We start from the raw sequence: 54,461 nt of genomic DNA on the forward strand, positions 1-54,461 counted from the left end.
CACCAGATGCGCAGAGCGCGCCACCGTCATGATCCGCGGCTCAAGGCCCTCCCGGCGGAACTCGGCGTCGAAATCGGTGTCGAGCCCCTCGCTGCGATACATCAGCTCGGCATAAACGAGGAGCTTCGCACGCGGCCAGACTTCCTTGAGGAACAGCGTCTCACCCCAGCCGGAATGGCCGAAAATCACATCCGGGTGGTAGTCGTGCTGATCGCGCAACTGCCGCGCGGCGAAAGCCGCCTTCAGGCCGCGTTCGGCGCAATCGGCATACATGCGGGTCAGGTTCGAGGACAGCGTGACCTCCGAGGGCTTGCGGTATTTCACCACCTTCACTGGCGAGGGGCGCGTGTTCGTCTCGGATGTCAGGGCAAGAACGTGATGGCCGCGATTGACGAGAGCGGGGGCAAGATGCGGGAACTGACCAGGGAAATTCTGATGAACGAACAGGATCTTCATGCGGCTCCGCCAAAACTGTCTTCACCGAGCGCCGCCGTCAGCAACGCGCGGGTATAATCGGTCTGCGGCGCGGCAAAGATCTGCTCGGCAGGGCCCGCCTCGACCACATCTCCACGCTTCATCACCATGATCTTGTGCGAGAGCGCGCGTACCACGCGCAGGTCGTGGCTGATGAACAGATAGGCCAGCCCGTAGCGTCGTTGCAGGGCGCGCAGAAGCTCTACGATCTGCACCTGCACCGTCATGTCGAGTGCCGAGGTCGGCTCATCGAGCACCACCACTTTCGGCCGCAGGATCATCGCCCGCGCAATCGCGATCCGCTGACGCTGACCGCCCGAGAATTCATGCGGGTAGCGGTGCATGGAGGCCGGGTCGAGCCCGACTTCTTCCATGATTTCCTCGACCATCTCGCGCCGATTGCGCCCCGGCTCGACACCGTGGACGGTCAGACCCTCGGCGATGATCTGCTCGATTGTCATGCGCGGGCTGAGTGAGCCGAACGGGTCCTGAAACACGATCTGCATGTCCCGGCGCAGCTTGCGCAACTGGCCCGAGGACCAGCGCGAGATATCCGCGCCATCATAGAGGATCGGCCCCTCGGACTGGATCAGCCGCATGATCGCAAGCGCGAGCGTGGTCTTGCCCGAACCGCTTTCGCCGACGATCCCCAGCGTCTCGCCAGCGCGCAGGCTGAGCGACGCGTCGTTGACCGCCTTCACATGGCCGACGACACGGCGCAAAAGTCCGCGCTGAACCGGGAACCAGATCTTCAGATGCTCGGTGCGCACCAGTTCGGGCGCGTCCGCGACGACCGGATCGGCGCGCCCGGTGGGCTCTGCCGCAAGCAACTTACGCGTATAGGGATGCTGCGGGTTGGCGAAAATCTCTTCGGCCGGCCCCTGCTCTACGATCTCACCATTTTGCATCACGCAGACCCGATCCGCGATCCGCCGCACGATGCCCAGATCATGGCTGATGAACAGAAGGCTCATGCCCAGATCGCGCTTCAGATCGGCCAGCAGGTCGAGGATCTGCGCCTGAATGGTCACGTCGAGCGCGGTGGTCGGCTCATCCGCAATCAGCAGTTCCGGCCCGTTCGCAAGCGCCATCGCGATCATCACCCGCTGACGTTGGCCGCCCGAAAGCTGGTGCGGGTAATCCGCCAGACGGCTTTCGGGGTTCTGGATGCCGACTTGGGTCAGAAGTTCGATGATGCGCGCGCGGGCCTCGTCGCCTTGCAGGCCCTGGTGGATGCCAAGGCTTTCGCCGATCTGCCGCTCGATCGTGTGGAGCGGGTTCAGCGAGGTCATCGGCTCTTGGAAGATAAAGCTGATATCGTTGCCGCGCACGTCGCGCAGCGCGGCCTCGGGGGCGCCGACCATCTCGCGGCCTTCGTAGCGGATAGAGCCTTCGATCTGCGCGTTCGAGCCGAGAAGTGCGACCGTGGACAGCGCCGTCACCGACTTGCCCGAGCCGGACTCACCCACCAGCGCCACGGTCTCGCCTTTGCCGACCGAGAAGGACACGCCCTTCACCGCCGGGATCAGCTTGCCGTCCTGCGAAAAGGTCACGCGCAGGTTCTCGACCTCAAGCACCGCGCTCATTTGAAAACCTTTCTGGGATCGAAGGCATCGCGCACGCCCTCGAAGATGAAGACTAGCAGCGAGAGCATGATCGAGAAGGAGAAGAAGGCCGCGAAGGCGAGCCACGGGGCCTGAAGGTGGCGTTTGCCTTGCAGCGCCAGTTCCCCCAGCGAGGGCGCGGAGCTTGGCAACCCGTAGCCCAGATAATCGAGCGAGGCGAGCATCGAGATCGTGCCGGTGATGACGAAAGGCAGCATGGTCAGCGTCGCCACCATCGCATTGGGCAGGATGTGGCGGAACATGATGACCCGGTCCGAAACGCCGAGCGCGCGTGCCGCGCGGACATATTCGAAATTGCGCGCCCGCAGGAACTCTGCCCGGACGACGCCGGTCAGCGCGGGCCAGCCGAAGAGGATCGCGACAAAGACCAAAAGCCAGAAGCTGCGCCCGAGGATCGCGAAGAGGATGATGATGACGTAGAGCGAGGGGGTGGAGGCCCATATCTCCAGAACGCGCTGGAAGATCAGATCCGTTCGCCCGCCGAAATAGCCCTGAATGGCCCCGGCGGCGATGCCGATGACGCTTGCAACCGAGGTCACGATGAGGGTGAACAGGATCGAGGTGCGGAAGCCGTAGATAACACGGGCCAGCACGTCGCGCGCCGTATCGTCCGTGCCGAGCCAGTGGTCGCCATCCGGAGCCGAGGGCGCGGTGCCCACGTTGTTGATCGTGCGGTAGTGGTAGGGGATCGGAGGCCAGAGGAGCCAACCGCGCTCGATCGGTTCGCCCTCGACCGTGCCCGAGGTCTTGGCCTCGGTCATGTAGGTCTCGGGATCGTCCCAGCATTCCTCGCGCCCGCCGGTCACGATCAGGCATTGCACGGCCTCGTCACGATAGATCGCCTCGGTTCGGAAATCGCCCCCGAAGGCGGTCTCGGGGTAGAAACGGTAAGCGGGGACGAAGAACTCGCCCCGGTAGCGCACGAGGATCGGCTTGTCATTGGCCAGCACCTCGGCCAAGAGCGACATCACGAAGAGCGCAAGGAACAGCCAGAGCGACCAGAAGGCGCGGCGGTTGGCCTTGAAGTTGCGCCAGCGGCGCTGATTGAGCGGAGACAGCGCCATCAGCCGGCCCTCCGCTCAAAGTCGATGCGCGGATCGACGAAGACATACATCAGGTCCGAGAGAATCCCAACGACGAGCGAAATCAGGCCAAACACGTAGAGCGTTCCGAAGACCACCGGATAGTTCCGCTCTGCCGCCGCCTGGAAGCCCAAGAGCCCCAGCCCGTCGAGCGAGAAGATCGTCTCGACGATGATCGAGGCGCCGAAGAACACGCCGAGGAAGGTCGCCGGGAAGCCCGCGATCACGATCAGCATCGCGTTGCGGAACACATGGCCATAAAGCACGCGGTTCTCGGCCAGACCCTTGGCGCGAGCGGTCACCACATACTGCTTGTTGATCTCGTCGAGGAAGGAATTCTTCGTCAAAAGCGTCATGGTCGCGAAGCTGGCGATGGTGGTCGCGGCCACCGGCAGCGTGATGTGCCACAGGTAGTCGAGCACCTTGCCGATCAGCGACAAATCCTCCCAACCGTCGGAGGTCAGCCCACGCAACGGGAAGATTTTCCAATAGGTGCCGCCCGCGAACAGCACCATCAGCATCACCGCGAACAGGAAGCCCGGGATCGCATAGCCCACGATGATGGCGCCGGAGGTCCATGTGTCGAAGGGCGTGCCGTCCTTCACCGCCTTGCGGATACCCAGCGGGATCGAGACGATATAGGCGATGAGCGTGGACCACAGGCCCAGCGTGATCGAGACCGGCATCTTGTCGAGGACCAGCTCCATTACCGTCTGCGCATGGAAGAAGCTTTTGCCGAAATCGAAGCGCAGGTAGTTGCCCATCATGACGAAGAAGCGCTCGACCGCGCCGATCTTCTCGGTGGTGCATTCGGGTGCGCGCACAGAGGGGGGGCCGGTGAAGCCGTCCTCGCAGACGATCCGCGAAAACCCCATATCGACTTCGAGCTGGGCAAGCTGGTCGGGGGATATTCCGCGCGCGCCCTGATAGCCGCCCGCCTCGACCCCGCCCTGCCCCGCGCCAGCATCGCCGCCGCCCGCAAAGTTGCGCACCGAGTCCGCCTCACCTTCGACGCGGGCGAGGATCTGTTCGATCGGTCCGCCCGGCACGAATTGGGTCAGCGTGAAGTTCACGATCATGATCCCGATCAGCGTCGGGATCACCAAAAGCAACCGCCGAAGGATATAGGCGCCCATTGACCTTTTCTGCCCTTTTTATTCGCCCCTGCGGCTCAGAACGCGCCCGCAGCTTTCAGTTTTTCGGCTTTTTCGGCGTTATACCACCAGAAATCCAGTTCGCCCAGAGAATAGGGCGGCAGGTTTTCGGGGTGCTCGTACATGTCGTAATAGGCCACCGTATGGGTGTCTTTATACCATTGCGGCACCCAGAACCGGAGCGCCCGCAGCGCCCGATCGAGCGCATGGACACGCGGCACAAGCTCGTCGCGGGTCTGCGCCTCTTCGACCAGCCGGATCAGCTTGTCGATGGCCGGATTGGCCAGACCCATAGCGTTGAACACATCGCCAACCGAGGCCGAGCCGAAATACTGCTGAAGATCGGCACCGGGGATGAAATCCTGCCCGACATGGCTGGTGATCAGGTCGAAATCATGCGCGCGGCGCTGGTTTTCATATTGGCTGTCATCGACACGTTCGTGGACCGCATCGACACCGATCCGGCGCAGGTTCTCGACATAGGGGTTGATGACCCGATCGAAGGTCTGGCTGTCATTGAGAATTTCGACGCGCAACGTTTTACCGGCGGCATTGCGGCGCAACCCGTCAGAGCCGACCTCCCAGCCAGCAGCGTCGAGCAACTCGCCCGCGCGGCGCAGATTGCCCCGGTCGATCTGTTTCTCACCCGAGACCGGCGCGTCCACCGCCGGGTCGGTCAGCACGCCCTCGGGCAGATCGCCCGCCAGCGGTTCGAGCAGCGCGAGTTCTTCGGGCGTGGGCGTGCCCGTCGCCTCAAGCTCGGAGTTTTCCCAGATCGAATTCACCCGCTCATAAAGCCCGTAGAACAGCGTCGTGTTGGACCATTCGAAGTTGAAGGCGAGCTGCAGCGCCTCGCGCACCCGGATGTCTTGCAGATCGGGACGGCGCAGGTTGATCAGATAGGCCTGCCCCGAGGCGATATTGCCGTTGTGAAGTTCGGCCTTCTTGACGTGACCGCGCGTCATCGCCGGGAAATCATAGCCCGTCGCCCAGAAGATCGAGGAGGCCTCGTTGCGGAAGGTGTATTGGCCTGCCTTGAATGCCTCGAAGGCCGAGTTGTAATCCCCGAAATACTCGATGCGGATGCGGTCGAAATTGTTGCGGCCCTTGTTGATCGGCAGGTCTTCGCCCCAGTAGTCGGGGTTGCGCTTCCACGTGACTGAACGATTGTCGCGCGCGGCGTCGAACATATAGGGGCCCGAGCCGATCAGCGGCACGTCCGAGGCCCGGTCGAGGCTGATTCCATCGCGTGCGAACTGCGCCTTGGAGAAGACCGGAAGACCACCTGCCGCCTGAATGATGTCGCGGCGCGGATAGTCTGCGGTGAAGGTGTATTTCACACGACGCTCGTCCAGCGCCTCGACCGAGGCGATCTGCTGCGCGACCACGTTGCGGAAAGAACTCAGCCCTTTGTCGCGGAGTTGCTCGTAGCTGAAGACCACATCCTCCGGCGTCATCGGCGTGCCGTCCGAGAAGGTGATCCCCTGACGCAGAGTGAAAATCACCCAGTCGCGGCTTTCGGGATACTCGAAGCTTTCGCAGAGCAAACAATAGGCCTCGCCGACCGTATCCGCCGTGCCGGTGAGCATCGATTCATGCGGCGCGGAGGCAAGCGCCGCCGCGCGACCCTCCAGCGTATAGGGGTTGAAATTGTCAAACCCGCCCGCCGTCCATTCGGAAATCTCGCCCCCCTTCGGCGCGTCCGGGTTGACGTAGTCGAGATGGGTGAAATCCGCGGCGTATTTCAGATCGCCGAGTGTCGAGATCGCGCTCGCGGTGAGCGTGTCCTCGGCCCGACCGATCCCGGTCAACCCGACCCAAAGCGCTGCCGCAAGGAGCAGCCCTGCGCCGGTCCGCGCCGCCAGAGCGGTTCTGTCTTGCGTCTGGGCCAGCGCCAAAGTGCGAAATGCAGCCATACCGTTCTTCCCCTGTGTCCTCTTGCGCGCATGTCCAAGGCTTGCGCGGGATTTTGCCCAAGCTAGCGGCGCGACGGGGCGGGGGGCAAGTTGCTTTCCCGTGAGCGGAAAACAAAAGGCCGCATCCGAAGATGCGGCCTTTCGATCTGGTCCGGGTGAACGGCTTATTGCAGCGATTGCAGATAGGCGATCACGTCGTTGCGGTCCTCGGGCTTTTTCAGGCCCGCGAAGGACATCTTGTTGCCCGGAATGTTCTCTTTGGGGTTGGTCAGATAGGCATCAAGCGCTTCGAGCGTCCAGGTGCCGCCATGCGCGGCCATCGCGTCCGAATAGGCGAACCCGTCCACGCCCGCGACGGCACGGTCGATCACGCCATCGAGATGCGGGCCGGTCGCGTTCGAGCCATCGACCTTGTGGCAGGCCTTGCACTTGCCAAAGACTTTCTCGCCCTTGGCCGCGTCGCCGGTGCCGAGCACGATCTGCGGCTCGTCCGCAGCCTCGGCCTCTTCGCCAGCGTCGCCCTCATCAAGCAGGCCGCCGGGTTTGTCGCTCATGCCGGCATGTTCTTCGGCATCGCCGTGACCGCCGCCGCCGATGGTGAAAAGTGCATTTGCCGCCCAGCTGCCGAGGAGGAGGAACAGGAAGGCGACCAGCACACCGCCAACTGCCTTGGTGAGTTTCATCGTGTCGAACATGGCTCTTCCCTGAATATCAGTTCAGTTGCGGCATCTACCCGAGATAGCCCCCCGGTTTCAAGCGATGTTTGCGACTGTTTGCGCCGCAACAAGCGAAAAACCCCGGTTCTGCGGCCCTTGTGACGGGCTCAGGGCTTCAGACCGGAGAGAAAGGCGATCAGATCGTGCCGATCCGAGTCCTTCTTCAGACCGCCGAAGGACATCGCGGTTCCCGGCAGCATCCGGCGCGGCTTGACGAGATAGGCATCAAGCAGTGCGGGCGTCCACGCCCCGTCCAGCCCGCGCATCGCGTCTGAATAGGGGAACCCCTCGATTGCGGCAGTGTCGCGCCCAACAACCCCGTTCAGCGGCGGACCGGAGACCACCTGACCGTCGATCGCATGGCAAATGGCGCATTTGCGCTCGAAGATCACGGCGCCGTTTTCCGCATCCGCCCCCGAAAGATCGAGCGCAGCCGCAGGCAAGGCCCCCAGCATAAGGCCTGCCACCGCCATCGCGGCGGGCCGTGCGAGCGTGTCGAACATGTCGCGTGTCATCATACGGGACAATATGGGTGCTTCCCCTGCCCCGGTTCAAGGTATAGGCAGACGCCGGGCCTGCGTCGGTTTGGCGCGGGATATCTGAATCGGCTCAGGCGGGAGGATCACATATGGCAGCGGCACTCAAACCGACCGGGCGGATCGCGTTTCAGGGCGAGCCGGGCGCTTACTCGCATCAGGCCTGCCACGAGGCGCGCCCCGACCTTGAGGCGCTGCCCTGCCGCACGTTCGAAGATGTGATCGAGGCCGTCCGCAAAGGCGAGGCCGATCTGGCAATGCTGCCGGTCGAGAACTCGACCTACGGTCGTGTGGCCGACATCCATCACCTGCTGCCGGAAAGCGGGCTACACATCATCAACGAGGCCTTCGTGCGGGTGCATATCAACCTGCTCGCAGTCAAGGGCACGCGCCTTGACGAGGTCAAATCAGCGATGAGCCACACCGTGCTGCTCGGTCAGTGCCGGGGCTTCCTACAACAGCATGGGCTGCACCGGATCGTGGGCGCGGATACTGCCGGTTCTGCCAAGATCGTCGCCGAGAAGGGCGACAAGGCCACGGCGGCGCTGGCGTCCGAACTGGCGGGCGAAATCTATGGGTTGGACTGCCTTGCCCGGCATATCGAGGACAAGCAGGACAACACCACACGCTTCCTCGTGATGGCACGCCAGCCTGACCTGACCCGGCGCGCCGAGAAGATGATGACCACCTTCGTGTTCCGCGTCCGCAACATTCCGGCCGCGCTTTACAAAGCGATGGGCGGGTTCGCGACCAATGGCGTGAACATGACCAAGCTGGAAAGCTACATGGTCGAGGGCAACTTCACCGCCACCCAGTTCTATGCCGATATCGAAGGGCATCCCGACGATGCGAATGTGAAACTGGCGCTCGACGAGCTGGCCTATTTCACCTCGCATCTGGAGATTCTGGGCGTTTACCCGGCCGATCCGCTGCGCGAACAGGTCTGAGGCTCAGGCCACGCCCGCGCGGCGCGCGCGATCTTCGATGTCGAGAGCATAGGCCCGGACGCGATCTGCAAAACGCTTGTTCAGATTGGAGCGGCCCAACTTGGCGGACTGGATCATCAGCCGCCCGCCAAGGCTGCGCGGTTTCACCTCGAAGCCGATCTGAAGTCGCGTGCGGCAGGGCGAAATCGGGGTCAGGTCGAGCCCGAGAAGCATTTCGAAACTGCCCGAGGTGCCCGCGTATTCAAAGCTCTCGGGGCGCGTGAAGCGGCGCAGGTCGATGATCACCTGCCGGGGCTTCGAACGCATCATGAAGGCCACATCCCAAGACATGCCTGCACCCGGCTCGGCCAAGGTATCAAGGCGGCGCAGGCGCGCGCCCCGGCGGGTCGCGGCACGCTCGAAACTGGTGAAATCCGAAAGCTGGTCAAAGACGAACTCGGCGGGGGCGGCGATATCCTCGCGGCTCGAAAACTTCATGATACGCTACTCTGTAGAATGGCAGGACCGGCGCCGGGGCCAGGGCCGCGCCGGTCGGGACTGTGCCGTCATTTCAGGCGGTCTGCAAGCCATTGCTGCAACAGCCACCCTGCAATCGCGCCGCGCCGTGGCGCGCGGATCGCAGGGTCGGTGCCCGCGAATATCGCAGTCAGACGCTCCCGCGTGACCCAAAGCGCGTCTTCGATCTCGGTCGGGTCGATGGTGATGTCATCCGAAACCGCACGCGCCGCACAGCCCAGCATCAACGAGGCCGGGAACGGCCAGGGCTGCGAGGCGACAAAGCGGACCGCCCCGGTCTGGATGCCGGTCTCCTCAAGCACTTCGCGGCGCACTGCATCCTCAAGCGTTTCGCCCGGCTCCATGAAACCGGCAAGACAGGAATACATACCCTCCGGCCAGCCCGGACTGCGGCCGAGGAGCGCGCGATTGCCCCGCGTGACCAGCATGATGACAACCGGATCGGTGCGCGGGAAATGCTGCCCGCCACAAGCCGGACAGGCACGCATCCAGCCCGCATCTCGCAGCGCGCTTTCCACCCCGCAGCGCGCGCAGAACCGATGCGAGCGATGCCACATGAACAGCGCCCGCGCGGTCGCCGCCAGTTCGGCATCGCGCGCACCCAGCCCTCCGACCCGGCCACGCAGCTCGGCAAAGACCGCACCGGGCGGCAGGTCAGGATGGGTCTGCTCGGTCGCGTCGAAAAAGGCGGTTGCGTCAGGCTGCGGGCCTTCGGGTACCCAGTCGCTCAGATCGGCGGCGAAGAGATGGCTCTCACCCTCGCGGCCCAGAAAAATCGGGGTTTCGGGGGCGTAGCGCAGCACCTTATGGCCGGGAACCACGCGGATCAGCGCTGCGTCCGACGTGAAGGCGGGGCGTCCTTGCCAGAACAGGACCACACGACTTGACGGATCGGCTGCAAGCCGGGCCAGCGCCTCGGTATCTCGGCGCAGCCCGGCGGCCCGGTCGAGACCCGAGCCCGGAAACGCCATCGGCGCATTGGCAGAATGCCCGGAGAACATGCGCTCTCTCCCTTTGATTGGCAAAGTCTTGCCTGCGGGTGATGCCATGGCAAAGGAGCCTTGACCAGCGCAGCAATATTGACGTTAGGTAAGTATACCTTCTGGGGCAGACCCTCGAAAAAGGGTCTGGATGGACAGCCTCTTTCTACCTATGGTTGAATTCAGGCAGAGGGCGGGTCTTCGGGCCCGCCCTCACCAAACAGCCCATTTTGGCTGGGACCTGAATGACGAAGCGCGCGCAGAAGCGCCGGAACGAGGGCCGAAGGGGAATGGATTACAGCGACGGGCGGGGGCAGCCCCGCTCGGAACCGAACGGATTGACGACGATTGCGCTGCGTGTGCTCGAGACGACCGATCTGCACGGGCATATTCATGGCTATGACTATTTCGCGGATCACCCCTGCCCGGCCACGGGTTTCGCACGGATCGCAACCCTGATCGAACGCGCCCGAAGCGAGGCGCAGAACGTGCTTTTGTTCGACAATGGCGACTTTTTGCAAGGCACGCCGCTCACGCAATACTGGGGCACGGAGCGCGGGCTGCGCCCTGCGGAAACGCATCCGATGATCGCGGCGATGAACCTTGCGCATTACGATGCGGGGACGCTGGGCAATCATGAATTCGACTACGGGCTGGACTATCTGGAGCAGGTGATCGCGGGGGCGACCTTCCCGATGGTTTGCGTGAATATGTGGCGCAGCGCGGGCGTGGGCAGCGAGGCGCAGGGCGCCCACCTGATCGCGCCATGGACGGTGCTAAACCGTGATTTTATTGACCAAAACGGCTCTGCTCACCGGCTGCGGATCGGGGTGATCGGGGTGCTGCCACCGCAGACGGCGCTGTGGGCGCGCGAACCGATTGGCGGGCGCGCGAGAACCGCCTGCATGGTCGAGACGCTGCGCACGGAACTCCCGCGTTTACGGGCCCAAAACGTCGATCTGGTGATCGCACTTGCCCATACCGGGATCGCCACGCCCGACAAAGCCGGCCCGCCCGGCGAGCCCCCGGAACAAGCCGCGCTCGAGATCGCGGCGCTCGACGGGATCGACGTGATCCTGTGCGGCCATACCCATGAATGCTTCCCCTCTCCCGAGCTTCCGGCCAGCGCCGGAATCGACCCGATCCGGGGCGCCCTGCATGGCAAGCCGGCAATCAGCGCGGGCCGCTGGGGCTCGCATCTGGGGGTGATCGACCTGCGACTGGAGAAGGCCACCGGAGAAAGCTGGAAAATAGCTGGTTTTCAGACAGATTTGCGCCCGATACGCGAAGGTGGACCGAGCCATGCCCCAAGCGCCCCTCTGCCCGAGGCGCCGGGCATCCTGACCGCCGTGGCGCCCGCCCATATCGAGACCCTGACCCATATCCGGCGACAGGTCGGCACGCTGGCCAGCCCGCTGCAAAGCTATTTCTCGATGGTCGCCCCGGACGCCGGGCTGACGCTGGTCGCCGATGCCCAGCGCAACCACGCCCGCGAGCGGCTGCGCGGCACCGAATGGGCAGGGTTGCCGATCCTCTCGGCGGTGGCCCCGTTCAAATCCGGCGGGCGCGGCGGGCCGGGCTTTTATATCGACATCCCCGCCGGGCCGCTGACCATCAGCCATATCGACGATCTCTATGTCTATCCGAACCTGACCACCGCGCTTGAAGTGACCGGCGCGCAGGTGATGGACTGGCTGGAGCATTCCGCGGGCGCCTTCACGACCCTTCAGCCCGGCCACGCGGATCAACCGCTGCTCGACCCGGATTTCCCGAGCTACAATTTCGACGTGATCGACGGGCTGACCTACGAGATCGACCCGAGCCACCCCCCGCGCTACAGCCCGACGGGGCGGCAGCTCTCGCGGAGCGCGCGCCGGGTGCGCAACCTGCGCCATTGCGGCGCGCCAGTCACGCCAGAGGATCGCTTCGTGATCGTGACGAACAGCTATCGCAGCGCCGGGGCGGGCTGTTTTCTGCCCGTCGGCATGCCGACGATCCCGCTTGGCGCGCCACGGCTGAGCCGCGATGTGCTGATCGACGAGGTGATCCGCCGCGTGCAGGTCTCGCCCGTCCCGCGGGAGACATGGCGCCTGCGCGGTTTCCCTGAGACCAGCGCGGTGTTCACCACCTCGCCCCGCGCGCTCGATCACCTGGACGGGCTTGCGGGCATCACGCTCGAGCCGCTGGAGCTGTTGCCAAGCGGGTTTCAGCGGATTCGTCTGCATCTTGACCCGCTGCCGGGGTGAGGCCGATCGCCCGAAGCCGAAAAAACAGGCAAAGACGCGCGCACTGACCAGATTTTCAGCGCGGCAATGCCTGTGCGCGCCCCCGCGGACCACGGAACATTCTCGCCCCTGCCCCGCCCGCCCATCATCGCCCGGATAGCAAGAACCGGGAGTTGCAAATGCTGCACACGAAACTGGCGAGCCTGACCGCCGCCGCCTTCATCGCTCTGGGCGCGCCGCTGGCGGCGGAAACCGCGATGCCTTTCGCGCTGGACTGGAAATTCGAAGGGCCCGCCGCGCCCTATTTCCTCGCGCTCGACAAAGGCTACTATGCTGCCGAGGGCATGGCCGTGGAGATCTCCGAGGGCGCGGGCTCGCTCGATGCGATTCCGAAGGTCGCCACCGGCGCCTTCCCGATCGGCTTTGCCGATATCAATTCGCTGATGAAATTTCTCGACCAGAACCCCGGTGCGCCGGTGACGGCGGTCATGATGGTCTATGACAAGCCGCCCTTCGCCGTGGTCGGCCGCAAGGATCTGGGTATCGAGGCCCCGAAGGATCTTGAGGGTAAGGTGCTGGGCGCACCGCCGCCCGATGGCGCATGGGCGCAATTCCCGATCTTCGCCGCCGAGAACGGTCTCGACATGGCCGCGATCACGGTCGAGCCGGTCGGCTTCCCGGTGCGCGAGCCAATGCTGGCCGAAGGCAAGGTCGCGGCGGTGACCGGCTTTTCCTTCTCCTCGACGCTGAACCTCAAGCGCCTTGGCGTGCCGCTCGAACAGCAGTCGATCCTGCTGATGGCGGATTACGGCGTGGCGCTTTACGGCAACGCGGTCATCGTCAACACCGACTTCGCCAAGGAAAACCCGGCGATGGTGACTGGCTTCCTCAAGGCGACCGCGATGGGCTGGAAGGACGCGATCGCAGAGCCGGGCGTCGCGGTTGAGGCGTTGATCAAGCGCAACCCCGCCGCCGATGCCGCGCTTGAGACCGAGCGTCTTCAGATGGCGATCGACGCCAACGTCCTGACCGACTATGTCAAAGCCAACGGCATCGGCGGGATCGACGCCGAGCGCATGGCGAAGGCCATCGAGCAGACGAAATCGGTCTACGAGTTCCAGAACGCCCCCGATGCGGCGCTTTATTTCGATGCCAGCTACCTGCCCGAAGCGGCTGAGATGATGCTCGAATAAGACCTTTGAGCCAGATATCCGGGCGCGCGAGAGATCGCGCGCCCTCTCTCTGCTGCAACCGCCGGACCCCATGGAAAATCTGATAGAAATCAAAGGCGTCACCCACGCCTACAAGACCAAGCACGGGCCGCTGCCGGTGCTCGACAATCTTGAGATCAACGTGCCGGAAGGCGAATTTTGCGCCGTTGTCGGTCCCTCGGGCTGCGGGAAGTCGACGCTGACGCGCCTCGTGGCGGGGCTGATGAAGCCCGATCAGGGCGAGGTCTGGCTGCATGGCGAGCGCGTCACCAGCCCGCGCAAGACCGTGGGGATGGCGTTCCAGAACCCGGTGATGCTCGAGTGGCGCACGATCCTGGAGAACGTGATGCTGCCGCTGGAGATCGTCGATACCGGGATGACCCGGCCCGAGCGCGAGGGGCGCGCCCGGCATCTGCTGGAGATGGTGGGCCTCAAGGGCTTCGAGGGCAAACGCCCCTCGGAACTGTCGGGCGGGATGCGTCAGCGTGCCAGCCTGTGCCGCGCCATCGTGCACAGCCCCGACGTGCTGATTATGGACGAGCCTTTCGGCGCGCTCGACAACTTCACCCGCGAAGACCTCTGGCAGACGATGCGCGACCTGCGCGGCAAGGAGAACTTTACCTGCGTGCTGATCACCCACGACCTGCGCGAGAGCGTGTTCCTCGGGGATCAGGTCATCGTGCTGTCGGGGCGGCCCGCGCGGACGCAGTTCGTGCTGGATGTGGACCTGCCCGCCGACCGCACCATCGACGTTCTCTATGAACCCAAGGCGGTCGACATGCTGCATCTGCTGCGCGACCAGATCCGGATCGCCCAAGGCCGCGACGGGGAGGTGCACTGATGGACAAGCTGCAAAAAATCGGTGTGCCGCTGGCGGCGATTGTCGCCTTTCTGGCCCTTTGGGAATTCATCGTCTGGGCCAATGGCTGGCCGAACTATGTGATGGCATCACCCTCGGACCTGCCCGCCGCCTATGCACGGTTCTGGGAGATGTTCCTCGTGATGGGCTGGCAGACGCTGTGGCGGACGATCGCGGGGCTGCTGATCGCGGTGGTCGTGGGGCTGCTGCTCGGCATGGTCATGGGCTTTTCGAAGATCGCACGGGACGCGCTTTATCCGCTGCTCGTGGGCTTCAACGCGATCCCCAAGGCCACGCTCGTGCCGGTGCTGGCGCTCTTGTTCATCGGGCAGCACGACTTCAACACGGTGCTGATGGCGTTCCTGATCAGCTTCTTCCCGATCGCGGTTTCGGTGGGCATCGGCCTGTCGACGCTGGAGCCGGAATACCGCGACATCCTGCGCGCGCTTGGCGCCTCGAAGGTGACGATCTTCCGCAAGATTGCCCTGCCCAAGACCCTGCCCGAGTTCTTCGGCGCGCTGAAGGTCTCGGTGACGCTCGCCTTCATCGGCACCAACCTCGTCGAGATCGTCTCGCCGCATGGTCGCGGCCTTGGCGCGCTGTTCAAATCGGGCGAGACCAATGGCGACTACCCGCTGATGTTCGCGGTCCTGATCGCCCTCGCCTTCCTTGGGATCGTTCTCTACTATGCGGTCGTCGCGTTGGAGCGGATCTTTGCCGGCTGGGCCGAACGTCCCGCAAGCTGACAAGAGCGCAAGGAGAGCGCTGCGCCGAGGCTTGCGAATCCGGTTCCGCTCTCCTATATAGACCGGCGAGAGGTTGGCGCGGGCGAGCGCCTCGCCAACCCGGTCAGGTCCGGAAGGAAGCAGCCGCAACGAGCCCCGCTTGGGTCGCTGTCCAGCCTCTCACCCTTTTCCCCCACCTTGCAGAATGCCCGGTTTCGTCGTCTTGACCCTGTGCGCGCGCCAAGCGAGGTTTACGCGCCCGCGCCGAGCCCCTAGATTGGCGCGAGACCCGAAACGCCCGCCCGCAAGGACCGCCCGATGAGCGACATGACCGAGACCCCTGCCGATCAGGCCGAAAAGCCCGGCTATCAGGTTCTCGCCCGCAAATACCGCCCCGCGACCTTTGCCGACCTGATCGGCCAGGAGGCCATGGTGCGCACGCTCAAGAACGCCTTTGCCGCGGATCGGATCGCCCATGCCTTCGTGATGACGGGCGTCCGGGGTGTGGGCAAAACGACCACCGCGCGGATCATCGCCAAGGGGCTGAACTGCGTGGGGCCGGATGGCAAGGGCGGCGCGACGACCGAACCGTGCCTGCAATGCGAGCATTGCAAGGCCATCGCCGAGGGCCGCCATGTTGATGTGATGGAGATGGACGCGGCCTCGCGCACAGGTGTGGGCGATATCCGCGAGATCATCGAGAGCGTGCATTACCGGGCGGCCTCGGCGCGCTACAAAGTCTATATCATCGACGAAGTTCACATGCTGTCCACGAGCGCGTTCAACGCGCTTTTGAAGACACTCGAAGAGCCGCCCGCCCATGTGAAATTCATCTTCGCCACCACCGAGATCCGCAAGGTTCCCGTCACGGTTCTGTCGCGCTGTCAGCGGTTCGACCTGAAGCGGATCGAGCCCGAGGTGATGATGGCGCATCTGGAGCGCATCGCCGGCAAGGAGGGCGCGCAGCTCGCCCCCGACGCGATGGCGCTGATTACCCGGGCCGCCGAAGGCTCGGTGCGGGATGCGATGAGCCTCATGGATCAGGCGATTGCGCATGGCGCGGGTGAGACCACCGCCGATCAGGTGCGCGCGATGCTGGGGCTGGCGGATCGGGGGCGGGTGCTCGATCTGTTCGACATGATCCTCAAGGGCCATGCCGCCGAGGCGCTGACGGAGCTGTCCGGGCAATATGCCGATGGGGCGGATCCGATGGCGGTGCTGCGCGATCTGGCCGAGATCACACATTGGATTTCGGTCATCAAGATCACCCCCGAAGCCGCCGAAGACCCGACCGTGCCGCCAGACGAGCGTGCGCGCGGTCAGGCGATGGCCGAGGCGATCCCGATGCGGGTGCTGACGCGGCTTTGGCAGATGCTGTTGAAGGCGATCGAAGAGGTCGGCGCCGCGCCCAACGCGATGATGGCCGCCGAGATGGCGATCATCCGGCTGACCCATGTCGCGGACCTGCCGACGCCCGAGCAGTTGATGCGCAAGCTTCAGGCGGGGCCGACGGCGCCGGGGCCCTCGGGCGGCGGTGCGGGGGGCGGTGCGCCTGCGGGCGGCGCGCCCTCGGGGATGGGCGGCGCGGGGCCTGCGGGTCCGGGCAGCGGTCCGGTGCATGGGCTGGTGACGATGCGGGTCGCAGCACCCGTGCGGGCGCAGGGTGGCGCGGCGGTTCACGCGCTTGCCCCGCACTCCGAGACGGCGCTGGCGCGGTTCGGCCGCTTTGAAGACGTGGTCGCGCTGATCCGGCGGATGCGCGATGTGAAACTTTTGGTCGAGGTCGAGAACCATCTGCGGCTGGTCAGCTATGCGCCCGGCCGGATCGAGTTCCAGCCGACCGAAGATGCGCCGCGCGATCTGGCGGCGACGCTCTCGCAACGGCTGCAAGGCTGGACCGGTGCGCGCTGGGGCGTCTCGGTCGTCTCCGAAGGCGGCGGCGAGACGCTGGCGGAGATCCGTGACGCGGATCAGCGCGCCGCCGAGGAAGAGGCCCGCTCGAACCCCGTCATTCAGGCGATCTTCGCGGCCTTTCCCGGCGCGCGTTTCGAGGAAATCACCAATCCCGACGATCTGGCCGCGGAGCTGAGCGCAGAGGCGCTGCCCGAGGTTGAGGACGAGTGGGACCCCTTCGAGGACAACTGAGGAGAACGCGATGTTCAAAGGTTTGGGTCAGCTTGGCGATATGGCCAAGATGATGAAAGCGGCCAAGGAAATGCAGGATCGCATGGCGAAGCTGCAAGCCGATCTGGCCGAGATGGAAGTGACCGGCGAAGCGGGTGCCGGGCTCGTGAAAGCGACCGCGACCGCCAAGGGCGTGCTGACCGGGCTGTCGATCGACCCGTCGATCCTGCAAGCGTCCGAGAAGGAGGTGGTCGAGGACCTGATCCTTGCCGCGATCAAGGACACGCAGGCCAAGGCCAAGGCCCGCGAGCAGCAGGAACAGCAGGCGCTTCTGCGCGAGCTTGGCCTGCCCGAGAACATGGACCTGCCGGTCTGATCGGCGATGGCACGCGCGAGTGACGAGATCGAGGGGCTGATCGCGCTGATGGCGCGGCTGCCCGGCCTCGGGCCGCGCTCGGCGCGCCGGGCAGTGCTGCATCTGATCCGCAAGCGCGGGCAGTTGATGGCGCCGCTGGCACAGGCAATGGCCCATGTCGCCGAGACCGTACGCGAATGCCCGCGCTGCGGGAATATCGCCACACGCACGCTGTGCGACATCTGCGAGGACCCCAAGCGCGCCACGGGCGAGTTGTGCGTGGTCGAGGATGTCGCCGATCTCTGGGCGATGGAGCGGGGGCAGGCCTTCAAGGGGCGCTATCATGTGCTGGGCGGCACGCTCTCGGCACTCGATGCGGTCGGTCCTGAAGAGTTGCGTATCCCCACCTTGCTGCAACGGCTCGCCGATGAGAGCGTTCGTGAGGTCATCCTTGCCCTCAATGCGACTGTCGAGGGCCAGACCACCGCCCATTACATCGCCGAAGAGGTCGAGCGCGCGGGCGTGGCGGTCACGAGCCTAGCGCAGGGCGTGCCGATCGGGGGGGAGCTGGATTATCTCGATGACGGCACGATCTCGGCGGCGCTGCGCGCGCGCAAGGCATTCTGAACGGCGCCCCGGCGCGCACTATCCCATCGACGCATTGAACCCGTGCGGCGCAGTCGCTATCACGGGGAAAATCCGTTTCATCTCAGGTGACCCATGAACCGTCTCTACCACGTTGCGTTGTCTCCCTTCTGCCGGAAGGTGCGGCTCACGCTCGCGGAGAAGAAGATCGAGGTCGAACTGGTCGAGGAGCGCTACTGGGAGCAGAACCCGGACTTCCTGCGCCGCAACCCGGCCGGTAAGGTGCCGATCCTGAAGATGGATGGCAAGACGCTCTGCGAGAGCCAGGCGATCTGCGAATATATTGAAGAGACCAATCCCGAGCCCGCGCTCATGCCCAAGGCTGCCGAGGCCCGCTACGAGGTCCGCCGCCTTTGCGCGTGGTTCGATGACAAGTTCAACGAGGAAGTCACCCGCAAGGTGATGGGTGAACGGGTCTGGAAAAAAGTGATGAAACAGGGCTACCCGGACAGCAAGAACGTGAAATCCGGCCTCGCCGCGATCAAATATCATCTGGATTACATGGGCTGGCTGCTCGATCAGCGCCGCTGGCTCGCGGGCGATACGATGACGCTTGCGGATTTCTCGGCCGCCGCGCATCTGAGCTGCCTCGACTATATCTCTGACGTGGACTGGAACCGGAATACCAACGTCAAGGACTGGTACGCCAAGATCAAATCGCGCCCGGCCTTCCGGTCGCTTCTCGCCGATCAGCTTCCCGGCATGCCGCCCGCACCGCAATATGCCGAACTGGACTTCTGAGGCGCGCGCGCCGGGGGTTTTGCACCCCCGGACCCCCGCAGGATATTTGACTGCGATTGGAAGAGGGGCTTTTCTCACGGTCCAATCGCGCGAAATATCCCGGGGTGAATTGGCCGACAGGCCAAGAGGGGCAGAGCCCCTGCGCCCGCGGACCGAAGGAGCCTTGCGGTGGAGGATCTGAAATCCCGGCTGGTTGCGAAGGCCCTTGAGGAGGGGTTTTCCAAGGCGCGTATCTGCCGACCCGATGCGGTGCCCGAGATCGCCGCGCGGCTGGAGGCGTTCGTGGCGGCGGGGCGCCATGGGCAGATGGGATGGATGGCCGAACGGATGGGATGGCGCAGCGCGCCGGACCAGCTTTGGCCCGAGGCGCGCTCGGTCATCATGCTGGCCGAGAGTTACACGCCCGAAACCGATCCGATGGAAGCGGTCGCCATGCGCGATCACGCGGCGGTCTCGGTCTATGCGCGGGGGCGCGATTACCATGACCTCGTCAAGAAACGGCTGAAGCGGGTCGGGCGGTGGTTGCTCGATCAGACCGAGGGCGAAGAGATCAAGGTTTTCGTAGATACCGCGCCGGTGATGGAGAAGCCGCTCGGGCAGGCTTCGGGGCTCGGCTGGCAGGGCAAGCATACCAATCTGCTCGCGCGCGATCTGGGGTCGTGGTTTTTTCTGGGCGCGATTTTCACGACGCTCGAGCTGCCGCCCGATGCGCCGGAGGTGAGCCATTGCGGGTCCTGCACCGCCTGTCTGGACGCCTGCCCGACAAACGCCTTCCCGGCCCCCTATCAGCTCGACGCACGGCGCTGCATTTCCTATCTGACCATCGAGCATAAAGGTCCGATCGACGAGGCTTTGCGCCGCGCGATGGGCAATCGGATCTATGGCTGTGACGATTGCCTCGCGGCCTGCCCGTGGAACAAGTTCGCCGCCGAGGCGCGCGAGATGCGCTATGCGGATGTGGTGGGTGTGCCGCCTTTGGCGGAGCTTGCGGCACTGGACGATGCGGCGTTTCGGGCGCGGTTTTCCGGCTCACCGATCAAGCGGATCGGGCGCGACAGGTTCTTGCGCAACGTGCTGTATGCGATTGGCAATTCGGGGGCGCCCGATCTGGCCGAAGCCGCGCGGCCGCATCTGGCCGACCCCGATCCGACCGTGGCCGAGGCCGCACGCTGGGCGCTGGCGCGGCTCGGCGCATAGCGCCCTTGCGCGTGTTCTGCTGGCGCGGCGCCGCGAAGCGCGTTAGCGGTATCGCATGACACGTTTCCCAACCACCGGCCCGCTTGCGGGCATCCTGTTCAAGCTTGGCTCGGTCGCCTTGTTCATCGCCATGGCGGCGATCCTGAAGGCCACCGCCGACGCGGTCCCGCCGGGCGAGCAGGTGTTCTTCCGGTCCTTCTTTGCGATTCCGATCACGCTGATCTGGCTGGCCGCACGCGGCGAGTTGCGCACCGGCTTCAAGGTCCAGAGCCCGATGGGCCATGTCTGGCGCGGGGTGATCGGGACGGGCGCGATGGCCTGCATGTTCACCGCGCTCGGCATCCTGCCGCTGCCCGAGGCCACGGCCATCGGCTATGCCGCGCCGCTGTTCATCGTGGTTTTCGCGGCGATGTTTCTGGGCGAGGAGGTGCGACTGTTTCGGCTCAGCGCGGTGGCGCTGGGTCTGATCGGGGTTCTGATCATCCTCAGCCCGCGGCTTACGGGCCTTGAGGACGCGCAGGCGGCCTTTGGGGCGATGGTCGCGCTGATGGGGGCATTGCTGGCGGCGCTGGCGCAGATTTTCATCCGCAAGCTGACCAGAACCGAGACGACTTCGGCCATCGTGTTCTGGTTCTCTTGCACGGCGAGTGTGCTGTCGCTGGCGACGATCCCGTTTGGCTGGGTCTGGCCCGCACCCGAGGTGGCGGCGCTCTTGGTTCTGGCCGGGTTCATCGGGGGGCTCGCGCAAATCCTTCTGACATCGGCGTTTCGGGCGGCGGATGCCTCGATCGTTGCGCCGTTCGAATATGCCTCGATGCTGTTCGCGCTCGTCGTCGGCTATGTCGTCTTTGACGAGGTGCCCAGCGCGGTGGTTCTGGTCGGCGCGGCCATCGTGATCGCGGCCGGGGGGCTGATCATCTGGCGCGAGCGGGCGCTCGGAATCGCGCGGGCCAAGACACGCCGGGCCTCGAGTCCGAACGGATGAGTGCCGATCCGTCCTGCAAGGGGGGTGAAAAATCGGCCCGGAATGCTTATATTGAGGGGAGATGGACAGGAGAGGAGCCTCGCCATGACACGCAAGATCATCGACCACGCCGAACCTCAGGCCGAGGGCAAACGCGTTGCTGAATTCGTGAAGATGGACCGGGAGTCGGGCGTTCATCCGGCCGTGCAGGAGTTGTCCAAGCGCGCACCGGAGCGGTCCGATGAGAACCGCAAGGCTGTGGAATACGCCCGCATCGAGCGCGGCAAGGAAGCCTGAGCCGATCCCGAGACCGAAAACGCGCCCGGATTTCTCCGGGCGCGTTTTTCTTTGTCTCGATGCGTGGCGCAATCAGCTGCGAACGAGCTTCTCGTAGCTCTCCGCGATGTCGCGGGTCAGCGCGCCCACCTCGAAGGTGAAGTCGCCGATCTGGCCGACCGGGGTCACCTCGGCGGCGGTGCCGGTGAGCCAGCACTGCTCGAAGCCTGCGAGTTCGACCGGCTCGATATGACGCTCATGGACGGTGATGCCCTTTTCCTTGAGCATGCCGATCACGGTCTGACGGGTGATGCCGTTGAGGAAGCAGTCGGGCTTGGGCGTGTGCACTTCGCCGTTCTTCACGAAGAACACGTTGGCGCCGGTCGCCTCGGCCACGTAGCCGCGGTAATCCATCATCAGCGCATCCGAGCAGCCTTTGTCTTCGGCGGCGTGTTTGGACATGGTGCAGATCATGTAGAGACCGGCGGCCTTGGCTTCGGAGGGAATCGTCTTCGGGTCGGGGCGGCGCCACTTGGAGATGTCGAGCTTGGCGCCCTTCATCTTGGCGTCGCCGTAATAGTTGCCCCATTCCCATGCAGCCACGGCCACGCGGACCGGGTTGTTGCGCGAGGCGACACCCATGTCCTGCCCCGCACCGCGCCATGCCAGCGCGCGCACATAGGCGTTGTCCCAGCCATTCGCTTCGAGCACCGCGTATTTCGCCGCTTCGAGGTCTTCGACCGAATAGGGGATCTGGAAATCGAGCAGGTTCGCGGATTTGTGCAGGCGCTCGGAATGTTCCACCGATTTGAAGATCTTGCCGTTATAGCAACGCTCGCCCTCAAAGACCGAAGAGGCGTAGTGCAGCGCATGGGTCAGGATGTGAACCTTGGCATCGCGCCATTCCACCAGCTTCCCATCCATCCAGATCTTGCCGTCGCGATCATCATAGCCACCGGCCATTTCATCCTCCTTCGGTCACACCGATTTTCAAATGTTGCGCGAATTAGGTCCGCATCGGACATAATGTTGCGCGAATTCTGCGGATCGGTAACAATTGATTCTTGGAAAGTCAACAAGGCTGACATAAAATCGCGCAAAAGCGAGGGGAAGGCATGGCCGATACAGGGACCCAGGGGGGCGAGACCCTCCTGTTTCTGACCGACGAGCAGTTACGCAAGGGCATCGAGGCGATGTTCTTCGCCTATCGCGGCTTCACCGCCGACCCGGACCGGATTCTGGACAAATACGGCTATGGCCGCGCCCATCACCGGGCGATCCACTTCATCAACCGCCAGCCGGGCCTGACGGTCACGACGCTTCTCGACGTGCTCGGCGTAACCAAGCAATCGCTGAACCGGGTGCTGCGGACGATGATCGAGGACGGGCTGGTGGAAAGCCGCGTCGGGCGCAAGGACAAGCGCGCGCGCCATTTGCATCTGACCGAGGCGGGGCTGGCGCTTGAGCGAGAGTTGTCGGAGGCGCAGCGCGCCCGGATGCGGGCGGCCTATCGCACGGCGGGACCGCAGGCCGTGGCCGGGTTCCGTCATGTGCTCGAAGCGATGATGGACCCCGAAATCCGGCGCCATTACCAGACGATGAAGGATGGTGGCTGATGCTGACCGGGGCAAGTGCCGCACCGCATCTGCTGATCGTCGATGACGATGAGCGGATTCGCGGTTTGCTTCAGAAGTTCCTGATGCGGAACGGATTTTTGGTGACCTCGGCGCGCGACGCGGCCCATGCGCGACGGCTTTTGGCGGGGCTGGAGTTCAACCTGATCGTGCTCGATGTGATGATGCCGGGCGAGGATGGGCTGACGCTCACGCGGGACCTGCGCAAGGGGCTGAGCACGCCGATCCTGCTGCTCACCGCGCGGGGCGAAACCCGCGACCGGATCGAGGGGCTGGAGGCGGGTGCGGATGACTACCTTGCCAAGCCGTTCGAACCCAAGGAATTGCTACTGCGGATCAACGCGATCCTGCGGCGCATCCCGCAGGAGGTGCAGACCGGGCCGAAATTCATCTCGCTCGGGCCGCTGCGCTACGATCAGGAGCGCGGCGAGATGTGGGAGGGCGAGACGCCCTTGCGGCTGACCGCGACGGAGAGCGCGCTGATGCGGATCTTCGCGGCGCGCGCCGGTGAGGTGGTGAGCCGCGCCGAGCTGATCGAGGAGCTGGGCCGCGACCGGGCGGGTGGCACCGAGGACAGCGCGGGCGACCGCGCGGTCGATGTGCAGATCACCCGTCTGCGCCGCAAGATCGAGCCCGACCCGCGCGAGCCGCGCTATCTCCAGACGGTGCGCGGCATGGGTTACATGCTTGCCCCGGACTGAGTCGCCCCGCGCTTCTGCGCGCCCGTGCCGGGGCACCAAACCGCACGCCCGCCCCCGCCCCGCCCCCTGCCCGACCCCTGATAGCGCCCGACAAGCCGATTTTATGTCGCACTGCGGCAATTCGCGGCCCTTCGCGCGCGAATGTCCGCTGGACTGGCGAGAATGTGATTGCTAATAGAGCGGCCATGTTCGGCGGCACGAAAGGTGCGGCCCGGAACGTCGTATCGGCCTGAGCACAGGCCCGGGAAGGGAGAATTTACGTGTCCCACGCAGAAGATCACGCAGGCACCCGGAGGGATTTCCTCTATTACGCAACGGCCGGAACCGGTGCCGTTGTCACCGGCGCGGCCGTCTGGCCGCTCGTGAACCAAATGAACGCTTCGGCGGACGTCAAGGCGCTCTCGTCGATCTATGTCGACATCTCGGGCGTCGAGGTCGGCACCCAGCTGACCGTGAAATGGCGCGGCAAGCCGGTGTTCATCCGCCGCCGCACCGAGGAAGAGATCGCAGAGGCGCGCGCCGTCTCGCTCGACGACCTCACCATCGACAAGATGGCGCAGAACCCCAACAAGCCGGGCGCCGATGCCTCGGATGAGAACCGCGCGCTGGACGAAGCCGGCGAATGGCTGGTGATGATCGGCGTGTGCACCCATCTCGGCTGCGTGCCGATCGGCAATGGCGCCGGCGATTTCGGCGGCTGGTTCTGCCCCTGCCACGGGTCGCACTACGACACCGCAGGCCGGATCCGCAAAGGTCCCGCACCGCGCAACCTCGACATTCCGGTGGCACAGTTCACCGACGAATCCACGATCCTGCTGGGCTGAGGGAGAGCATAAATGGCTGGAATTCCGCACGACCATTACGAGCCCAAGACGGGCGCGGAGCAATGGTTGCATAAACGTCTTCCGATCGTCGGCCTGATCTATGACACGATCATGATCCCGACGCCGAAGAACCTCAACTGGTGGTGGATCTGGGGCATCGTCCTTGCATTCTGCCTCGTGCTGCAAATCGTGACCGGCATCGCGCTGGTGATGCATTACACGCCGCATGTCGATCTGGCCTTCGCCTCGGTCGAGCATATCATGCGCGACGTGAACGGTGGCTGGGCGATCCGCTACATTCACGCGAACGGCGCCTCGCTGTTCTTCCTTGCCGTCTATATCCACATCTTCCGCGGCCTCTACTACGGCTCCTACAAGGCGCCCCGCGAAGTGACCTGGATCGTCGGCATGATCATCTACCTGTGCATGATGGGCACCGCCTTCATGGGCTACGTGCTGCCGTGGGGTCAGATGTCCTTCTGGGGTGCGACCGTGATCACCGGCCTGTTCGGCGCGATTCCGGGCATCGGCGAGTCGATCCAGGCCTGGCTGCTGGGCGGCCCGGCGGTGGACAACGCCACGCTGAACCGCTTCTTCTCGCTGCACTACCTGCTGCCCTTCGTGATCGCGGCCCTTGTCGCCGTGCACATCTGGGCGTTCCACACCACCGGCAACAACAACCCGACCGGGATCGAAGTGCGTCGCGCCTCCAAGGCCGAAGCCGAGAAGGACACCCTGCCCTTCTGGCCGTATTTCGTGATCAAGGACCTGTTCGCGCTGGCTTTGGTTCTGCTGGTGTTCTTCGCGGTCGTCGGCTTCATGCCGAACTACCTCGGCCACCCGGACAACTACATCGAAGCGAACCCGCTCTCGACCCCGGCGCATATCGTGCCCGAATGGTACTTCCTGCCGTTCTACGCGATCCTGCGCGCCTTTACCGCTGACGTCTGGGCCGTGATCCTTGTCAACAAGATCACCTTCGGCATCGTCGACGCCAAGTTCTTCGGCGTGATCGCCATGTTCGGCGCGATCGCCGTGATGGCGCTGGCACCGTGGCTCGACACCTCCAAAGTGCGTTCGGGCCAGTATCGCCCGATGTTCAAATGGTGGTTCTGGCTGCTGGCCATCGACTTCGTCGTGCTGATGTGGGTGGGTGCGATGCCGACCGAGTTCCCGTATGACTGGATCTCGCTGATCGGTGCGACCTACTGGTTCGCCTATTTCCTCGTGATCCTGCCGCTTCTGGGCGTGATCGAGAAACCGGCTCCGATGCCGGCGACGATCGAGGAAGACTTCAACAACCACTACGGCACCCCGGCTGAGTAAGGACTAGGACCGAAATCATGAAAAAACTTCTGATCTCTGCCGTTTCCGCGCTCGTTCTGGGCACCGGTGCGGCCATGGCTGCGGGCAGCGAAGGTCACGTTCATGACGTGGACTTCTCCTTCGAAGGCCCGTTCGGCAAATACGACCAGCAGCAGCTGCGTCGCGGCTTTCAGGTCTACAACGAAGTCTGCGCAGCCTGCCACGGCATGAAATTCGTGCCGCTGCGCACGCTGGCCGACGAAGGTGGCCCGCAAATGGACGAAGCCTGGGTTCGCGCCTATGCTGCGGAACTGGACGAAGTCTATGACCCGGAAACCGATGAAAGCCGTCCGCGCAAGGAAACCGACATGTTCCCCACCCGCTCGGGTGAGGGCATGGGCCCGGACCTCTCGCTGATGGCGAAGGCCCGCGCGGGCTTCCACGGCCCCTACGGCACCGGCCTGTCGCAGCTGTTCAACGGCATCGGCGGCCCGGAATACATCACCTCGGTTCTGACCGGCTATACCGGTGAGGAAGTGGAGATGGCGGGCTCGATCTTCTACGAGAACACCGCCTTCCCGGGCGGCATCATCTCGATGCCCCCGCCGCTTTCGGACGACCTGGTGGAATATGAAGACGGTCACCCGGCTTCGATCCATCACATGGCCGAGGACGTGTCCGCCTTCCTGATGTGGGCCGCAGAGCCGAAAATGATGGCGCGTAAGCAAATGGGCTTTACCGCCGTGATCATGCTGACGCTGCTCACCGCGCTGCTCTACCTGACCAACAAGCGTCTGTGGGCGCCGCACAAGGGCAAGCACGTCTGAGGCGAGCTAAGCGACTGACCTGGAAACGCGCCCTTCGGGGCGCGTTTTTCTTTGCCATGGCGGCGGCGTAGGGGATGCGATAGGCTCGGGCTACCACAGGAGTATACATGCCAGATCCCCGCGCCCCCCGTCTTTGCGTCCTGATCGACGCCGACAATGTCCCCGCCAGCTATGCCGAGTCGATCTTTCAGGAGATCTCGGGGCTGGGCGAGGCCAGCGTGCGCCGGATCTATGGCGACTGGTCGTCGAGCCGGCTCGCGGCCTGGGCGAAGAAGGTGAACACGCTCGGCATGGTCGCCGATCAGCAATTCTCGAATACCAAGGGCAAGATTGCCTCTGATATCGGACTGGTGATCGCTGCGATGGATTTCCTCCATTCGGGGCTGTTCGACGGGTTCGTGCTGGTTTCGTCCGACAGCGACTTCACCCGGCTCGCGTCGCGCATCCGCGAGCAGGGGCTCGATGTTTACGGGATCGGTGAGAAGAAGACACCCGAGGCGTTCCGCAACGCCTGCAAGCGCTTCATCTATGCGGAGAACCTTGGCGATGAGAATGGCGCGAGCGAGGCCGCCCCCAATCCCGAGGGCAGCGCCACAACGACCCCCAGCCCCGCCAGCACCAAGCTGCCCCCGAAAAAGGCCATTCCCTTGATCGCCGCGGCGATGAAGCGGATCGGTCTGGAAGAAGAATGGTATTCGCTGGGACAGCTCGGCCAGTTCATCCAGCAAGCCAATCCCGATTTCGACACCCGCACCTATGGCAGCGCCAAGCTCTCGGACCTGCTGCGCAAGACGGGCCGCTACGAGGTGAAGCAAGGCGAAGGCAACCACCTTCTGGTGCGCGACAAAGCCTAAGGCCCTCGTTCATGGCGCTTGACAGATGCCCCTGCGCTGCGGTCCCATTTCTGCATAGAATTTTGGAATTGCCTTATGAGTTCAAGCCGACGCCTTGCGCTGCTGATTGATGCAGAGAACATGAACGCCTCTTGCGTGGACGACCTTATGAAAGCGGTGCACTCCAAAGGAGTTTCGCTTATCCGCCGCGCCTATGGTCATGCCGAACGGACACGCGACTGGACCAGCATCCCGGGCCTGCGCTTCGTGCATGTGAACTCTGCCAAGAACGCGGCCGATATGGCGCTGTGCATCGACGCGCTCGATCTCTTCTACCGCGATCTGGCGGACGAATTCGTCGTGGTGAGCAGCGACTCGGACTTCATGCATCTGGCCCATTACCTGCGCGAACACGGCGCGCCGGTTTACGGGTTCGGCGGCGCCAACACCAAAGCGGAGACACGGGCCGCGTATAGCGAGTTCACGGAGTTGGGCACCGAGGCGGCCCCAACCTTGCGGAAAAATTCGATCGAAGCCGAGCTTGAAAAAATGGTGAGAGAAAATGGCGGGCAGTTGAAGCTTGCGAAAATCAACGAACTGATGCGCCGCGCCCGGCCTGATTTCAAGATTTCCGGACACCCCAAAACCAAGACATGGCGCAGTTTTGTCAGTGCCCACCCCACGGTCTTTAGACTCGTCGGGACCGGCGCGGAGACGCTCGTCAAGAAAGCCTAAGCCCGCACCCCATAGCGGGCGAGGAACATCTCGATGGCGCCGTCGATGATGCGGTTGCGGTCGCGGGGATCGCAGCAATCGCCGATGCCGAAGATCAGGCGGTTGTGGATGTCGACCTTGCAGAGTTCGGCGAACTGGTCGGCGGCAAGCTCGAAATCCTCGATCTTCACCTCGCCCCGCGCGGCGGCCTTTTTGAGGTAGTCCACCATGCGCTGCCGCACGAGTTCGGGCCCCGAATGGTAGAAGTCGTGGCCAAGCTGCGGGAAGCGGTCGGCCTCGGCCACACAGAGCCGGTAGGTGCTCAGCGCAAACTCCGAGGACATGTAGTCGATGAAGCGTTCGGCGGCGAAACGCAGCACTTTCTCGACGGGCATCGCCTCGGCTTCGATCAGTTCGGCCGCTTCGTCGGCCTGGCGCGCGCATTCGCATTTTGCGACTTCCATGAAAAGGAGCCGCTTGTCGGGGAAGTAGCTGTAGAGCGTGGCTTTAGACACGCCCGCCTCACGCGCGATGTCATCGACCGAGGCGCCCTCGAACCCGTCGCGCAAAAAGATCGTCCGGGCGCCCTCGAGCACCTGATCGAATTTGCGCCCCTTGCGGATCGCGGGCTGTGGCATCGGCTTGGTCATCGAAGCTCCTGATCGGATGTCCCAACATAGACCGGCCGGTTTAGTTTGGGCAAGGTGGCTCGACGTCACGTCGCCTCACGCGGAAGCAAGGCCGCGTCATATTCCATTGCGAAGGCCAGCGAGGGATGTGCGGCGGTGCGCTCCACCCAGTCGCGGATCGCCGTATCCTCGGGGCAAAGCTGCGGGAACCACGCGAAGGGCGATTGCAGCAACAGATCGACTGCCGTGACCGTCTCCCCCAGCATGTAGGGCTGGCGCGAGAGCACCCCGCTCAGCCGCGCGATCATCGCCCCCGTATCCCGGAAGGTCGCGTGAAAGGCCGGGTGGGTGACGCCCGCCACCTGCCCGACAAGAACCGGCTCCATCACGCCCTGATAATAGGACAGCCATGTCAGGAACTGCCCGCGCAGAGGCTCGCCCGGCTGCGGCGCGAAGCCGGGCTTCGGAAAGCGCTCGCACAGATAGGCAAAGACGGCGCTGCGCTCATGCACGAAATCCGCGCCGTCGCTGAGATAGGGCACCTTGCCCTCGGGATGCGGATTGGCCGGATCGTGCCCGCCCGAGCCATCCTGCCTCGGAATCGAAACCGGCACGATCCGAACCTGATCCAGCGCATCAAGCGCGTGCAAAAGCGCGATCACGGTCGTCGAGCGGCTCATCGGCGCGTGGTAAAGCGTCAGCATGGCAAATCTCCTCCCGTCACTGCCACGGCCAGCCTAGCACGAACGCTGCCCTGTCAGTCTGCCGAAAATATCCTCGGGGGTGAATTTGGCCTTGGCCAAAGAGGGGGCGGACAGCCCCCTGCCTCAGCCGATCTGGCCGCGCGCGCCGCCGGTCTGGGCGCGGTCGAGCAGCAGGTGATCGAGGATCACGCAGGCCATCATCGCCTCGGCCACGGGCACCGCACGGATGCCGACGCAGGGGTCGTGGCGGCCCTTGGTAATGACCTCGACCTCTTCACCGCGCGTGTTGATCGAGCGGCGTGGGGTGAGGATCGAGGAGGTCGGCTTGACCGAGAAGCGCAGCACGATGGGCTGGCCGGTGGTGATACCGCCCAAGATGCCGCCCGCATGGTTCGAGAGGAATTCGGGTCCGTTCGGCCCCATGACGATCTCATCGGCGTTATCGACGCCGGTGAGGTCGGCGGCCGCCATGCCCTCGCCGATTTCGACACCCTTGACCGCGTTGATCGACATCATCGCAGCGGCGAGGTCGGTGTCCATCTTGGCATAGATCGGCGCGCCGAGGCCGGGCGGGCAGCCTTCGGCCACCAGCTCGATCATCGCGCCGACAGAGTTCTGGTTCTTGCGGATCGCGGCGAGGTAGTCGGCCCATTCGGCCACGGCCTCTGCATCCGGGATGAAGAACGGGTTGCGCAGGATCTCGTCGCGGTCGAACCGTGCGCGGTTGATATGCTTGGCCCCCATCTGGACCATGTAGCCGGTGATCCGCAGATCGGGCACCAGCGCCTTGAGCACGGCCTGCGCCACGCCCCCCGCCGCCACCCGCGCGGCTGTCTCGCGCGCCGAAGAGCGCCCGCCGCCGCGATAGTCACGGATGCCGTATTTCTGGTGATAGGTGATGTCGGCATGACCGGGCCGGAACTGCACGGCGATCTCGCCGTAATCCTTGGAGCGCTGATCGGTGTTCTCGATCATGAGCTGGATCGGCGTGCCCGTCGAGCGGCCCTCGAACACGCCCGAGAGAATTTTCACCCGGTCCGGTTCCTTGCGTTGGGTCGTCTCTTTCGACTGACCCGGACGGCGGCGGTCGAGAAAGACCTGAATGAACTCTTCGGAGATCTCGATACCCGGCGGGCAGCCATCGACGGTCGCGCCAAGTGCAGGCCCGTGGCTTTCGCCCCAGGTGGTGACGCGGAACATGTGGCCGAAGGTGTTGAAGCTCATCGCGGATCTCCTTTGCCCCCGGATAGCCGCGTGCGCGCACCGGCTCAAGCGAATTTCCCAGAAATCCCTTGCACGGCGCAAGCGCGCCTCTATGTTGCGGCGTACCTCGGGGTGCCCGGATCGGGCTGAGATGCAATGTGCGAACCCGTTGAACCTGAACCGGTTAAGACCGGCGGAGGGAAGGTATCCGGGTTCTCCGGCCTGACTCCGCCCGTCAGCTTTGGAGACTGAAGATGAGAAAACCTCTGATGCTTGCGGGTCTTGTGATCGCTGCCACGCCTGTGGTGGCCGAGGACAAGCCACAGCTCACCGTCTATGCGCCTGACTATTTCACCTCGGAATGGGGCCCCGGCCCGAAGATCGAGGAAGGGTTCGAGGCGATCTGCAATTGCGATCTGAAATTCGTGGCGGGCGATGTGCTGCCGCGCCTTCTGCTGGAGGGCGAGCGCACCGAGGCCGATGCCGTGATCGGGCTGAACACCGACGTGACCGCGCGGGCGCGCGCCACCGGCATGTTCGCCCCGCATGGGCAGGATACCTCGGCGCTGTCGCTGCCGATCGCGTGGGAAGACGACACATTCCTGCCGTTCAACTGGGGCGAGACCGCCTTCATCTACGACAAGACCAAGCTGGAAAATCCGCCCGCATCTTTCGAGGACCTGCTCAACGCCTCTGACGATCTGAAGATCGCCATTCAGGACCCGCGCAGCTCGATCTCGGGTCTCGCGCTGCTTTTGTGGGTGAAGGGCGTTTATGGCGATCAGGCCCCCGAGGCCTGGGCCAAGCTTGCGCCCAAGGTGCTGACCGTGACGCCGGGCTGGTCGGAGAGCTATGGGCTCTTCACCGATGGCGAGGTCGATATGGTGCTGAGCTACACCACCTCGCCCGCCTATCACATCATCGCCGAAGAGGACGACACCAAGGTCGCCGCGATCTTCCCCGAGGGGCACTATTTCATGACCGAACTGGTCGCCCAACTGAAGACGACGGACACGCCCGAACTGACCCAGAGCTTCATGGATTACATCCTCTCGGATGGGTTCCAGTCGATGATCGCAACGGCCAACTGGTCCTATCCGGCGGTGATAAAGGAGGGCTTCCTGCCGGAGGGCTTCGCGGCTCTGCCGCGTCCGGCGAAGACGATCTTCTACACCGAGGATGAGGCCGAGGCGCTCCGTCAGCCCGCGCTTGACGAATGGCTCGCGGCCTTCGCCAACTGATCCCGGCGGCGCTGTCGGCAGCTTTGCTGGCAGCGCTCGTGCTGGGCACGCTCGGCGCGGTGACGATCCGCGCCGGGGGTTTTGGCGCGTTGCGGGGGCCGGACCTGTCGGCGCTGTGGTTCACGGTCTGGCAGGCGGCGCTTTCGGCGGCGCTCTCTTGCGCGTTGGCGGTGCCGGTGGCGCGCGCGTTATACCGGCGGCGCTTTATGGGCCGTGGGCTGCTGATCTCGCTGCTCGGCGCGCCCTTTATCCTGCCGACTATCGCCGCCGTCATGGGGCTGATCGCGGTGTTCGGACGGCGCGGTTTCGTCAATGAAGCGCTCGGCGCGGTAGGCCTGCCCGAAGTGACGATCTATGGCGCGCACGGGGTGATCGCGGCGCATGTGTTCTTCAACCTGCCGCTGGCGACGCGGATGCTGCTGCATGGCTGGCAGGCGATCCCGTCCGAGCGGTTCCGTCTGGCGCAATCGCTGGGGTTTGGCCCCGCGCAGATGCTGCGCCATCTGGAGGGGCCGATGCTGCGCCGGGTGCTGCCGGGGGCGGCGCTGGCGATTTTCCTTGTGTGCCTGACGTCCTTTGCCATCGCGCTGACGCTGGGGGGCGGGCCGCGCGCCACGACCGTCGAACTGGCAATCTATCAGGCGTTCCGCTTCGATTTCGACATGAGCCGCGCGGCGAGCCTTGCGCTGGTGCAGGTGGGGCTGTGTCTGGGCGCGCTGGTGGTGTCGCTGCTTGTGACCCTGCCTTCGAGCAGCGAGGCGGGACTCGATCGCCCGCCGGTCGCGGGTTTGGGCGCGGGACTGGTCTTGCGGGCGCAGGATACGCTGGCCATCGCGGCGGCCAGCGCGTTCCTTCTGATCCCGATCGCCACGATCCTTATGCGCGGCATTCCCACGCTTGGGGCGCTGCCCGGCTCGGTCTGGTCGGCGGTCGGCACCTCGCTCTGGATCGCGGGCGGGTCAACGCTTCTGACGCTCGCGCTGGCCTTGCCGCTGGCGCTTGCGGCGCCGCGCCACCGCTGGGCGGAAGCGGCGGCGATGCTGCCGCTGACGGCATCCGCGCTGGTCATGGGGACGGGGCTGTTCCTGATCGCGCGGCCTTTCGTGAACCCGACGAGCCTTGCGCTGCCGGTAACACTGATCGCGAATGCCGCGCTGAGCCTGCCCTTTGCGGTGCGCATCCTGATCCCCGAGGCGCGCCAGCTACAGGCCGATTACGACCGGCTTGCCGCCTCGCTCGGACTGACCGGCGTCGCGCGTCTGCGGCTTTTGACCCTGCCCCGCCTTGCCCGCCCGCTGGGCTTCGCGGCGGGGCTTTCGGCGGCGTTTTCGATGGGCGACCTTGGCGTCATCACGCTTTTCTCGGATGGTGAGACCCAGACCCTGCCGCTTGCGCTCTTCCAACTGATGGGCTCCTATCGGCTGGATCAGGCGGCGGGCGCGGCAACGCTTTTGATGGTGCTCACCTTCGCCCTGTTCTGGGCCTGCGACCGGATCGGACATCATGCTGACCCTCGATAACCTGACGATCTCCCAAGGCGAATTTCGCCTCGTGGCCAATCTGACACTGGCGACCGGCAGCCGCACGGCGGTCATCGGGCCGTCGGGCGCGGGCAAGTCCACGCTGCTCGGCGCCATCGCCGGGTTTATCGCGCCGAGCGCCGGGCGCATCCTGTGGAACGAGACCGAGATCACCCGGACGCCGCCCGGCGCGCGGCCCCTTTCGATTCTGTTTCAGGACCAGAACCTGTTCCCGCATCTGAGCGTGGCGCAGAATATCGGCCTTGGGATCAGCCCGGCGTTGCGGCTCTCACGCGCCGATCACACCCGGATCGAGGCCGCTCTGGAGCGCACGGGCCTTGCCGGTCTGGGCGCGCGCAAACCCGCTGCGCTCTCGGGCGGGCAACAAAGCCGCGTGGCGCTGGCGCGGGCGCTCCTGCGCGCAAAACCCCTGCTTCTTCTGGATGAGCCCTTCTCGGCGCTCGGCCCCGCGCTCAAATCCGAGATGCTCTCCCTCGTCGCTGAGATCGCGCAGGAACAGGGCACGACGCTTCTGATGGTCAGCCACGACCCCGACGACGCCCGCGCCCTCTGCCCGCAAACGGTCCCCGTCGAAAACGGAACAGCGCACCCGCCGCAACCGACAGATGCGCTGCTCGACAATCCGCCACCGGCGCTGCGCGCCTATCTCGGGCCCTGATGTCATCAAACCCGAGATACGCCGCGGGGGCCCGGGGGCGCGACGCCCCCGGCATAGGTCTTAGTAGATCACGACCGAGCGGATCGACTCGCCCGCATGCATCAGATCGAACGCCTTGTTGATCTCTTCGAGCGGCATGGTGTGGGTAATCATCGAGTCGATCTCGATCTTGCCATTCATGTACCAATCCACGAATTTCGGCACATCCGTGCGCCCCTTCGCGCCGCCAAAGGCCGTGCCCTTCCAGACGCGCCCCGTGACAAGCTGGAACGGACGGGTCGAGATTTCGGCCCCCGCAGGCGCCACGCCGATGATGACCGAGACACCCCAGCCCCGGTGCGAACATTCCAGCGCGTCACGCATTACCTTGACGTTGCCGGTCGCATCGAAGCTGTAATCGACGCCGCCGATCTGGTCCTTCTCGGTCTTGGTGAGATCGACAATGGCCTGAACCACCGAACCCTCGATCTTGGACGGGTTGATGAAATGGGTCATGCCGAATTTCTTGGCCATCTCGGCCTTGTCGTCGTTCAGGTCGACGCCGATGATCATGTCGGCACCCGCCATGCGCAGGCCCTGGATCACGTTCAGGCCGATGCCGCCAAGGCCGAACACGGCCGCCGTCGAGCCGATCTCGACCCCTGCGGTGTTGATCACCGCGCCGATGCCCGTGGTGACGCCGCAGCCGATATAGCAAATCTTCTCGAAGGGCGCGTCGTCGCGCACCTTGGCCAGCGCGATCTCGGGCATCACGGTGTGGTTCGCGAAGGTCGAGCAGCCCATGTAATGATAGATCGGCGTGCCATCGAGCATCGAGAACCGCGTAGTGCCGTCGGGCATCAGGCCTTGGCCTTGGGTGTTGCGGATCGCCGTGCAGAGGTTGGTCTTGCCAGACAGGCAGGACGGGCATTCCCGGCACTCGGGCGTGTAAAGCGGGATCACGTGATCGCCGGGCTTGAGCGTGGTCACGCCCTCGCCGACCTCGATCACCACGCCCGCGCCTTCATGGCCGAGAATCGACGGGAAGATGCCTTCGGGGTCCGCTCCCGACAAAGTGAATTCGTCGGTGTGGCAGATGCCGGTTGCCTTGATCTCCACCAAAACCTCGCCTTTCTTGGGGCCTTCGAGGTTCACTTCCATGATTTTGAGCGGCTTTCCGGGCGCAACGGCGACGGCGGCACGGGTTCTCATAGGCTTTCACTCCCTGTATAGATTAGCCAAGAGCCTGTGCCATGCGGCCAGCAAGATCAAGAAATGGGTGCGACATGTTTGTTAGATTTTCCGCCATCGGCGCTGTTTTCCTGCTCGCGGCCTGTCAGGAGCAACCCTACGAATACGCGCCGTCGCCGGTGACGCCGACGCCCTATGTCACCGAACAGCCGATCGTGGGCAGCGGCCTTGAGGAGCGCCAGCCCGACACCTGCCACGCGGTCGATTACGTCTCGGCGCTGGGGCAACCTGGGTCGGTCATCCCGACGCTGGGCCTTTCGCGGCCCTATCGCGTGGTCGAGTGGCGCGGCGTCGAAGATCAGATCTACAATCCGCAGCGTGTCGTGTTCCGTCTCGATGCGGCGGGCAATATCTTCAACATCGACTGCGGCTAAGCGATGCTCCGGCGCATGCCGAAATCGCTGATCGCGGCGCTTGCGCTGGCGGCCCTTGGGCTGACCGCCGCAGGCTGTCAGGCGGAGACCGTAATGGCCGAGAAACCCCCAAAACCGCTCCCGCCCGGCGTGATCGCGCCACTTGAGCCCAAGGACGGGCGGCTGGTCCCGGCGGTGCGGGTCTGCGCGGCGGAGAGCCTGCAACATCTGGTCGGTCAACCGGCCTCGGTGCTGGAGGGGATGAAGCTGCGCGGCAGTGTGCGCGTGCTGCGTCCGGGGATGATGGTGACGCAGGAATACCGGCTCGACCGGCTGACCATCGAGGTCGACGCGAACGAGATCATCATCCGCGTCGCCTGTGGCTGATCGGGCGGCCAGAGCCGCCCGGTGCCTCGGGCCGAGGGATCAGTTCGTCTGGATACGATAATCCGTGTGGCACGCCTTGCAGGCGCCGCCGACCGCCCCCATGCCCGCCTTGAGTGCGTCGAGCGAGCCGGTGTCGAGCGATTGCGCGGCCGTCGTCAGCGCATCCGCCTTGGTGGTGAAATCGGAAAAATTCTCCCAGATCGCGGGCTTCGCCTCGGAGACCGGATCGGTTTCCTGCGGCTCGAACACGGTGGGGATCGTCGCAGCCGCCCCGGCAATGGCCGCAGCGGCCTCTGCGGCCTTGGCCCCGTCGAAGGCCGCCTTGCCGCTGGCCATGTCGCCCAGCGCGCCGGTATTGGCGCGGATCACCTGCATGACATCCATGCGCTCTTTGACCACCGGGTTGGTGACGCCTTCCTTGGCCGCCGCCACTCCCGCAACGCATACCAGCCCGACCGCCAGCAGTTTTCCGTAGCTTTTCATGGTCTGTCTCCCTGTTGGACCGGCACCAAGCGTAACGCGGAATCGCTGTTTCGCACCGCGCTTTGACGGTGCGGGCGCATAACGTTTGCGTGAAAGATGGCAGGAGAATTGCCCCGGCGGCGCGAACTGGGTGGGGGCTGTTAACCGCACCGCCGGGGACATAGCGTTTTCCGCTGGATCGACTATCGCGCGCCATCAAGGCGGCATGTGGCGCAAAGCGGGGTGCTTTGGCGACAAAATGCGGGCGAAATCGAGACATGGTTACCCGCCCGCGACGAGGCTTGATTTGCGCCCGCGGGGATGCGAGCATTTCCCCATGACGGTTCAGGACCCGACCCCCTTCCCCCGCCGCGACGCTGCGCCACCGCAGGTTGCCTTTGATCGGACCGAGTTGGGGGTGATCCTGTCGCTTTACGGACGGATGGTGGCCGCCGGGGAATGGCGCGATTACGCGATGAGTTTCCTGCGCGAGAAGGCCGTGTTCTCGGTGTTTCGGCGCGCGGCTGAAAACCCGCTTTACCGGATCGAGAAAACCCCCGCCCTGCGCAACCGGCAGGGGCAATATGCCGTGCTCGGGATGGATGGGCAGATCCTCAAGCGGGGCACGGATCTGCGCACGGTGCTGCGCGTGCTGGAGCGCAAGCTGATCCGCCCGATCGAGTGAGGCGCATCGCGGGGGGATGCCTCCGGCGGGCGTATTTCAGGCTTGATGAAATCAGGGGCGTTTCGCGCCAAGCCACGGGCCTTCGCCTGCGGCGGCGATACGGGCCTTGCAGTCCGCGATCCGCTCATAGGCGACGCTAATGGTGTGACCGTTCGCATGGATCAGACGCCCCGCGTCGCAGACGAGCGCGACATGGCCTTTCCAGAACAGCAGGTCGCCGCGCTGAAGGGCCGCGCCTTCGGGCAGGGCCGAGCCGAAATCGCGCCACTGCATGTCGCTGTCGCCCGGACAGGCGCGCCCGCAGGCGGTGAAGGCGATCTGCACGAGGCCCGAGCAGTCGATCCCGTCGCGCGCATTGCCGCCCCAGAGGTAGGGCGTGCCAATAAGGCTCTCGGCCAGCGCAACCGGGTCCGTCCCCCAGTCGCCCAAAGGCCGCAGGTGCTGGCGCGGGATGAAGCCCTCCGGCGTGGTGGCGAACATGCCCTCTTGCCCGGTCACGGTGACATGGGCGCCGAGCGAGAGGCGGGCGACCTCACCTTGTTTGATGCTCGCTTCGCGGTAGATATGCGTCGCGGGGGCGCTAACCCAATGGGTCGTCACCTGCGGCTTGCCGAGTGCCTCGGTCGCAACCCAGCCGCAATAGCCATCCGCGCGGGCCTGCACGAAGGTCCAGCCCATACGCCGCTCGATGATCAGGACATCGGCGCCGAACAAAAGCTGCCGGTCACGCGCCCCATCGGGGCTGGCGCGCAGATCGGTGACGGGGTGGTGGATGCGGGCGGGCTCTCCGTCGGTGAAGACGAGTGCGGGCACCTGGCCTTCGAGCGAACGATGCGCAATGCGGCCCGAAAACGGGGTGAGGCGGCGGTCGCGGGTCATAGGCCCAGCACCTCGGGGAGTGCGCCGAAGATAGCGCGGGCGGCCTGTCCGGCACCGCCTTTGGGGCGACCGGGGGCGGCAGCGGGTTGCCAGCCGTAAATGTCGAAATGCGCGAAGCGGGTGGCCTCGGTCACGAAGCGGTTGAGGAAGAGCGCGGCGGTGATGGAGCCCGCCATCCCGCCCGAAGGCGCGTTGTCGAGATCGGCAATGCCGGGTTCGATCTTAGGTTCGTAGGGTGCCCAGAGCGGCAGTTGCCAGATCGGGTCGGCGTGGCGGCGCGCGGCATCGACAAGTGCCCCCGCGAGCGCCCCGTCATCGGTATAGAAGGGCGGCAGGTCAGGGCCGAGCGCAACCCGCGCCGCACCCGTGAGCGTCGCCATGCAGATCATTAGATCGGGTGCCTCTTCATCGCCCAGCGCCAGCGCATCGGCGAGCACCAGTCGCCCCTCGGCATCCGTATTGTTGACCTCGACGCTGAGGCCCTTGCGGCTTGGCAGGATGTCTTGCGGGCGGAAGGCATTGCCCGCGACCGCGTTTTCCACCGCCGGGATCAGGACGCGCAATTGCACCTTGAGGCCGAGCGCCATGATCATATGCGCCAGCCCCAGCACCGTGGCGGCGCCGCCCATATCCTTTTTCATCAGCCCCATCGAGGAGGCCGGTTTGATGTCGAGCCCGCCGGTGTCGAAGCACACGCCCTTGCCAACGAGGGTCAGGCGCGGGCCGCTATTGCCCCAGCGCAGATCCAAGAGACGAGGCGTGCGCGGGCTTGCGCGACCGACCGCGTGGATCAGCGGGAGATTGGCGGCGAGCAGGTCCTCGCCGGTCGTCACACTGAGGGCCGCGCCATGATGCGCGGCGAGCGCGCGGGTCGTGGCCTCCAGCTCATCGGGGCCCATGTCGTTGGCGGGCGTATTGATCAGATCGCGGGTCAGGGCCTCGGCCTCGGCCATGATTTCGAGGCGGTGCGCATCGACCCCTTGGGGACAGGCCAGCCGGGCCTTGGGCGCGGGATTGGCGGCATAGCGCGCGTAGCGGTAGCCCTCGAGGAGCCAGCCCAGCGCGGTTTCCGCAGTCAGTTCGGGCGTGAGGTCGCCAGTCAGAGCCCACGCCCCTTCGGGCAGGGTCGCGGCGGCTGCCGCGAGTTGGAACCGCCCCCGGCGGCGCTGCGCAGCCGTGCCGGCACCAAGGAGCGCACCCGCAATGCCGCCCGCCGCGTCAGGAAGCACACAGGTCTGTCCGGGCTTGGCCGCAAAGCCCTGCGCGCGCGCCCATGCCGCCTGCGCCGTCGGCAGCTCGGCCAGCGCCGCGTCAAGCCCCTCGGGCGAGACGACGCGCAGCGGCAATGCCTCGCCCCCGTTGGCAAAACGCATCGCGGGACGGTCGGTCGGGAAAATCGGGTCGGACATGGGCTGGCCTTTGCTGGACAATTGCGCCCAGCCTAGCGCCCCCTGCGGCGCCCGCAAGGGGCCGCGCGCCCCTGCCCGTCAGCCGCGCATATCGGCCATGTCCCAGACCGCCGTGAGACAGCGATCCCCCAGCCGGATCAACCGCGCGAGCACGGCCGCCTGCGCGACCGTATCGCCACGCTCCGTGCAATCGAGCAGATCGGCTGCGACACGCGCCAGAAGCACCATGCCCACCTGCCGCGCCAGAGGATCAAGCGCCTGCACCGCCTTCGCCACATCGGCGGGACGCTGTTCGAGCACAGCCGCCTCCAGGGCGACGAGCTGGACCGCGAGATCCTCCATCGCGGCGGAGATCACCCGCTCCGCCCCGGCCTGCCCCAGTTCTGCATAGAGCACGATGATCCGGTCCGGATCGAGCCAGATCGCTTCTTCCTTGTGAAACTCGGTTACCTGATGCACCCCGCATCCCTCCATTCACCGTGGAGGCGCACCCCGCACCTCCACTCACCCGAGGCCAGCATCGGGCAGAGGTCTCAAGAAAAGGTTTCCACCCGTCAGAAAACCCCTCGAAATTTCATCGTCTTCGACCTATCTAGTGAGCCAGAACATAAGAGATGAGGGACGACGATGAAGGAGCATGTGCGGCCGCTGCCGAGCTACCTGATCCAGCGCTATCAGGGGTGGAACGCGACGACCTACACCGAGAACCGGGCGTGGTATCGCCGTCTCGCCGATGAGGGTCAACGCCCGCGCGCAATGGTGATTTCGTGCTGCGACTCGCGGGTGCATGTCACCAGCATTTTCGGCGCCGATCAGGGCGAGTTCTTTATCCACCGCAATATCGCCAACCTCGTGCCGCCTTTCGCGCCCGATGGCGATCACCACGGGACCTCGGCGGCGATCGAATATGCGGTGAAAAACCTGAAAGTCGCGCATCTGATCGTGCTCGGGCACTCGAATTGCGGGGGCGTCGCGGGGTGCTGTGCGATGTGTGAGGGCAACGCGCCCGACCTTCAGGACGACACCTCTTTCGTCGGCGCGTGGCTGAACCTGCTGCGTCCGGGCTATGAGCGGATCGCGAACCTGCCCGAGGCCGAGCGCGTCGAGGCGCTTGAACATGAGGCGGTGATCATCAGCCTTGAGAACCTGATGACCTTCCCCTTCGTGCGCGAGGCGCTCGATGCCGACCGGATGACGCTGCATGGGCTGCGCATCGATATCGGCGAAGGCCAACTGACCCAATACGACCCCTCGACCGGCAAGTTCATTCCGGTCTGATCCGGCCACAGATCCTGTCCGCTTCACCGCCTGTTAACGGTGTTGCGGCAGGATCGGTGCATGACCCAAAGCCGACTCGTCACATTGCGCCTTCCGCTCGATCTGATTGCCCGGATCGAAGCGCGCGCGCATGAGATGGAACTTGCCCCCGGAGAGGTCATTCGCGGCGCGCTGGAGGCGGCCTTGACGGGTGTTTCCTTGCCAGAACCCTCACGCGAGGCGCGCGAGAGGGCGGCGCTTCGGGCCAGCATCGCGCGGGCCGAGGGGTGGCTCTCGCTGCAATCCGACCTGCGCCGTCAGGGCTTTGTGCTACGGCTGCATGAGGGCACGCAACTCGCCGTTCATAGCTGGCCCGAGGATCGGTTCCTGCTGTGGCTCGACACGCTGGGGCACGATATTGGCACGCTTTCGCTGGCCTTCCGGGCACCGTTTCCGGGCGCACCGCCCTTCCCCAGCCTGCGGCCCGCGTTCAAATCGGGCCGCGGCGTGTCGGGGGCCGCTTAGCGCAGGATGTAATCCATCGGCCAGGTGATCTCGGAGTCGGTCCGAAGCGTCTTGGTCTCGCCAGCCGGCAAATCGAATTCCCACGCGATCACACCGCGCTTGTCGTCGAGGTCCCGCACGCTCGCCGGCGGCACGATGGAGGTTTCGATCTCGAGGTCTTCCTGCTCGGAATAGGGCAGCCGGTCAAGGATACGCACCGGCCAGTCGCGCCCGGTCAGGTTCTCGACGGTGATCTCGACCACCTCCTTGCGCGCATTCGATTTGGAGATCACGCCGCGGTCGCCCGCCATGGTCTCGGGTTCGAGCCGTTTGAGCGTCAGCCCGTCGATCGCGCCGAAACCTTGCCGGAATTCGCCGCCCGCCGGGATCAGCACCAGATCGGCACCGCCGACCAGCATCCCGTCGGTGAAGGCCATCACCGGGCCGGGCAAGATCGGTTCGTCAGAGGTGTTGGTGGCCTCGGCGACGAGGAAGGCCGTCATGTCCATCAGCGGCACGCCCTCGGCCATGACCTCGGCGTCGAATTCCATCTGGTCGAGGCGCAGGCGCAGATCCTCGACCCCGTCGCGCATATCGACCGGGGCGCCGTAGGTATAGGTCACCGTCAGCCCGGCCATCTCCATCTGCATGGCGTCGCTGCCCGCCACTGCCGGTTCGGCCATCGGGGCGTATTCCGCTTCTTCCATCGCCGAGCGCGAGAGCGTCTTGGGCACGGGCATCGGGCGATCCTTGTCGATCCAAAGACGGCGCGGCCAGATGTCCGAGGGTGCGGCCTGTTCGGCGGGGCGCGCCGTCGAAAGCGTCAGATCGACCCCGGTCCAGTCTTCGCCCGTCGCTTGGCGCACCGAGACAAAGCGCTCCAGCCGTAGCTTGGCCGCGTCACGGTCGAGCGTGAGGTCATAGTTCGGGCTCCAGCCCGCGCGCTCGACGAAGGTGGTGATCGTAAGCGTGCCCGTGCCCTCGACAGTGGCCATCAGCACGTCATGCGCCTTGGCCGGGTTTTGCAGCGCGTCGAGCGCCTTGCGGGCGGCGTCCAGCGCCTCGCGCTCGGGCTTGAGGGCACGGTCGGCGGCGTCGGCCTCGGCCTCGGCGGCAAGGGCGGCTTGGCTCGCGCTCAGGATCTCATCGCCGACCATCGCGGCCAAGTCGCGTGCGCCCGCAGGATCGGTCCCTTCGGTCGAAAGCCCCTTGAGGAAGGCGATCTTGTCGCGCGCCGCAGAGGCCCGCAGCCGGATCGCCGCCACGCCGCGCTCTTTCTCGGCCAGAGCGATTTCCAGCGTCTCGACCTGTGCGCGGGCCGTCTCGATCTCGGGCGAGGTGATTTCGCCGGTGGCGGGCTGGCGGGCATCGACCAGACGCAGGGCGCCCAGATTGACCCCCTCGCCCGCGACACGCAGCGTGCCAATATAGGTGTTGTCCGGCAGGTCCGGCACGATCAACTCGTGCACACCGGCAGGCGCATCGACCTCGACCACGCGGGTGACCTGCGCGCCGAACGGATAGAGCGTGACCGCCGTGACCGTGGAGCGGGCCTCGATGGTGTCGGCGAGGGCCGCAATCGGCGCGGTGCCGATCAGCAGACCGGCTAGGATGGGCAAATGACGCATGGGGACCTCCGGAACAAGAACTGCCCGGAGCCTGTCCCTGCCCCAGTTGAAAAGCAAGGGGCGGCGGGTCACGCCCCTCTCACGTTTCGGTCAAAGCAAAACGCCCGGTCACGAAGGACCGGGCGTCTGTGATCTTGGTATCAGGCGCGATCAGCCTTTTTTCAGGCAGCGCTTGCCGAGCGTTTCCGCAATCTGCACGGCGTTGAGTGCCGCGCCCTTGCGCAGGTTGTCCGACACGCACCACAGGTTGATCCCGTTGTCGATGGTCGAGTCCTGACGGATGCGCGAGATGTAGGTCGCGTAATCGCCCACACATTCGATCGGGGTGATGTAGCCACCGGCTTCGCGCTTGTCGACGACCATGACGCCCGGCGCTTCGCGCAGGATGTCGCGGGCCTCGGCCTCGTCGAGATGATCCTCGAATTCGATGTTGATCGCTTCCGAGTGACCGACGAAAACCGGCACACGCACGCAGGTCGCGGTGACCTTGATCGCCGGGTCCACGATCTTCTTGGTCTCGGCGACCATCTTCCATTCTTCCTTGGTCGAGCCGTCTTCGAGGAAGACGTCGATATGCGGGATCACGTTGAAGGCGATCTGCTTCGGGTAGACCTTGGGTTCGACTTCCTGACCGGGGACATAGAGGCCCTTGGTCTGGTTCCACAGCTCGTCGATGGCCTCTTTGCCCGTGCCGGAAACCGACTGGTAGGTCGAGACGACGACGCGCTTGATGCGCGCGCGATCATGCAGCGGCTTGAGCGCCACAACCATCTGCGCGGTCGAGCAGTTCGGGTTCGCGATGATGAATTTGTTGGTGTAGCGGTCGACGGCTTCGGGGTTCACTTCCGGCACGACCAGCGGAATATCCGGGTCGTAGCGGTAGAGCGACGAGTTGTCGATCACGACGCATTTTTGCGACGCGGCGATGGGCGCGTATTTCTTGGTCGCGTCCGAGCCGATCGCAAAGAAGGCGATGTCGTAGCCCGAGAAGTCGAAGCCTTCGATGTCCTTGCAAGTCAGGGTCTTGTCGCCATAGCTGACCTCGGTGCCAAGGCTCCGGCGCGAAGCCAGAGCGACAACCTCATCCGCAGGAAACTGGCGCTCGGCCAGAATGTTCAGCATTTCGCGACCCACATTGCCCGTGGCGCCGGCGACGACGACTTTATAGCCCATCAGGACCTCCTTGCTCAAAAGAACGAGGGGCGCTTTACCGTGAAGCGGCCAGATTTGAAAGGGATTCTTTGCAAATCACGCGCGAATGATGCGGCTATCGCGGTTTTGCAACGCCTCGACGAAACCGGCTTCGGCGGCGAAATCATGGGGCACCTTTTCCGCCGTGCGCGAGCCCGAAAGCGAGAGCGAGGCGAAGAAGTCGAAGCCGTAGAGCGTGAGGCAGGACAGCTCGGAGCGCGCGAGCAGGTCGATCAGCATGATGCCGGTCGTGGGCTGCGCGCCGAGCGTGGCCTTGAGGCGGTCATACTCCGCGCGCGGGTGCAGGTAGAAGCCGGGGCTGGTCGCCGTGCGCCAGTCGAGGCGCTTGCGCTTGTGGCTCATCCATAGGATGCGGCCCGGGTTGAGGCGAGCGCGGTCGGCTTCGGGGAGCGAGGTCGCCAGCGCCAGCCAGTCGGTGCGCGTGCCGTGGCTGCGCGCGTCTGGCATCGGTGCACGGTTGATCCGGATCACCACGTCCTGCGCGTCGATGGCGGGGCCGTGGGCGGTCTCGGCCAGCGCGCGGGCATTTCCGACCAGTGCCACGCGCTTGCCGCGCAAATCCGCGAGCAGCGTGTCCTGCGGGATCGAGAGCGCCGCAAGGGGCGCCTCTTGCCGGAGTATGCGCGCGATATGAAAGCCAAGCCGGGTCATGCGGGCCTTTTAGCGCGTCGCATCGGCGCTGTCGCGGGTGAAGACGTAGAAACAGAGGCCCACAACCACCGGCACGAGGAAGAAGAGGAACAGAAGACCATAGGCCTCGGCGGGCGCGTGGGTGGCGGAGGCCGCCTCGAAAACCGGGCGCGAGGCGAATTGCGCGAGCGCCACGCCGAGGATCGAGAACATGTTGAGGAAGGTCACGCCCCGCCCGATCAGATGCGGCGGGAAGAAGCCGCGCCCATGCGCCATGATCACCGGAAAGGACGCCCCGAACAGCCCGATCGCCGCGAGGATCACCGTCACGATGAGCAGCGATGCGCCCGGCATCAGCCACAGCGCCGCGAGCGAAAGCGCAAGGGCGGTATTGCCCCAGAGCACGACGCGGCGATGGCTGCCCAAAAGCCGGTCGGCGGGGCCGTAGAGGAAGTTGCCGATGACCATTGCGACCCCCATGACCAGCGTCACCTTGCCGATCAACCCGGCATCTGCGCCGTGCACATCGGTCAGGAACGGACCGGCCCAGAGGCCCCGGATACCGGCGGCGGCGGTGTAATTCGCCATGGTCAGCGGCAGCAGCAGCCAGAGGCCGGGCAGGCGCAGGATGTCGAGCACCGAGCCTTTGCTCTGGCCCTCGGCACGCTCGACCGGGGCGGGGTCGCGCACGAAGAGCAGGATGCCCGCCGCCACGACCAGCGTGATCGCGGTGAGTGCCCAGAGCGTGTTACGCCAGCCGAAACTCTCGACCGCCGCGCCGAGCGGGGCCGCGCCCAAGAGGTTGCCAAGGCTGCCCACCCCGATGATTGCGGCGGCCAGCGTGCCGAACAGCGCGGGCGAGAAGCTGCGCGCGAAGTAGAAATAAGAGGCCATCAGGACCGGCGCGCAGCCAACCCCGATCAGCGCCATGGCGATATGGATGCTCATCGGTCCGGTCGCCATCGCAAACACCGCAGCCCCGCCGCCCCCGCCCAGCGCCAGCAGCACGCCTGCCGTGCGGCGCGGCCCGATCCGGTCGAGTGCCTCGCCCACAGGGATCTGCATCACGGCGAAGGCCACATACCAAAGCCCCAGCGACAGCGCGAGATCGCCCGCATCCGCGCCAAGCTCGGCCTTGAGCGTCGGTGTGAGCACCGCAAGACATGCCCGGTAGAACTGGCTGAGCACATAGCCCAGCGTGAAAAACGCGATGGTCGCCTGCATGGGGTCCTCCTGCGGCGGGGCTTTGGCCCGGCCGGTCGCGCCAAGCTGCCCGAGAGGCGAACGGGGTGCAAGGGGGGATGCTTGCAAAGCCGCGCCCGCGCGGACAGGATGGCGCCACGGTTTCGGGAGGCGGTGATGGACCTGACACGGCTGATGCTGCGGCTCTATTTCGGCGAGATGATGATCGGGCCGGGCAAGGCGCAACTGCTGGAAGGGATCGCGCGGGAAGGCTCGATCTCTGCGGCGGGGCGCGCCATGGGCATGAGCTACAAGCGCGCCTGGCAACTGGTCGAGACTATGAATGCGGGGTTTGTGGCACCGGTGGTCGAGAGCACGCGGGGCGGTGCGCAGGGCGGCGGCGCGGATCTGACCGAGACCGGGCAGGCGGTGCTGGCCGCCTACCGGGCGCTTGAGGCGCGGGTCACCGAGGCCGGGTCCGCGGAAATCGCGGCGCTGGCGGCGCTTGTCGTCAAGGACGCCTAGCCCCGATTTGGTCGCAGGCCCTTTCGGCGCTATACTTCCCCGGCAGTTTCACCAGCAAGGAGGAAGGCCAATGCGGAAATTCGTCATTCTGGGCGCCGGGCTCGCAACGCTTGCCGGGTGTCTGCCCGGGCCGGTCGTGCCGCCGGAAACCTCCCTGCCCGTCTTTGGCACGGGCTATCGCTACGAGGGCGACCCGTGCCTTCGGGTCGGGGAAGACGCGCATACGAACCAGTATCTCGACCACACGGCGGACCTGATCGCCTGTCCGACGGGGACCACGCCGCCCGAGCGTGCGCAGGCGCTCGAAACGGATGGGGATTACACGCTCTATACCTTGCCCGAAGCGTGACAAACGCAAACGGGGCCCGCTGGGGCCCCGTTCGGTTCATATCGGGGAAGGATCAGGCCTCGACGGTATCGGCGTTGGTGACGTCGGTCGTCACGGCCTTGGGCGCGGCACCGGAAATCGCGATCCGGCGCGGCTTGAGAGCCTCGGGCACCTCGCGCACGAGGTCGATATGCAGCATCCCGTCGGCATGGGTCGCGCCCGTGACCTTCATATGATCGGCCAGCGCGAAGCGGCGCTCAAACGCGCGGGTGGCGATGCCACGATGGAGATAGGCCCGCTCGGCCTCGTCCTCGGGGGCCTTGCGCCCGGTCACGATCAGCGCGCCTTCGCGCAGCTCGACGCCGAGCTCCTGATCGGAGAAGCCCGCAACCGCGATCGAGATGCGGTAGGCATTCTCTTCGAGCTTTTCGATGTTGTAGGGGGGATAGGTGGGCTGGGCCACATCGGCCGAAAGCACACGGTCCATCATATCAGCAACACGGTCGAAGCCGACGGTCGCACGATAGAGCGGAGAGAAATCAAAACTACGCATGGTCATCCTCATTGAGCGATGTCTGTGGGTCCGCCCCGATGCGGGGCCGGAAGTTATATCAAGGCCCATCATGGCACCCTGACAGATTTGATTTGGGAAGCGTTTCGGGCGGTTTCAAGACCCCGGCGCAAGCCTCAGGGGCGCAGGAACTTGGCGCCGCCCGAGCGGATCATGTGACCCTTGGCGGGCGTTGTCTCGCGCGTGGCGAGGGCCGCGCGCAGGTCCGCGACGCCATCGAGCAGCGCGCCCAGCGAGACCGGCTGATCGTTGAGCGCCGCCTTGGCCGAGATCACCGAGACGATCTCGGGGCGGCCATTGCGCATGGTGAAGACCGGCGCGCCGGAAGTGCCGAAATCGGCCGCGCAATTCATCAAGATCGTGCCGACCGAGCGTTTCAGCACCCGGCAGCTTTCCTGAAGCGAGGGGGCTTCGGCGCGGTCATGGGCATAGGACACGACGCCCACATCCTCGCCCGCGCGGGGCGGGGTCGAGAGTGCGAAGGGGCTCACCTGCGGAAGGCGGATCGGCTGGTCGAGTTCGATCAGCGCAAGGTCCCACGCCACGCGGTCGAAGCGGTCGGGACCCTGATAGATGAACTCGGGATGCGCCACGGCGCGGCGCGCGTTGCGATAGGCGGTCGCGCGCCCGTTGCGCCAGCCCGCGCGGAATTCGATCCCCTGCGCGGGGATCAGCGCGCCGGTTTCGCGGTTATAGAGGCAATGCGCCGCCGTCAGCACCAGATCGGGCGCGATCAGCGCGCCGGTGCAAAAGCTATGCGTCCCGAGATTGAGCCGACCGACCGCCTCCCAGCCGCGGGTAGCATCCCCGGTGCTGAGCGTCTCCAGTGCGGATTCGGCCTGCGCCGCAACGCTTCCCCCCGCCAGAGCGGCAAGCAGAACCGCAAGACGCGGCAAGGCGGCAATGATCCTGCGCATGGGGTTACCCTCGATCTCGTCACTGCCCGGTCTAGCGCGGGCTTGCGGCGAGATTAAGGCATCCGCCCCCGGCTTCACAAGCGCTCAGGCAGGCTCGGCGGGCGCGGGCCTCCGGTTGCCCAGTCCAGAAGTTCGACCGTATGCACGATCGGCACCTCCGTCCCCGAGCCGATCTGTATCATGCAGCCGATATTGCCCGCCGCGATGATCTGGGGCGATTTGGCCTCCAGCGTGGCGACCTTGCGCGCCTTCAACTCGGCGGAAATCTCGGGTTGCAAGAGGTTGTAGGTCCCGGCAGACCCGCAGCACAGATGGCTGTCGACAGGCTCGACCACCTCGAAGCCCGCCTTGCGCAACAGGTCCTTGGGCGCGGTCTTGATCTGCTGACCGTGTTGCAGCGAGCAGGCCGCGTGATAGGCCACCCGCAGCCCCTTGGGCGCGCCTTCGGGCAGGCCGATCCGTTCGAGGAACTCGGACACGTCGCAGGCCAGCCCCGCCACCTTGGCCGCGTCCGCCGCGCGCGGGTCGTTGCGGAACATATGGCCGTAATCCTTGACCGTCGTGCCGCAGCCCGAAGTGTTGATGATCACCGCATCCAGATCGCCTTCGGAGAGATAGGCGCGAATGTTGTGCGCGGCCTGCGCGTGGCTGTCGTCCTCGCGGCCCATGTGATGGGTCAGCGCCCCGCAACAGCCCAGATTGCGCGGGATCACCACCTCACAGCCCAGACGGCGCAAAAGACGGATCGTGGCATCGTTGATGTCGGTGTTGAGCGCGCGCTGCGCACAGCCGATCTGAAGCGCGACGCGGTATTTGCGCGCGCCAATCGCCGGGAAGGTCTGCGCGTCGTCATTGCGCGACACCGGCGGGATTTGCTTCGGCGCCATCGAGATCATCGCCCGCAGACGCGCATCCGGCAGCAGCCCCGCGAAGGGCCGCGCGATCTTGGCCCCAAGCATCGCCAGCCGGAACCGCCCCGAATAGGGCACGATCTTGGCCAGTGTCCAGCGCAGCAGCCGATCCATCATCGGGCGCTTGTGGGTGCGCTCGACATGGGCGCGGGCATGGTCGATCAGGTGCATGTAATGCACGCCCGAGGGGCAGGTCGTCATGCAGGCCAGACAGCTCAGGCACCGGTCGAGATGCTTGACCGTGCGCGCATCCGCGGGCCGGTCGTTTTCGAGCATGTCCTTGATCAAGTAGATGCGCCCGCGCGGGCTGTCGAGCTCATCGCCCAACACCTGATAGGTCGGGCAGGTGGCGGTGCAGAACCCGCAATGCACACAGGCGCGCAGAATCTCATTGGCGCGCGCGACGCCCGGATCGGTGAGTTGCTCGGGGGTGAAGTTCGTCTGCATCAGCCCATTCTCCCCGGGTTCAGAATGCCGCGCGGATCGAAGCGCTTGCGAAGGCCCGCCTCAAGGGCGGCGAGCGGTGCGGGTTGCGGCTCAAACGCGGGGCCGGGTCCGCGCAGGCACGTCGCATGCCCCTTGTACGGTGCCGCGATTGCGCGGGCGCGGGTGCCCTCGGGCAAGAGCGCCCAGATCAGACCGCCGCCCCAGTCGAGCAAGACCTCGCCGCCCAGTCGCGCCAGCAATTCGGGCGCCTGCGAGGGCGCGACCGAGAAGCGCCACAGATCGCCCGGCTTGCCGACGAAAGGTGTGAGGTCCCGCAGCTCCGCCCAGAGCGCGGCGGAGGCCTCGAAATCCGTCTCGACCGTGACCGCGCCATAGGGGGTCAGCACGTCACGCAGGCGGCCCGCGCGATAGGCGACGGAATCCGCCAACCCCTCGACGCGGACAATCGCGCCCGGCCCCGGAAGCCAACCCGCGCCCGACACGTCGAACGGAGAGCCCAGCGCGGCGGCCAGCGCGACCTGCGCCGCGCCCGCAGGCAGGTCCACGCAAACCGTCGCCTGCGCGGGCGCGCCGGGCAACAGCTTGAAGGACAGCTCGCTCATCACGCCCAGCGTGCCCCAGGACCCTGCCATCAGCTTCGCCAGATCGTAGCCGGTCACGTTCTTCATCACGCGTCCGCCATTCTTCACGACCGCGCCGGTCCCGTCGACGAAACGCACCCCGATCAGACTGTCGCGGCACGCCCCCGCCTGCACCCGGCGCGGGCCGGAGACATTCGCGGCCACGACACCGCCGATCGTGCTCTCGCCGTCGCGGCCCAGCACGGCACCCCAGCGCCCCGGTTCGAAGGGCAAACGCTGGCCCTCGGCGGCCAGCACCGTTTCGACCTCTGTGAGCGTCGTCCCCGCGCCCACCACCAGCGTCAGCGCGGCGGGCTCGTACAGCGTCACCCCGGAAATACCGACTTCGAGCATATGCCCGACCGCATCCCCCACAGGACGCGTGCCGCCACCTTGCACCTGAACAGGACCCTGCGCATCGCGGATCGCCTCGGCCAGTTGCGCTTCGGTTTGAACTTTCATCTTACCCGCTTTCATCAAGCCAGAAATACTCCGGGGTCCGGGGCAGCACCCCGATCCGCCCGCCTCAGGCGCCACGCCGTTCGGCGCTCGCCGCAAGCGGGAACACCTTCGCCGGATTGAGCAGCCAGTGCGGGTCGAAGACGTCCTTCACCCGCATCTGCGCCTCAAGGTCCTGCGCCTCGAACTGCACGCTCATCAGATCGCGCTTCTCGATGCCCACCCCATGCTCGCCGGTGAGACAGCCGCCCACCTCGACACACAGCTTCAGGATCTCGGCGCCCAGCGCCTCGCAGCGTTCCAGATCGCCGGGCGTGTTCGCATTATAGAGGATCAGCGGGTGCATATTACCGTCGCCCGCATGGAAGACGTTCGCCACGTCGAGGCCGAAGTCGCGCGACAGGTCCCCGATGCGGCGGAGCACTTCGGGCAGGCTCGAGACCGGGATCGTCCCGTCAAGGCACATGTAATCGTTGATCTGCCCCATCGCGCCGAAGGCGGATTTGCGGCCAAGCCAGATCCGGCCTGCCTCGGCGGCATCCTTGGCCTCGCGGAACTCGACCGGGTCGTGGCGCGCGGCGATCTGGCGGATCAAGCCGAGCTGCTCGTCGATCTCGGCGGGGCTGCCCTCGACCTCGACGATGAGAAGCGCCTCGCAATCGGGGTAGCCGGCATGGGCGAAATCCTCGGTCGCGCGGATGCAGGGGCGGTCCATGAACTCGATCGCGACGGGCAGGACGCCCGCGCGGATGATGTCGGCCACACATTCACCCGCGACCTCATTGGCGTCGAAGCCGATCAGCACCGGGCGCGCGCCCTCGGGTTTCGGCAGGATCTTGAGCGTCGCTTCGGTCACGACGCCCAGCTGACCCTCGGAGCCGCAGATCACGCCCAGCAGGTCGAGCCCGCCCGCGTCTAGGTATGGACCGCCGATTTCCAGCACGTCGCCCGCCATCGTGACCAGCGTCACGCCCAGAAGGTTATTCGTCGTCACCCCGTATTTGAGGCAATGCGCCCCGCCCGAATTCATCGCGACATTGCCGGAGATCGCGCAGGCCAGTTGCGACGAGGGGTCGGGGGCGTAGAACCAGCCATCGCCCTCGATCGCGCCGGTCACCGACAGGTTCGTGCGCCCGGCCTCGACCCGGATGAAGCGGTTCTGGTAATCGACTTCGAGAACCCGGTTCATCCGCGCCAGCCCAAGGATCACCGCGTCTTCGGTCGGCATCGAGCCGCCCGCGAGCGAAGTACCCGCGCCGCGCGGCACCACCTTCACGCCCTCGGCATGCAGCACCTTCAGCGCGGCGGCGACTTCGGCGGTCGTGCGCGGCAGAACCACGGCAAGGGGTTGGCAGCGATAGGCCGAGAGCGCGTCACATTCATAGGCGCGGGTTTCGGCGGGGTCGTCGATCACCGCATCGGACGGCAGGGCCGCGCGCAGCTTGGCGACGATCTCCGGCTTGCGCGCAAGAATCTGCGCGCTCGGGGTGGGCATATCCATGAGGCTCCTCCATTGCGGTCAGAAAATATAACCAATTATACCATCTGGCAAGCAAACTCGGCCCGCGCTACTGTCGCGCCATGCAAGATAGCGCATTTCTCATCGGCCCGCTCGGGTCTCTCGATCTGGCGGCCCTCGTGCTGCTGGTGCTCTGCTGGCTTGGAATCGGCTGGATCACCGAGCACCCGCCAAAGTCGCGCCCCTCGGTCGGCGTGCTCATGGAGGGCTACCGTCGCGAGTGGATGCGTCAGCTTGTGACCCGACAGCCCCGGATTTTCGACGCGGGTATGATGGATGGCTTGCGGCAATCGACGACGTTTTTCGCTTCGACCGCGCTGATTGCGATCGGCGGCGGACTGGCGCTGATTGGCAATCCGGAGCGGCTCAACACGCTGGCCTCGGACCTCGATCTGGAGACCGGGACCACGCTTTTGTGGGAGGCTCGGGTGCTTGCCGCGGTTCTTTTCGGGGCGAATGCGTTCCTCAAATTCGTCTGGTCGCATCGTCTCTTCGGCTATGCGGCGATCACCATGGCCTCCGTCCCCAACGAGATCGACGACCCGCTCGCCTATCCGCGCGCGGCGCAGGCAGCACAGATCAATATCAACGCGGCCAAGAGCTTCAATCGCGGTCTGCGCTCGGTCTATTTCGCGCTGGCGACGCTGGCATGGCTCGCCGGACCATGGGCGCTGATCGGCGCGACGGTGTTCACCACCGCGATGCTGTGGCGGCGCGAATTTGCCTCGGTCGCGCGCAAGGCGCTTCTGGAAAACCCGCCGCACTGAGCCTCGTTGCGCGTATCGTCAGGGCGGACGCTCCGCGGGGAGTATTTCGGGTTTGACGAACGATCAGGCGCCAGAGGGGGGCGTGCGGCGCGGGTGGCCGCGCCCTTCGAGCATCCATGCGCCCACGCTCAGCAGTGCCGCGAGCACGAGCCACGCCCAAGCGGGCAGGATCGGGTGAACCTCGATGCCGACCGTGGCCGCGGCCCCGCGCGGGGTAATGCCGATCCAGCCAAGCCCGGTGCTGCGCCGCCCGTCCGCGATCTGGCGCACGCTGGGAACGCCCTCTTCGAGCCGCGTGACGCCACCATTCGATGCGGCCAGCGCAGCGGCCATCGGTTCGGGACTGGCGATGGTATTCTCGAATTCACGCGGCGCGGCCGGACCAAGCGCAACGACCCGTTCCAGATCGCCATCCACGAGCCGATAAAGCCCCGCCTCCGGCGCAGTCCAGCGGGCGGTGAACCGGCCCGGCGCGGTCTCGGACAGGGCAACCTCTTCGGTCGTGCCATCGGGACGGGTGATCGTCACCGGCGGCACCGTTTCCGCCATCGAGCGGCGCACGATGGTGAGCGTGAGCGTGCCCGGCTCGATCTCGGCGTAAAGCGCCTCTTCCTCGAGTTCGGGTTCCTTCATCGACCAATGCGCGATGCGGCGCAGCAATTCGAGTTGCGGGCCGCCGCCCTCGAAGCCGCGATCCCAGAGCCACGCATGATCCGAGCCGAGCAGCGCCACACGCCCCTCACCCGCGCGGTTCAAGACCAGGAGCGGCGCGCCACGGGCACCGGACATCACCACATCGCCGACCGGGTTGGCGAGTTCGATCTGGCGCAGCCAGCGGCCCCAATGGGTTGCGCCTTCCTCGGTCGGTTCGCCCTCGCGGGGCGGCGCGCCCTCCAGCCCCGCCGTGACCGGGTGGCGCAGCCCGAGCGCGGTCGGACGCGGCAAATACCCCTCGGAGAGCACGCGCCCGGTGGGCCGCGCAGGCATTACCTCGCCCAGATCGGTCTGAAAGAGGCTTTCGACGGTCGCATATTCCGGCCCCGCCGCGACCAGCACCGCCCCGCCCCGTTCGACGTAAGACCGGATATTGGCGAAATAGGCGGCGGGCAGAATGCCGCGTTCGCCGTAGCGATCGAAGATGATGAGGTCGAACTCGTCGATCTTGTCGATGAAGAGTTCCTGCGTCGGGAAGGCGATCAGCGAAAGTTCCGAGACCGGCGTGCCGTCCTGCTTTTCGGGCGGACGCAGGATGGTGAAATGCACGAGATCCACCGCCGCGTCGGATTTCAGCAGGTTGCGCCAGGTGCGCTCGCCCGCATGGGGTTCCCCCGACACCAGCAGCACGCGCAGCCGGTCGCGCACGCCGTTGATCTGCACGACGGCCTCATTGTTGCGGGTCGTCAGCTCGCCCTCAACGGGGGTGAGCGAGAATTGCACGACGTTCTGCCCGCCATGTTCGAGCACCAACGGCAGTTCGAGGTCGCGGCCCACGCGCAC

58 protein-coding genes, 1 other RNA gene and 1 riboswitch (2 of these 60 cut by a window edge) are annotated in these 54,461 nt (G+C 65.3%); of the genes, 31 read left to right on the plus strand and 28 right to left on the minus strand.

The annotated features are described in order from the left end of the window. The 7 genes from P0X85_RS01000 to P0X85_RS01030 form a co-directional block, all read right to left on the minus strand. A protein-coding gene (locus P0X85_RS01000; RefSeq protein ID WP_275807099.1) for a glycosyltransferase crosses the window boundary here: on the minus strand, positions 1-456 show its 5' end (the start). Its footprint begins 774 nt before the window's first position; 456 of the gene's 1,230 nt are visible here — the first part of the coding sequence; its start codon is at positions 454-456; its stop codon lies beyond the left edge, outside the window. Next, positions 453-2,060 (minus strand): ABC transporter ATP-binding protein, encoded by a 1,608-nt coding sequence (locus tag P0X85_RS01005; RefSeq protein ID WP_275807102.1) that lies wholly within the window; start codon positions 2,058-2,060, stop codon positions 453-455. The genes P0X85_RS01000 and P0X85_RS01005 overlap by 4 nt, the downstream gene beginning before the upstream one ends. Further along, positions 2,057-3,163: an ABC transporter permease gene (locus P0X85_RS01010; protein WP_275807105.1), complete on the minus strand. Its 1,107-nt coding sequence runs from the start codon at positions 3,161-3,163 to the stop codon at positions 2,057-2,059. Before P0X85_RS01010 ends, P0X85_RS01005 begins: the two co-directional genes overlap by 4 nt. Further along, positions 3,163-4,317 (minus strand): microcin C ABC transporter permease YejB, encoded by a 1,155-nt coding sequence (locus P0X85_RS01015; RefSeq protein ID WP_275807107.1) that lies wholly within the window; start codon positions 4,315-4,317, stop codon positions 3,163-3,165. The genes P0X85_RS01010 and P0X85_RS01015 overlap by 1 nt, the downstream gene beginning before the upstream one ends. A 35-nt stretch (positions 4,318-4,352) precedes the next feature. Further along, positions 4,353-6,251, minus strand: a complete 1,899-nt coding sequence (locus P0X85_RS01020) for an extracellular solute-binding protein (protein ID WP_275807110.1) — start codon at positions 6,249-6,251, stop codon at positions 4,353-4,355. A gap of 164 nt (positions 6,252-6,415) precedes the next feature. Continuing rightward, complete coding sequence (locus tag P0X85_RS01025; RefSeq protein WP_275807113.1) at positions 6,416-6,946, minus strand: c-type cytochrome; 531 nt, start codon at positions 6,944-6,946, stop codon at positions 6,416-6,418. A 128-nt stretch (positions 6,947-7,074) separates the two neighbouring features. Next, complete coding sequence (locus P0X85_RS01030; protein WP_275807116.1) at positions 7,075-7,470, minus strand: c-type cytochrome; 396 nt, start codon at positions 7,468-7,470, stop codon at positions 7,075-7,077. A gap of 125 nt (positions 7,471-7,595) precedes the next feature. Here P0X85_RS01030 and P0X85_RS01035 point away from each other — a divergent pair, with 125 nt between their 5' ends. Continuing rightward, positions 7,596-8,450 carry a prephenate dehydratase gene (locus P0X85_RS01035; RefSeq protein ID WP_275807119.1) on the plus strand — a complete coding sequence of 285 codons (855 nt, stop codon included), beginning with the start codon at positions 7,596-7,598 and terminating at the stop codon, positions 8,448-8,450. A gap of 3 nt (positions 8,451-8,453) precedes the next feature. Here P0X85_RS01035 and P0X85_RS01040 read toward each other — a convergent pair whose 3' ends face one another. Together P0X85_RS01040 and nudC are read right to left on the minus strand one after the other, a co-directional pair. Further along, entirely contained in the window at positions 8,454-8,927 is a 474-nt protein-coding gene (locus P0X85_RS01040; protein WP_275807122.1) for an SRPBCC family protein, read from the minus strand. 68 nt (positions 8,928-8,995) lie between these two features. After that, on the minus strand, positions 8,996-9,967 hold the full coding sequence (nudC, locus tag P0X85_RS01045; protein ID WP_275807125.1) for an NAD(+) diphosphatase: 972 nt from the start codon (positions 9,965-9,967) through the stop codon (positions 8,996-8,998). Positions 9,968-10,236: 269 nt separating this feature from the next. Here nudC and P0X85_RS01050 point away from each other — a divergent pair, with 269 nt between their 5' ends. The 12 genes from P0X85_RS01050 to P0X85_RS01105 all read left to right on the plus strand — a co-directional run bounded on the left by P0X85_RS01050 (position 10,237) and on the right by P0X85_RS01105 (position 21,289). Beyond that, on the plus strand, positions 10,237-12,192 hold the full coding sequence (locus P0X85_RS01050; RefSeq protein ID WP_275807130.1) for a bifunctional 2',3'-cyclic-nucleotide 2'-phosphodiesterase/3'-nucleotidase: 1,956 nt from the start codon (positions 10,237-10,239) through the stop codon (positions 12,190-12,192). A gap of 158 nt (positions 12,193-12,350) precedes the next feature. Then, positions 12,351-13,364, plus strand: a complete 1,014-nt coding sequence (locus P0X85_RS01055) for an ABC transporter substrate-binding protein (RefSeq protein WP_275807133.1) — start codon at positions 12,351-12,353, stop codon at positions 13,362-13,364. A gap of 70 nt (positions 13,365-13,434) precedes the next feature. Next, on the plus strand, positions 13,435-14,223 hold the full coding sequence (locus tag P0X85_RS01060; protein WP_275807136.1) for an ABC transporter ATP-binding protein: 789 nt from the start codon (positions 13,435-13,437) through the stop codon (positions 14,221-14,223). Continuing rightward, positions 14,223-14,987, plus strand: coding sequence for an ABC transporter permease (locus P0X85_RS01065; protein ID WP_275807139.1), 765 nt, complete (start codon positions 14,223-14,225; stop codon positions 14,985-14,987). Before P0X85_RS01060 ends, P0X85_RS01065 begins: the two co-directional genes overlap by 1 nt. A gap of 67 nt (positions 14,988-15,054) precedes the next feature. Further along, positions 15,055-15,151, plus strand: an RNA gene (ffs, locus tag P0X85_RS01070) — signal recognition particle sRNA small type. A 142-nt stretch (positions 15,152-15,293) separates the two neighbouring features. Continuing rightward, entirely contained in the window at positions 15,294-17,111 is a 1,818-nt protein-coding gene (locus P0X85_RS01075; protein ID WP_420851763.1) for a DNA polymerase III subunit gamma/tau, read from the plus strand. 10 nt (positions 17,112-17,121) lie between these two features. Beyond that, a complete protein-coding gene (locus tag P0X85_RS01080) occupies positions 17,122-17,466 on the plus strand; it encodes a YbaB/EbfC family nucleoid-associated protein (RefSeq protein WP_275807145.1) in 345 nt (114 codons plus the stop codon). A gap of 6 nt (positions 17,467-17,472) precedes the next feature. Next, the gene (gene recR, locus P0X85_RS01085) at positions 17,473-18,072 is read left to right on the plus strand and encodes a recombination mediator RecR (RefSeq protein ID WP_275807148.1); all 600 of its coding nucleotides are present in this window, start codon (positions 17,473-17,475) and stop codon (positions 18,070-18,072) included. A gap of 93 nt (positions 18,073-18,165) precedes the next feature. Then, positions 18,166-18,831 (plus strand): FtsZ-binding protein FzlA, encoded by a 666-nt coding sequence (gene fzlA, locus P0X85_RS01090; protein WP_275807150.1) that lies wholly within the window; start codon positions 18,166-18,168, stop codon positions 18,829-18,831. 177 nt (positions 18,832-19,008) lie between these two features. Continuing rightward, positions 19,009-20,028, plus strand: a complete 1,020-nt coding sequence (queG, locus tag P0X85_RS01095) for a tRNA epoxyqueuosine(34) reductase QueG (RefSeq protein WP_420851764.1) — start codon at positions 19,009-19,011, stop codon at positions 20,026-20,028. Positions 20,029-20,083: 55 nt separating this feature from the next. Further along, positions 20,084-21,013: a DMT family transporter gene (locus P0X85_RS01100; RefSeq protein WP_275807156.1), complete on the plus strand. Its 930-nt coding sequence runs from the start codon at positions 20,084-20,086 to the stop codon at positions 21,011-21,013. 84 nt (positions 21,014-21,097) lie between these two features. Then, positions 21,098-21,289 (plus strand): hypothetical protein, encoded by a 192-nt coding sequence (locus P0X85_RS01105; RefSeq protein ID WP_275807159.1) that lies wholly within the window; start codon positions 21,098-21,100, stop codon positions 21,287-21,289. 72 nt (positions 21,290-21,361) lie between these two features. Here P0X85_RS01105 and P0X85_RS01110 read toward each other — a convergent pair whose 3' ends face one another. Continuing rightward, the gene (locus P0X85_RS01110; RefSeq protein ID WP_275807161.1) at positions 21,362-22,231 is read right to left on the minus strand and encodes a branched-chain amino acid aminotransferase; all 870 of its coding nucleotides are present in this window, start codon (positions 22,229-22,231) and stop codon (positions 21,362-21,364) included. 152 nt (positions 22,232-22,383) lie between these two features. On the opposite strand from P0X85_RS01110, the gene P0X85_RS01115 reads away from it, so the two are divergent. From P0X85_RS01115 to P0X85_RS01145, 7 genes are all read left to right on the plus strand, one after another. Next, positions 22,384-22,884, plus strand: a complete 501-nt coding sequence (locus P0X85_RS01115) for a MarR family winged helix-turn-helix transcriptional regulator (RefSeq protein WP_275807164.1) — start codon at positions 22,384-22,386, stop codon at positions 22,882-22,884. Next, on the plus strand, positions 22,884-23,603 hold the full coding sequence (locus P0X85_RS01120) for a response regulator (RefSeq protein ID WP_275807167.1): 720 nt from the start codon (positions 22,884-22,886) through the stop codon (positions 23,601-23,603). The genes P0X85_RS01115 and P0X85_RS01120 overlap by 1 nt, the downstream gene beginning before the upstream one ends. Positions 23,604-23,863: 260 nt before the next feature. After that, positions 23,864-24,427 carry a ubiquinol-cytochrome c reductase iron-sulfur subunit gene (gene petA / locus P0X85_RS01125; RefSeq protein ID WP_275807170.1) on the plus strand — a complete coding sequence of 188 codons (564 nt, stop codon included), beginning with the start codon at positions 23,864-23,866 and terminating at the stop codon, positions 24,425-24,427. Positions 24,428-24,439: 12 nt separating this feature from the next. Beyond that, positions 24,440-25,753: a cytochrome b gene (gene petB, locus P0X85_RS01130; RefSeq protein WP_275807173.1), complete on the plus strand. Its 1,314-nt coding sequence runs from the start codon at positions 24,440-24,442 to the stop codon at positions 25,751-25,753. Positions 25,754-25,767: 14 nt separating this feature from the next. Continuing rightward, a complete protein-coding gene (locus P0X85_RS01135) occupies positions 25,768-26,559 on the plus strand; it encodes a cytochrome c1 (RefSeq protein WP_275807727.1) in 792 nt (263 codons plus the stop codon). A gap of 107 nt (positions 26,560-26,666) precedes the next feature. After that, on the plus strand, positions 26,667-27,413 hold the full coding sequence (locus P0X85_RS01140; RefSeq protein ID WP_275807176.1) for an NYN domain-containing protein: 747 nt from the start codon (positions 26,667-26,669) through the stop codon (positions 27,411-27,413). 75 nt (positions 27,414-27,488) lie between these two features. After that, positions 27,489-28,127 (plus strand): NYN domain-containing protein, encoded by a 639-nt coding sequence (locus tag P0X85_RS01145; protein ID WP_275807179.1) that lies wholly within the window; start codon positions 27,489-27,491, stop codon positions 28,125-28,127. Here P0X85_RS01145 and P0X85_RS01150 read toward each other — a convergent pair. The 3 genes from P0X85_RS01150 to aroC all read right to left on the minus strand — a co-directional run bounded on the left by P0X85_RS01150 (position 28,124) and on the right by aroC (position 30,663). Next, on the minus strand, positions 28,124-28,756 hold the full coding sequence (locus P0X85_RS01150) for a TetR/AcrR family transcriptional regulator (protein WP_275807182.1): 633 nt from the start codon (positions 28,754-28,756) through the stop codon (positions 28,124-28,126). The two genes, P0X85_RS01145 and P0X85_RS01150, sit on opposite strands and share 4 nt — an antisense overlap. 65 nt (positions 28,757-28,821) lie before the next feature. Continuing rightward, positions 28,822-29,439 carry a glutathione S-transferase family protein gene (locus P0X85_RS01155; protein WP_275807185.1) on the minus strand — a complete coding sequence of 206 codons (618 nt, stop codon included), beginning with the start codon at positions 29,437-29,439 and terminating at the stop codon, positions 28,822-28,824. Positions 29,440-29,562: 123 nt separating this feature from the next. Further along, complete coding sequence (gene aroC, locus P0X85_RS01160) at positions 29,563-30,663, minus strand: chorismate synthase (RefSeq protein WP_275807187.1); 1,101 nt, start codon at positions 30,661-30,663, stop codon at positions 29,563-29,565. 97 nt (positions 30,664-30,760) lie between these two features. Beyond that, a riboswitch (TPP riboswitch) is annotated at positions 30,761-30,861 on the plus strand. Between the two features lie 35 nt (positions 30,862-30,896). On the opposite strand from aroC, the gene thiB reads away from it, so the two are divergent. Genes thiB through P0X85_RS01175 form a run of 3 tightly spaced genes read left to right on the plus strand, consistent with a single transcriptional unit; the run spans position 30,897 to position 34,082 of the window. Beyond that, entirely contained in the window at positions 30,897-31,883 is a 987-nt protein-coding gene (gene thiB / locus P0X85_RS01165; protein WP_275807189.1) for a thiamine ABC transporter substrate binding subunit, read from the plus strand. Next, a complete protein-coding gene (locus P0X85_RS01170) occupies positions 31,859-33,403 on the plus strand; it encodes an ABC transporter permease family protein (protein WP_275807192.1) in 1,545 nt (514 codons plus the stop codon). The genes thiB and P0X85_RS01170 overlap by 25 nt, the downstream gene beginning before the upstream one ends. Next, on the plus strand, positions 33,387-34,082 hold the full coding sequence (locus tag P0X85_RS01175) for a thiamine ABC transporter ATP-binding protein (protein ID WP_275807195.1): 696 nt from the start codon (positions 33,387-33,389) through the stop codon (positions 34,080-34,082). The genes P0X85_RS01170 and P0X85_RS01175 overlap by 17 nt, the downstream gene beginning before the upstream one ends. Before the next feature lie 60 nt (positions 34,083-34,142). On the opposite strand, the gene P0X85_RS01180 is transcribed toward P0X85_RS01175, so the two are convergent. Further along, positions 34,143-35,273 (minus strand): S-(hydroxymethyl)glutathione dehydrogenase/class III alcohol dehydrogenase, encoded by a 1,131-nt coding sequence (locus P0X85_RS01180; protein WP_275807197.1) that lies wholly within the window; start codon positions 35,271-35,273, stop codon positions 34,143-34,145. A gap of 74 nt (positions 35,274-35,347) precedes the next feature. Between P0X85_RS01180 and P0X85_RS01185 the strand changes: the two genes are divergently transcribed. Together P0X85_RS01185 and P0X85_RS01190 are read left to right on the plus strand one after the other, a co-directional pair. Next, entirely contained in the window at positions 35,348-35,686 is a 339-nt protein-coding gene (locus P0X85_RS01185; RefSeq protein WP_275807200.1) for a hypothetical protein, read from the plus strand. A gap of 15 nt (positions 35,687-35,701) precedes the next feature. After that, on the plus strand, positions 35,702-36,052 hold the full coding sequence (locus tag P0X85_RS01190) for an I78 family peptidase inhibitor (RefSeq protein ID WP_275807203.1): 351 nt from the start codon (positions 35,702-35,704) through the stop codon (positions 36,050-36,052). Positions 36,053-36,091: 39 nt separating this feature from the next. Here P0X85_RS01190 and P0X85_RS01195 read toward each other — a convergent pair whose 3' ends face one another. Beyond that, the gene (locus tag P0X85_RS01195) at positions 36,092-36,535 is read right to left on the minus strand and encodes a c-type cytochrome (RefSeq protein ID WP_275807207.1); all 444 of its coding nucleotides are present in this window, start codon (positions 36,533-36,535) and stop codon (positions 36,092-36,094) included. A 316-nt stretch (positions 36,536-36,851) separates the two neighbouring features. Between P0X85_RS01195 and P0X85_RS01200 the strand changes: the two genes are divergently transcribed. Then, positions 36,852-37,199, plus strand: coding sequence for a DUF2794 domain-containing protein (locus tag P0X85_RS01200; RefSeq protein WP_275807209.1), 348 nt, complete (start codon positions 36,852-36,854; stop codon positions 37,197-37,199). 51 nt (positions 37,200-37,250) lie between these two features. On the opposite strand, the gene P0X85_RS01205 is transcribed toward P0X85_RS01200, so the two are convergent. The 3 genes from P0X85_RS01205 to P0X85_RS01215 form a co-directional block, all read right to left on the minus strand. Then, a complete protein-coding gene (locus P0X85_RS01205; protein WP_275807211.1) occupies positions 37,251-38,078 on the minus strand; it encodes a C40 family peptidase in 828 nt (275 codons plus the stop codon). Further along, positions 38,075-39,487 carry a leucyl aminopeptidase family protein gene (locus P0X85_RS01210; protein WP_275807214.1) on the minus strand — a complete coding sequence of 471 codons (1,413 nt, stop codon included), beginning with the start codon at positions 39,485-39,487 and terminating at the stop codon, positions 38,075-38,077. Before P0X85_RS01210 ends, P0X85_RS01205 begins: the two co-directional genes overlap by 4 nt. A 78-nt stretch (positions 39,488-39,565) precedes the next feature. Continuing rightward, positions 39,566-39,946, minus strand: a complete 381-nt coding sequence (locus P0X85_RS01215) for a hypothetical protein (RefSeq protein ID WP_275807217.1) — start codon at positions 39,944-39,946, stop codon at positions 39,566-39,568. A 168-nt stretch (positions 39,947-40,114) separates the two neighbouring features. On the opposite strand from P0X85_RS01215, the gene P0X85_RS01220 reads away from it, so the two are divergent. Together P0X85_RS01220 and P0X85_RS01225 are read left to right on the plus strand one after the other, a co-directional pair. Next, positions 40,115-40,765 (plus strand): carbonic anhydrase, encoded by a 651-nt coding sequence (locus tag P0X85_RS01220; protein WP_275807220.1) that lies wholly within the window; start codon positions 40,115-40,117, stop codon positions 40,763-40,765. A 60-nt stretch (positions 40,766-40,825) separates the two neighbouring features. Further along, on the plus strand, positions 40,826-41,269 hold the full coding sequence (locus P0X85_RS01225) for a hypothetical protein (protein ID WP_275807223.1): 444 nt from the start codon (positions 40,826-40,828) through the stop codon (positions 41,267-41,269). Here the strand turns inward: P0X85_RS01225 and P0X85_RS01230 are convergent. The 4 genes from P0X85_RS01230 to P0X85_RS01245 all read right to left on the minus strand — a co-directional run bounded on the left by P0X85_RS01230 (position 41,266) and on the right by P0X85_RS01245 (position 45,942). After that, positions 41,266-42,876, minus strand: a complete 1,611-nt coding sequence (locus P0X85_RS01230) for a DUF4139 domain-containing protein (RefSeq protein ID WP_275807226.1) — start codon at positions 42,874-42,876, stop codon at positions 41,266-41,268. The genes P0X85_RS01225 and P0X85_RS01230 overlap by 4 nt on opposite strands. Positions 42,877-43,026: 150 nt before the next feature. Further along, complete coding sequence (locus tag P0X85_RS01235; protein WP_275807229.1) at positions 43,027-44,049, minus strand: aspartate-semialdehyde dehydrogenase; 1,023 nt, start codon at positions 44,047-44,049, stop codon at positions 43,027-43,029. 75 nt (positions 44,050-44,124) lie between these two features. After that, positions 44,125-44,739, minus strand: a complete 615-nt coding sequence (locus tag P0X85_RS01240; RefSeq protein ID WP_275807234.1) for a glycosyltransferase family 29 protein — start codon at positions 44,737-44,739, stop codon at positions 44,125-44,127. Positions 44,740-44,748: 9 nt separating this feature from the next. Then, complete coding sequence (locus P0X85_RS01245) at positions 44,749-45,942, minus strand: MFS transporter (protein WP_275807239.1); 1,194 nt, start codon at positions 45,940-45,942, stop codon at positions 44,749-44,751. Positions 45,943-46,077: 135 nt separating this feature from the next. On the opposite strand from P0X85_RS01245, the gene P0X85_RS01250 reads away from it, so the two are divergent. Next, positions 46,078-46,425: a winged helix-turn-helix domain-containing protein gene (locus tag P0X85_RS01250; RefSeq protein WP_275807243.1), complete on the plus strand. Its 348-nt coding sequence runs from the start codon at positions 46,078-46,080 to the stop codon at positions 46,423-46,425. A gap of 70 nt (positions 46,426-46,495) precedes the next feature. Continuing rightward, positions 46,496-46,774 carry a hypothetical protein gene (locus tag P0X85_RS01255; RefSeq protein ID WP_275807247.1) on the plus strand — a complete coding sequence of 93 codons (279 nt, stop codon included), beginning with the start codon at positions 46,496-46,498 and terminating at the stop codon, positions 46,772-46,774. Positions 46,775-46,826: 52 nt separating this feature from the next. On the opposite strand, the gene P0X85_RS01260 is transcribed toward P0X85_RS01255, so the two are convergent. The 5 genes from P0X85_RS01260 to P0X85_RS01280 form a co-directional block, all read right to left on the minus strand. Continuing rightward, positions 46,827-47,306, minus strand: coding sequence for an Hsp20 family protein (locus P0X85_RS01260; protein ID WP_275807250.1), 480 nt, complete (start codon positions 47,304-47,306; stop codon positions 46,827-46,829). 134 nt (positions 47,307-47,440) lie between these two features. Beyond that, positions 47,441-48,241, minus strand: coding sequence for a trypsin-like serine peptidase (locus P0X85_RS01265; protein ID WP_275807253.1), 801 nt, complete (start codon positions 48,239-48,241; stop codon positions 47,441-47,443). Positions 48,242-48,315: 74 nt separating this feature from the next. Continuing rightward, positions 48,316-49,599 (minus strand): glycolate oxidase subunit GlcF, encoded by a 1,284-nt coding sequence (glcF, locus tag P0X85_RS01270; protein WP_275807256.1) that lies wholly within the window; start codon positions 49,597-49,599, stop codon positions 48,316-48,318. After that, positions 49,599-50,681: an FAD-binding protein gene (locus tag P0X85_RS01275; protein WP_275807259.1), complete on the minus strand. Its 1,083-nt coding sequence runs from the start codon at positions 50,679-50,681 to the stop codon at positions 49,599-49,601. The genes glcF and P0X85_RS01275 overlap by 1 nt, the downstream gene beginning before the upstream one ends. 64 nt (positions 50,682-50,745) lie before the next feature. Continuing rightward, a complete protein-coding gene (locus P0X85_RS01280) occupies positions 50,746-52,179 on the minus strand; it encodes an FAD-linked oxidase C-terminal domain-containing protein (RefSeq protein WP_275807262.1) in 1,434 nt (477 codons plus the stop codon). Between the two features lie 80 nt (positions 52,180-52,259). Between P0X85_RS01280 and P0X85_RS01285 the strand changes: the two genes are divergently transcribed. Next, entirely contained in the window at positions 52,260-52,964 is a 705-nt protein-coding gene (locus tag P0X85_RS01285) for a DUF599 domain-containing protein (protein ID WP_275807265.1), read from the plus strand. Between the two features lie 63 nt (positions 52,965-53,027). Here P0X85_RS01285 and P0X85_RS01290 read toward each other — a convergent pair whose 3' ends face one another. Further along, a protein-coding gene (locus P0X85_RS01290) for a hypothetical protein (protein ID WP_275807268.1) crosses the window boundary here: on the minus strand, positions 53,028-54,461 show its 3' portion. The gene runs 687 nt beyond the window's last position; only the last 1,434 of its 2,121 coding nucleotides appear in the window; its start codon lies off the right edge, out of view; the stop codon is at positions 53,028-53,030.

The sequence above is a fragment of the Pseudothioclava nitratireducens genome, assembly GCF_029210495.1.
Lineage (GTDB): Bacteria > Pseudomonadota > Alphaproteobacteria > Rhodobacterales > Rhodobacteraceae > Pseudothioclava > Pseudothioclava nitratireducens.

Coding starts and splice junctions, on each gene's coding strand:
- P0X85_RS01060 (WP_275807136.1), top strand. CDS start 13,435: ATGGAAAATCTGATAGAAATCAAAGGCGTCACCCACGCCTACAAGACC.
- P0X85_RS01170 (WP_275807192.1), top strand. CDS start 31,859: ATGGCTCGCGGCCTTCGCCAACTGATCCCGGCGGCGCTGTCGGCAGCT.
- P0X85_RS01245 (WP_275807239.1), bottom strand. CDS start 45,942: ATGCAGGCGACCATCGCGTTTTTCACGCTGGGCTATGTGCTCAGCCAG.
- P0X85_RS01255 (WP_275807247.1), top strand. CDS start 46,496: ATGCGGAAATTCGTCATTCTGGGCGCCGGGCTCGCAACGCTTGCCGGG.
- P0X85_RS01140 (WP_275807176.1), top strand. CDS start 26,667: ATGCCAGATCCCCGCGCCCCCCGTCTTTGCGTCCTGATCGACGCCGAC.
- P0X85_RS01005 (WP_275807102.1), bottom strand. CDS start 2,060: ATGAGCGCGGTGCTTGAGGTCGAGAACCTGCGCGTGACCTTTTCGCAG.
- P0X85_RS01105 (WP_275807159.1), top strand. CDS start 21,098: ATGACACGCAAGATCATCGACCACGCCGAACCTCAGGCCGAGGGCAAA.
- P0X85_RS01225 (WP_275807223.1), top strand. CDS start 40,826: ATGACCCAAAGCCGACTCGTCACATTGCGCCTTCCGCTCGATCTGATT.
- aroC (WP_275807187.1), bottom strand. CDS start 30,663: ATGAGCTTCAACACCTTCGGCCACATGTTCCGCGTCACCACCTGGGGC.
- P0X85_RS01250 (WP_275807243.1), top strand. CDS start 46,078: ATGGACCTGACACGGCTGATGCTGCGGCTCTATTTCGGCGAGATGATG.
- thiB (WP_275807189.1), top strand. CDS start 30,897: ATGAGAAAACCTCTGATGCTTGCGGGTCTTGTGATCGCTGCCACGCCT.
- glcF (WP_275807256.1), bottom strand. CDS start 49,599: ATGCAGACGAACTTCACCCCCGAGCAACTCACCGATCCGGGCGTCGCG.
- P0X85_RS01285 (WP_275807265.1), top strand. CDS start 52,260: ATGCAAGATAGCGCATTTCTCATCGGCCCGCTCGGGTCTCTCGATCTG.
- P0X85_RS01030 (WP_275807116.1), bottom strand. CDS start 7,470: ATGTTCGACACGCTCGCACGGCCCGCCGCGATGGCGGTGGCAGGCCTT.
- P0X85_RS01120 (WP_275807167.1), top strand. CDS start 22,884: ATGCTGACCGGGGCAAGTGCCGCACCGCATCTGCTGATCGTCGATGAC.
- P0X85_RS01035 (WP_275807119.1), top strand. CDS start 7,596: ATGGCAGCGGCACTCAAACCGACCGGGCGGATCGCGTTTCAGGGCGAG.
- P0X85_RS01080 (WP_275807145.1), top strand. CDS start 17,122: ATGTTCAAAGGTTTGGGTCAGCTTGGCGATATGGCCAAGATGATGAAA.
- P0X85_RS01145 (WP_275807179.1), top strand. CDS start 27,489: ATGAGTTCAAGCCGACGCCTTGCGCTGCTGATTGATGCAGAGAACATG.
- fzlA (WP_275807150.1), top strand. CDS start 18,166: ATGAACCGTCTCTACCACGTTGCGTTGTCTCCCTTCTGCCGGAAGGTG.
- P0X85_RS01055 (WP_275807133.1), top strand. CDS start 12,351: ATGCTGCACACGAAACTGGCGAGCCTGACCGCCGCCGCCTTCATCGCT.
- P0X85_RS01180 (WP_275807197.1), bottom strand. CDS start 35,273: ATGAGAACCCGTGCCGCCGTCGCCGTTGCGCCCGGAAAGCCGCTCAAA.
- P0X85_RS01025 (WP_275807113.1), bottom strand. CDS start 6,946: ATGTTCGACACGATGAAACTCACCAAGGCAGTTGGCGGTGTGCTGGTC.
- P0X85_RS01240 (WP_275807234.1), bottom strand. CDS start 44,739: ATGACCCGGCTTGGCTTTCATATCGCGCGCATACTCCGGCAAGAGGCG.
- P0X85_RS01010 (WP_275807105.1), bottom strand. CDS start 3,163: ATGGCGCTGTCTCCGCTCAATCAGCGCCGCTGGCGCAACTTCAAGGCC.
- P0X85_RS01200 (WP_275807209.1), top strand. CDS start 36,852: ATGACGGTTCAGGACCCGACCCCCTTCCCCCGCCGCGACGCTGCGCCA.
- P0X85_RS01110 (WP_275807161.1), bottom strand. CDS start 22,231: ATGGCCGGTGGCTATGATGATCGCGACGGCAAGATCTGGATGGATGGG.
- P0X85_RS01260 (WP_275807250.1), bottom strand. CDS start 47,306: ATGCGTAGTTTTGATTTCTCTCCGCTCTATCGTGCGACCGTCGGCTTC.
- P0X85_RS01190 (WP_275807203.1), top strand. CDS start 35,702: ATGCCGAAATCGCTGATCGCGGCGCTTGCGCTGGCGGCCCTTGGGCTG.
- P0X85_RS01100 (WP_275807156.1), top strand. CDS start 20,084: ATGACACGTTTCCCAACCACCGGCCCGCTTGCGGGCATCCTGTTCAAG.
- recR (WP_275807148.1), top strand. CDS start 17,473: ATGGCACGCGCGAGTGACGAGATCGAGGGGCTGATCGCGCTGATGGCG.
- P0X85_RS01235 (WP_275807229.1), bottom strand. CDS start 44,049: ATGGGCTATAAAGTCGTCGTCGCCGGCGCCACGGGCAATGTGGGTCGC.
- petB (WP_275807173.1), top strand. CDS start 24,440: ATGGCTGGAATTCCGCACGACCATTACGAGCCCAAGACGGGCGCGGAG.
- P0X85_RS01230 (WP_275807226.1), bottom strand. CDS start 42,876: ATGCGTCATTTGCCCATCCTAGCCGGTCTGCTGATCGGCACCGCGCCG.
- P0X85_RS01280 (WP_275807262.1), bottom strand. CDS start 52,179: ATGGATATGCCCACCCCGAGCGCGCAGATTCTTGCGCGCAAGCCGGAG.
- P0X85_RS01015 (WP_275807107.1), bottom strand. CDS start 4,317: ATGGGCGCCTATATCCTTCGGCGGTTGCTTTTGGTGATCCCGACGCTG.
- P0X85_RS01115 (WP_275807164.1), top strand. CDS start 22,384: ATGGCCGATACAGGGACCCAGGGGGGCGAGACCCTCCTGTTTCTGACC.
- P0X85_RS01185 (WP_275807200.1), top strand. CDS start 35,348: ATGTTTGTTAGATTTTCCGCCATCGGCGCTGTTTTCCTGCTCGCGGCC.
- P0X85_RS01275 (WP_275807259.1), bottom strand. CDS start 50,681: ATGAAAGTTCAAACCGAAGCGCAACTGGCCGAGGCGATCCGCGATGCG.
- P0X85_RS01210 (WP_275807214.1), bottom strand. CDS start 39,487: ATGTCCGACCCGATTTTCCCGACCGACCGTCCCGCGATGCGTTTTGCC.
- P0X85_RS01150 (WP_275807182.1), bottom strand. CDS start 28,756: ATGACCAAGCCGATGCCACAGCCCGCGATCCGCAAGGGGCGCAAATTC.
- P0X85_RS01050 (WP_275807130.1), top strand. CDS start 10,237: ATGGATTACAGCGACGGGCGGGGGCAGCCCCGCTCGGAACCGAACGGA.
- P0X85_RS01220 (WP_275807220.1), top strand. CDS start 40,115: ATGAAGGAGCATGTGCGGCCGCTGCCGAGCTACCTGATCCAGCGCTAT.
- P0X85_RS01195 (WP_275807207.1), bottom strand. CDS start 36,535: ATGAAAAGCTACGGAAAACTGCTGGCGGTCGGGCTGGTATGCGTTGCG.
- P0X85_RS01040 (WP_275807122.1), bottom strand. CDS start 8,927: ATGAAGTTTTCGAGCCGCGAGGATATCGCCGCCCCCGCCGAGTTCGTC.
- P0X85_RS01075 (WP_420851763.1), top strand. CDS start 15,294: ATGACCGAGACCCCTGCCGATCAGGCCGAAAAGCCCGGCTATCAGGTT.
- P0X85_RS01265 (WP_275807253.1), bottom strand. CDS start 48,241: ATGCGCAGGATCATTGCCGCCTTGCCGCGTCTTGCGGTTCTGCTTGCC.
- P0X85_RS01205 (WP_275807211.1), bottom strand. CDS start 38,078: ATGACCCGCGACCGCCGCCTCACCCCGTTTTCGGGCCGCATTGCGCAT.
- P0X85_RS01020 (WP_275807110.1), bottom strand. CDS start 6,251: ATGGCTGCATTTCGCACTTTGGCGCTGGCCCAGACGCAAGACAGAACC.
- P0X85_RS01175 (WP_275807195.1), top strand. CDS start 33,387: ATGCTGACCCTCGATAACCTGACGATCTCCCAAGGCGAATTTCGCCTC.
- nudC (WP_275807125.1), bottom strand. CDS start 9,967: ATGTTCTCCGGGCATTCTGCCAATGCGCCGATGGCGTTTCCGGGCTCG.
- P0X85_RS01155 (WP_275807185.1), bottom strand. CDS start 29,439: ATGCTGACGCTTTACCACGCGCCGATGAGCCGCTCGACGACCGTGATC.
- P0X85_RS01065 (WP_275807139.1), top strand. CDS start 14,223: ATGGACAAGCTGCAAAAAATCGGTGTGCCGCTGGCGGCGATTGTCGCC.